Here is a 53,595-nt window from a genome sequence, read left to right on the forward strand (position 1 = left end):
AGCTCGGCGCGCAGCGCCACCAGCCTCCCAATCCGTCGGTCAATATTCTCGACGTGGCGGCGGGCGATAGCGTCCACCTCGCCGCAGGAACGCTCCGGCTGCTCGCTAAGCGTCAGCAACTCACGAATGTCGGCGACCTCGAAGCCCAGCTCGCGGGAATGACGAATGAAGTTGAGCCGGGCGACCTCGTCCGCACCGAAGCGCCTTTGCCGCCCTTCCGTTCGTGCCGGTGTCGGAAGAAGCCCGACGCCTTCGTAGTAGCGGATCGTCGGCACCTTGACCCCAGTGCGCCGCGCCAACTCGCCAATCGAGATCTTCATGGTGCTTTTCCCTTGAAGCTCTAGTGGCTAGAGATTGTAGGGTGATCCCGAGAAGGAGTCACCCATGTCTGAGAACTGCTGCAAGTCCGAGACCGCCTGTTGCGCTCCGCCACCTCTGGTCGTGCCCACGAAAACAGTCACACCAACCGTCGAGGTGACGACATGCGGCACCGTCGAGGATAGCTGCTGCCCGAAGGGTGTCCCGGTCTTCGACGGTGTAGACCCGCGCTACAAGCGCGTCCTGTGGACGGTGATCGCGATCAATGGCGCGATGTTCGTGACCGAAATGGCGGCGGGACAGCTCGCTGGCTCGCAAGCCCTCAAGGCCGACGCACTCGACTTCCTGGCCGATACCGTCACCTACGGTTTGAGCCTGGCAGTGATCGGCGCGAGCCTGCGCACGCGAGCCACGGCGGCACTCGCCAAGGGCGTCTCGCTGTCGCTGATGGCGCTGTGGGTGTTCGGGTCCACCGTCTACCACACGCTGATCTTCGGCGTTCCGCAGGCCGAGATCATGGGTGCGATCGGCGTTCTGGCGCTGGCCGCGAACCTTGCCTCGGTGTTTCTGCTGCTGCCCTACAAGGATGGCGACGCCAACGTGCACTCGGTGTGGCTCTGCTCTCGCAACGATGCGATCGGCAACCTGATCGTCATGGGCGCGGCGTTCGGCGTCTGGAACACCACCAGCGCATGGCCCGACCTTGCGGTGGCCGCGATCATGGCTGGCATATTCCTGTCATCAGCGATGCAGATCCTGCGGCAGGCATGGGGAGAATATCGAACCGACGAGACTGGCACGAAGGCAGCCGCCGCATAGGGTGAGGATCATGCGCCTATGTCCGCTTCCCGGCAACGCAAAGCGGGCCAGCCACGTCGTAGAAGTAGGCGACCGCCGCCTGTCTGCTCCGGTTCTCCTGAACAGACAGGCAGGTCAGGGGGGGAAGCCGAATGTCGGTTATCAGTTTATTGTTGTCCGATATCGGACATTCACGATGCGAGATTAATCCGAATAGATTGCCTCCAAATCCGGTGATATTGCTAGGAAGGCATCGCTTACAACCTGGCGCATCCAGAGATTATCAGCTGCTCGCTGCCAGAGGATCGATACAGAATAGTCTCCCAAATCAATGGGTGCCGCACAGACAGTAAGGCCCGAAACGGCCGCAAGGCTCTGGGCCGCATGAATTGGTAGTGTGGCAACGGCACGCGTCCCGATCAGGAAGAGAGGAAGGGCAGAGAAATGTGTCAGCGCCGATTGCACCCGTCGTGAGTGACCAAGATTTTTCAAGGCTTGATCTACAATGCCCTCCCGGCCTGAAAACGAGACCAGAAGATGTGGCAGAGACAGATAATCTGTCAGTGTTAGCGGCAGTGTAAGGTCGCAGGCGACCGGATCAAGCAGGCAGGCATAACCAGACCGCCCGATCTCCTGCTGCTGTAATCCGGAGCGTACATTCGGCTGTGCGACAACAGCAAAGTCGATTTCTCCCGCTTCAAAAAGGGCCTCCACGCGGTGTGTGTTAGCCTGCCTGAATGTCACTGAAACACGGGGCGCTTCTTCTGCCAGCCGCTTTGTGATTAGCGGCCCAATTGCAATCTGGAAATCGTCAGACATCCCTATGGAAAAATGTTGTCGGCTGGTTGCGGGATCAAAGGCAGTAACAGTCGAGAATGCGTTCTGGATCAGAGCGACCCCGCCCTGAAGCGGTTCCGCCATAGCGATTGCCCGAAGTGTTGGCTGCATACCCCCACGGGTGCGGACGAACAAAGGGTCATCCGCCGCTTCCCTCAGGCGGCCCAAAGACGCACTGACGGCTGACTGGCTCAGTGATAATCGTTTTGCTGCTCGGGAGACGCTGCGTTCTTCCCAGAGTGCCAGAAAGGTAGTGATCAGATTGAAATCAAGACGTGAAATATCGACCATAGTGATTTTGACTATCAAAACAATCAATTTGCCCGATAATGTGAGAAAGTCCACTCTTTCTGTCACTGTAATCCACTACATGCATGAGAGAGCCGGACATGAGCCAGCGTCGCGTTGCCGTTATTCAGGCGGGAACCAGTCTTTTTGACACTCCCCGGACACTGGATCGGATGGAGGCCCATTGCGAAGCCGCTGCAGCGCAGGGGGTTGAACTCGCAGTCTTTCCCGAGGCGTATATTGGTGGATATCCAAAAGGGCTGAGTTTCGGCGCTGTTCTTGGAAGCCGCTTCCCTGAAGGGCGTGAGGATTACCTTCGATACTGGAAGTCAGCCATTGACGTTCCGGGAGCAGAAACAGCGCGGATTGGCTCTTTCGCAGCGAAGATGAAGGCCCATCTCGTTGTTGGGGTTATCGAACGAGATAGGGCGACGTTGTATTGTACGGCGCTCTTCTTTGGGCCGGATGGGACACTTCTTGGCAAACATCGCAAGCTGATGCCGACCGGCACCGAACGACTGGTCTGGGGAAAGGGAGACGGTTCGACCATTCCGGTATTCGAAACAGAGATCGGACGTATCGGGGCTGCGATCTGCTGGGAAAATTACATGCCGGACCTACGCCAGAGCATGTATGCTCGGGGCATCAGTCTCTGGTGTGCGCCTACGGTGGATGAGCGCGATATCTGGCAGGCGTCCATGCGGCATATTGCGTATGAAGGACGGACGTTTGTTCTCAGTGCCTGTCAGTACATGACGCGCGCGGATGCGCCGGAAAATTATACCTGTCATCAGGGTAACAACCCGGAAACCGTTCTCATTCGTGGCGGAAGCGTGATCGTCAATCCGCTCGGAGAAATCATCGCAGGCCCAATCTATGATCGTGAAGCCATCATTACGGCGGACATTGATCTGGATGATGTCATCCGGGGGAAATATGACCTCGACGTGGCGGGGCATTATGCCCGTCCTGATATCTTCAGCTTGCAGGTTAACAACGCCTGTCAAAATCCAGTATCGTTCTCTGGGCAAGAGATCGATGCTCCACTTCCCACGATGAAGATCGAATAAAATAACTGCTGCCTCTATCGCCTTGCCGTAGCTACTGAATCCCTCCCTTTAGATGTCACGGCAAAGTCCGTGTCTGGGGATGAACTGCTCTGGGGGGTAAGCGGAATGTCTGGTCTGAGCAGAAAAGTTGAGGAAGCCGACAGTCGTGATCTCCGTTTCCTCACACAGGATAGCTTGACTTACGACAATATATCCACAATATTGGATATATGGATACAGAATCTACCCTCGCAGCCCTGAGCGCCCTGTCGCAATCCACAAGACTGGAGATCTTTCGCCTGCTGGTGCGCTACGAGCCGGACGGATTACCCGCCGGAGATGTCGCGCGGCATCTCAATGTCCCGCAGAACACCATCTCGGCCCATCTCGCCACCCTGGCCCGTTCCGGGCTGCTGACCTCGGAGCGTCATAGCCGGCTGATCGTCTATCGCGCCTGTCTTCCGCGCCTGCGGGACCTGATGATCTTCCTCGTCAGGGACTGCTGCGCGGGCAGTCCCGAACTCTGCGCGCCTCTAGTCGCGACCCTGTCCTCCTGCTGTCCCTCCCCGGAAGCCCGCTCATGACCATCACGATCTACCACAACCCGGCCTGCGGCACGTCGCGCAACGTTCTGGCACTGATCCGCAACAGCGGCGAAGAACCCCGGATCATCGAATATCTGAAAAAGCCTCCCAGCCGTGCGGAACTGGTCGATCTGATCGCCCGTATGGGCGTTCCGGTGCGCTCGGTCCTGCGGGAAAAGGGCACGCCCTTTCACGAACTTGGCCTCGATAATCCGACCCTGACGAACGATGCGCTGCTCGACGCCATGATCGCACATCCGATCCTGATGAACCGGCCGATCGTCGTCACCCCCCTCGGTGTTGCGCTCTGCCGTCCGTCCGAGACGGTTCTGGACATCCTGCCCAACCCCCAGCGTGACGCGTTCGCCAAGGAAGACGGCGCGAAGATCGTCGATGAAGCCGGAAAACGGATCGTCTGATGCTGGCTCTTGCCATTTTCATTGCTACACTGGTTTTTGTCATCTGGCAGCCTCGGGGGCTGGGCATCGGCTGGAGCGCAATGGCAGGTGCCGCCGTGGCCCTGGCGTCTGGAGTGATCCACTGGCACGACATTCCTGTCGTCTGGCACATCGTCTGGGACGCGACCTTCACCTTTATCGCGCTGATCGTCATCTCGCTATTGCTGGATGAGGCCGGGTTCTTCCATTGGGCCGCCCTGCACGTCGTGCGCTGGGGCAAAGGACGAGGCCGGACGCTATTCCCGCTGATCGTGGTGCTGGGAGCGGCCATTGCAGCGGTTTTCGCCAATGACGGCGCGGCCCTGTTGCTCACGCCCATTGTCATTGCCATTTTCACTCAACTCCGCCTGAGCCATACCGCAGCCCTGGCCTTCATCATTGCGACTGGCTTCGTCGCAGACACCACAAGCCTGCCGCTGGTGATTTCCAATCTGGTGAACATCGTCAGCGCCAATTTCTTCCGCATTGCGTTCGATCGCTATGCCGCCATCATGGTCCCCGTCGATCTGGTAGCACTTGGTGCAACGCTTGCCGTCCTGTGGCTGTGGTATTGGCGGCAGGTGCCTGCGACCTATCCCGTCGCCGAACTGCCAGCACCCGCCACGGCCATTCGTGACCACCATGTATTCCGGGCGGCATTTCCGCTGCTGGCCCTGGTTCTGGCGGCCTATTTCCTGACCGCGCCGTTTCATATCCCGGTCTGTGTCGTAGCCTGCCTGGCCGCCGGAATCCTCTTGCTCGTCGCCGGATATGGCCGGGTCATCCCTGTTCGCAAGGTGCTGCGGGGTGCCCCATGGCAGATCGTGATCTTCTCGCTGGGTATGTATCTGGTGGTATACGGCCTGCGCAATGCCGGGCTGACCGACTACCTTGCAACCGCACTGGTCTGGCTTGGTCATCAGGGGACGTTCGCTGCCACGATAGGCGCCGGCTTTCTGGCGGCTGTTCTGTCGTCTATCATGAACAATATGCCGAGTGTGCTGGTCGGGGCGCTGGCGATCCAGCAGGCTCACGACATCACGCCGCTGACACGCGACCTGATGATCTATGCCAACGTCATCGGCTGCGATCTCGGGCCGAAATTTACACCGATCGGCAGTCTCGCCACGTTGCTGTGGCTGCATGTGCTGGCATCCAAAAATCATCGGGTCACATGGAGGCAGTATATGAAGGTCGGACTGGTGATCACCCCGCCCGTCCTGCTGGCAACACTCGCGGCGCTGGCCCTATGGCTGCCCCGGATCAGTCACCCGTAATACACGACAGGACCGATATATATGACCGAACCTGAGCTGCCAGCCTTGCATCCGGAGTATCTTGAACCGGTCGATCTCGCGCGGCTGGAACCGCAACCGCGTGTGGACCATCCGCCGCGTATCCTTCTGCTCTATGGCTCTTTGCGTCCCCGCTCGTTCAGCCGCCTGCTGGTGCTGGAGGCAGAGCGCATTCTGAAAGTCCTCGGCGCCGAGACACGGGTGTTCGACCCGACCGACCTGCCGGTAGCGGATTCCGTGCCCGCGACCCATCCGAAAGTGCAGGAACTGCGGAAACTCTCGATCTGGTCGGAAGGTCAGGTCTGGTGCAGCCCCGAACGGCACGGCAACATCACTGCCGTGTTCAAGAACCAGATCGACTGGCTGCCGTTGTCCGAAGGCTCGATCCGCCCGACGCAGGGCCGTACGCTGGCGGTCATGCAGGTTTCGGGTGGATCGCAGAGCTTCAATTCCGTCAATGGCCTGCGGGTGCTGGGCCGGTGGATGCGGATGTTCACCATCCCCAACCAGTCCAGCGTGCCAATGGCCTATACGCAGTTCGGTGACGATGACCGCATGAAGCCGTCCCCCCTTTATGACCGGATGGTAGATGTCATGGAGGAACTGATGAAATTCACATGGCTGCTGCGCGACCGGGCCGACTATCTCGTGGACCGCTATAGTGAACGTAACTCGGAACACCGCTTGCCTGAAAAGCTATGAGCCGGGCTGGCGCGCATTTCTGGCATACGACGTCGGCTTATCAAAACCCTAAGCGACCCACCTTACGACCGAGATGAGGGCGACTGCCGCTTGTCCGCACGGCTCCTGTTGAGCGGACAAGCGGTTTAGGGGGGACAGCAGAATGTTGGCTCCGAGTGGTATCTCTCTCGTACCGGACATCCTCTATTGAGAACGTAGCCGGTCGTGTTGGGGTAAGAAGCGTAACCAGAGCCACCCCATCAGGGCAGACAAAACAGAGCCGGCAAAGATGCCCATCTTGGCTGGGGTCACAAGATCTGATCCGGAAAATGCCAGATTTGCGATAAATAGACTGATCGTGAATCCAATGCCACACAGCAGCGAAAGACCAAACAACATCCCCGTTGGCGTTTCAGCCGGAAGCGTGGCGATCTTCAGATGGGTCGAGAGTATTGTTACACCAAAGACGCCGACCGGTTTGCCAACGATCAGTCCTAACATAATCCCGAGCGGAGCAGCCTCCAGCATCATGTCCGGATGAACGCCAGCTAGTGAAACACCCACGTTCATGAAACCGAACAGCGGTAGAACGACCCAGGTAACGAACGGGGTCAATGCAGAAGATGTCCGATCGAGTGGCGTAGCCTGTCTGGCATCCATTCCTGAGGTGACTGCCGGAAGGCATAGGCCGGTGATGACCCCAGCAAGCGTCGGGTGCAGACCGGAATCCAGAAGCGCCACCCACAACAGAACGCAACCGGTGCCGTAGCTCCAGAGGGTTCTGATCCCAACCCTGTTCGCGCCGACCAACGCTGCAGTCACGATCACGACCGCGATCAGCGCCGGCCAATACAGAGCGCTCCCATAAAACAGGGCGATCACCACAATCCCCAGCATATCATCGAAAATGGCAAGCGCCATCAGCCAGGCCCTGGCTCCCGGCGAGACATGCCTTCCAAGAGCAAGGATGATTGGCAACGTGAACGCAGCATCCGTTGCAACAGGAACGGCCCAGCCGCGTGTCGCTTCTGGATGCCCGCATGTCACCAGCAGATACGTCAGGGCAGGCACGATCATTCCACCCAATGCTCCGATAAGCGGAAGGGCGATGCGGCGTAGTGATGAGAGGTGCCCAGATACAATTTCCTTTTTGATTTCGAGAATGACCACCAGAAAAAACAGGGTCATGAGCCCGTCAGAGACCCAGGCGTCAATGTTTTCTGGCCCCCGCTTTCCCAAGATGGGCAATTTCATGGGCGCTGTTATCAGGGTGCCGTAACCCGACGCCCATGACGAATTCGCCAGGACAAGACCCAACAGGGATGCAAGCATGAGGACAGACGCCCCACCTGCGGGAGCGGCCAGAAAACGTCGGATATGCACTGTGGGCGCAACAGAAAATTTGCTCATTCCTCTTTGTTGAATGAGACAGGCTTCCACACAAGCCTGTAGAGATGCGCTACCTTGTCATAATGTTTCTATTAACGCCCGATTTCCGGACGACCGTTTAACGCGGTTTATGTCCGGCTTGTAGGCGTATCCCGTCAATCCGCCACACTCCCAACTGACGGATCCTCTGGGTTGGGACGATCAATCGTCCTTGGCCCCATAAACTGGTCGATTTGTGCTAAAGAGGGGCATGTCTGACCGCTATTATTCTGACCTTCGCGCACTGTGCTGCATTATCGATCGAGGCAGTTTCGTCGCCGCCGCCAGAGAACTTTGCGTGTCGCGTTCGGCGCTCAGTGAAACGATCCGCCGACTGGAAGACTTTGTTGGCGTTCAGCTCCTGAACCGAACAACCCGCAGTGTCAGCCCCACGCCCGCAGGTGAGCGCCTGGCGGCGCGGTTCGGGGCGGCGTTCGAAGAAATCGGAGCCGCTTTAAGCGAGGCCGGTGCCATGGGCGGCGAAATTGCTGGTCCGGTGAGAGTTCACGCGCAGCGTCTTGGTTATGAGCTCTTTCTAAGACCGCTTTTGCCTGACTTTGTCCGACGTTTCCCGAGGATCAGCGTCGAGGTGCAGATCGACGATGCTGGCGTGGACATCGTACAGCAACGGTTCGACGTCGGCATACGGCTTGGGGAGATGCTGGATCAGGATGCTATTGCGTTCCCGCTTCAGCCCGGTTTGCGGCAGATCGCCGTTGCCGCCCCGTCTTACCTCGATCGGCACGGAGCACCACGCCATCCGCGGGAGCTCCGCGATCATCTCTGTATCGGTTTTCGCTGGCCGGGGCATGCTGCCCTGTACAACTGGGAATTCTGCGAAAATGGCGTCTGGTTTTCCGTGGCCATCTCCGGTCCACTGACCTTCAATGATCAGCGGGCAGCGCTTGATGCCGCCGTTGCTGGCGCGGGCATCGCATTATGGGTTGAGAGCGAGGTCCAGCCGCTCATCGAGGCCGGCCATCTTGTTCCCCTGCTGACAGAGTATTCCGCCGCTTTTCCAGGCTTTGCGCTTTACTATCCCCCGCATCGTCATCGCTCGACTGCGGTGAAGACCTTCATTGCCGCCGTGCGCGGCGCGAAGAAGCCGTGACAGATTGTACCTGCCCAGCCGTATAACCCATCCTGAATATCCGGTATTAAACTTATGATCTGGTCACTCCAGATGATGTCCTCGACATCACAGGAGGTTTGTATGGATCCGGAAAACACAGCAGGAAATTTTGCGGGCAAGGTCGCGATTGTCACCGGCGCTGCAAGCGGGATCGGTCGTGCGACTGTGGAGCTGCTTCATGCACGTGGTGCATCGGTGATCGCGGAAGACCGCGATCCCGGTGTCAGCGCTCTTGCCCGGCCTGGTATCTTCCCACTCGTCGGGGACGTGGCAGAAGAAGACGCCGCCCGACTGGCCGTGGCAACGGCGGTCGAGCACTTCGGTCGGCTGGATATTCTCGTAAATAATGCGGGCATCATCATCAACAAGCTGGTGGTGGACATGACTCTTGAGGACTGGGACCGCATCTTCGCCGTCAATATCCGGGGCGTATTCCTGCACTCGCGTGAGGCGATGCGTGCGATGATCCCGAACGGTAGCGGAGCTATCGTCAATGTTGGCTCCTATGCCTGCTTCCAGACCTTTCCATCGATCGCAGCTTATGCCGCGTCGAAAGGGGCTCTCGCACAGTTCACCCGAACCCTTGCAGTGGAAGCAATCGGCCATGGGATCCGGGTGAATGCCGTGGGCGCTGGAGATACCGTGACCAATATTCTCAACCATATTCATGCAGACGGCCGAGCAGCCCTTGCGGACTATGGCAAACACGCCCCCATCGGACGTGCGGCTCAACCAGAGGAGATCGCCAGGGTGATAGCCTTTCTCGCATCTGACGAGGCCAGCTTCATGGTCGGGTCAATCACAATGGCCGATGGTGGGAAAAGCGTAGTTCTTCCCGCTTGATCAGATCATTTCCGCTTTCCACTCTCTCGCTGCTCGTCATGGCCAGGTCTGCTTTGCGGAACGGGCTATGACCGAGCGGATGACGGGGATGAGGGCGTAAGCAGCAGGTCCGCTTACGCCTCTCTTCGCGGACACACAGCTACCCAGACCGCTCTCCAAATAGCGGACATGACCACCACAACCTCTCGCGAGCGAGTTGGGCCTTAAGCGGAATGACGAGTTTGGAACACGAAGCCTGCAAAGCAGACGCTGGTCATGTAGCGGGCTTTCGCTCCGCCGAAACGAATTGCAGGAAGTCCTTGATGTTGTCTTTTGGGGCGGTGATTGATGCGTAAGCGTCCAGTTTCAATGAAAAGGCCGCAAGCAGGTCCATACACAAAAACTCAAGCACACGTCTCCCGCCGTGATTGTCAGTAACCAGGGAGTCCGCTGTGAGCGTCGATAGGGTGCCGTGAAGTATCCGTGACCGGCTTTCTACGATCGCCTTCACAACCTCTTTCACCTTCCGGTTGCTTCCAGACGGATAGGAACATTCAGGCGAAAGGCCATAGAAAGATGAAAATGCAGCTTCGAGACGAGAGCCGCTATTTTTAGAACTCGCGGCCGAAAGAAGCACTTCTATTGCGGTCTCCAGCTTTGTAACTGCCACGGTGTCGAGAGGCTCCGTAAGCCCTTCATGGAGCCAGTAGGCGGCATCGCTCCAGCTCTGATCCAGCGTGGGCAACACAGCGTTGTCAGTGATGAAGGCTCTGACGCGGTTCCCAATCGATACCAGTATATGCGCCGATCTCGATAGAAATTGATCAAATGCGCCTGCAGAAAAGCCAAGTCCCGGATCGCACCGTTGCGAACCAAAACGGGCGTTGCCGCCAACCTTCGTGACGCTGCCGATTTTGCTTGGCAATGTCCGATCCGTAAGGCGAGCCATACTGCGAGAATAGCAGGAAGGGATCGCTATCTGGACAGCAGTGAGAGCAAGGTCGATGGCAATATTGGCCCGTTCCAATCCAGCTACATCATCGAAGCCATCGACAGTTACATCGGCAATCCAGTAGGCAGACTGACTTCTCATGAATTCTAATAGCGGCCCGTAGGACATTTCTTTAAGAGGACCACCTTTGGAAATGTTCTCGCGCTTGATCAGGTCTTCCTGGCTGTAAAATTCTACCGGTCCGACAGAGAATGAAGATGCGTGCTCTGGGATAATTCGGCATGGAATGCAATGCGTACAGGTGACGGCTTTGGCAGCAAAGGACTGCCTTACCTCCTTTTCAATAGCCACGATGTTATCTGACGTCGGTCGCGAGGCGAGGCAATTCTGAAAGACAGCGACAATAGAATGTGCAACATGAACTGCGAGTCTTTCGGGTCTCGTACCGCGTCGGTAAGTCGGTTCTTCTTTCCCCAGAATCGATGTGAACTCAATGAGTGCTTTGACGCCGCTTTGCTTAAAGCCACGTGCTTCTCCCGTAGGAAGCCAATCCATTGCAAAGGCAATTTCGTACTTTTTTAGCCACTGCTGCACTTGGTCATTGATAAGCATAGCGTCAGGTGCAGGAGTTATAACAAAATCTTGTAATGCACTTTTAACCAGATCCAGCTTTCGCGCCTCAGTAGATGGATTCATTGTTCTTCTCGGATTGTAATAACTTACCAAAGTCTGGCATGCATCCCGTATTATAAATCTTATCTTTCCTCGCCAACCATAGCAAATGTCCGCCTCCAAGCAGACGGGGAAGCCATTCAATGACCGAAATGGGCGCACAGTGGCCGTCACAGGCATTGAATTAACGGTAGGAAACATCGTCTGGACGCTGAAAGACGGACCTTCCGTTCACTCCCCACTGCCTGTCCGCTCAAGGAATATGCAGCAGACAGGCGGGGTACGCCTCATGTCGGACATAAAAGTGGGTTGGCTCGCCTTTCGCATAACGGACATAGTCCGCGCAGTCCCCCGCTATCACTTGGAGCCGAGAGTGGGGTGATCGTTATGGGAAATAACCAGCAAGAATACAGGCGCTTAGGTTGGCCGTAGCAAGACACGCCCGAAGCCACTGGGCAGGGAGTATAAATCATTTGGATCGGGCAACGATGCTTTCGGTTTTCGGCCTTGACACGATGATGTTCGGTGCGGGCGGCAATCCAGATTTTCTGGACAGCGTCAAGATTCATGAAGGCAATTCCGAACCCAACCAGAAGGTCGAGCCAGACCGAATGGTGGCCGAGCGTGATACGGAAGCAGTTTTCATTCTGGGTTCTATTGGCATATCGGACATAATCTTCAAGTAGTTCTGTGCAGCAGTGGCCCATACCTGTCACTTGAACAAGGTTTCCGGAACTCCCGTTTCGTTTTCAGAAAAACTACCAAATTTGACAGCAAGAATAGGCAAAACAAACAGGTTAAGTATCATTGATGTCATGAGCCCTCCAAGAATGACAGCTGCCATAGGTCCTTCGATTTCCCGCCCAGGCGCATTCATATCAACAGCCAGAGGCGCCAGTCCAAGCGCCGTAACGAGCGATGTCATGAGTACGGGGACGACGCGGTCTCTGGCCCCCCGGAGCGCTGTTGTTACTCCCCATGTGAGATGTTCCCGCTCGACCAAAGTCTCAAAATGCGAAATCATCATCACCGAATTCCGAAGCGTAATCCCGAATAGAGTAACGAAGCCGACTGTTGCCCCAAGAGTTAGCGTTGTGCCGGAAACAATGATTGCCAGAATGCCGCCGACAAATGCGAAGGGAAGATTGACGAGTATCAGAGCGAGATTGCGCCATCCTTGTGTGATTATTGAGAGCAGAATCATGACCGCTATGGCAGCGAGCCCGGAATTTATAAACAGTTCCTTGCGTGATTGTGATTCAGCTTCCGCTGCGGATGTAAACTGAACGTAGGTTCCAAGAGGCAGTTTGATATTTTTTGCTATAGCCGTGCGTGCGTCCTGAACGAAAGATTGAGCTGATCGTCCTGTAACATTTGCGGTGACAGTCTGTGTTCTCTGTGCTCCCAGATGTGACACCTGATAGCGACCGTTCGTCTCATATATGTCTGCGACAGCGCGGAGTGGTACGTAGTTTCCGTGAACAGTATGCAGTGGCAGGAAGCCGACAGACGCAACATCATTACGACTTGCGTCATCAAGACGAACCATAACATTAAAAGCCGCAGAACGCTCGTATATCTGCCCCACGGTTTCACCCTGCCAGGCTGTATGGATGGATCGGAGTACATCCGCCGACCGAAGCCCCCAGCGCTCCAGATCAGCAGGGCGTAGCCGAATAGCAAGTTCCGGAACACCAGGGGGTGCTTCTATCCGGACATCTGTTGCGCCATGTATCTGATGCAACATGCGGACAATATTATTTGCCTGGATATCCAATACATCCAGATCATCGCCAATAATATTGATTGCCACAGCCGAAGACGAACCAGAAAGGGTTTCGTTTACGCGCATCGTCAAAAAACTACTGACAGAAAAACTGGCCCCAACGAACCCGTCAAGCGCTTTGCGAACGCGGGCATCAATCTGTCGGGAAGCCTTCCCATCCACCTGATTCAAATCAACCTCAAACTCGCTGGTATGTGGTCCATACGTGTCCTCATCCAGCGAGGCGCGTCCGACTCTCTGAGCAACCGAACGGATTTCGGGAAGCTGACGAAGTTTTTCTGTAACCTGTCTACCTAATTTCAGAGACTGTTCCAGGGAAGTCCCCGGAGCAGCCGTCATATGAATGATAAGGTGACCTTCCTTGAAATCAGGAATGAAATCGCTTTCAAGGAATGGAAGGGCCGCAAACCCTATCAAGGTGGTCAGGATCATCCCGCCTATAACAAATCGGGGATGGCGCATTAATCTGGCCAGAAGACGTTCATAAGCTCTGGCGGTCCATCCTGCCAGGGGGGGCTCTCTCCGGGTTTCTCCAGGCGTCGCCAAGAGCCATGCGCAGAGTGCAGGTACAACGGTTACAGCAGCGGCAAGAGAAGCCATGACCGCAAGAACATAAGCTGTTGCCAGTGGAGCAAACAGTCGTCCCGAAAGTCCGGGAAGGGCGATGACAGGCAAGAAAACGATAATGACAGCAAAGGTCGCGTAAACCACTGCACTGCGGACTTCAACGCATGCATCGAGTACGACGCGCGCTGTAGATGCGGGCTGGACCAGAAGCCGGTTTTCACGCAATCGGCGTGTAACATTTTCGACCCCGATCACGGCGTCATCCACGACCTCGCCGATGGCGATAGCAAGCCCCCCCAGGGTCATGGCATTCAAAGTAACCCCGAGTGTCTCCAGCAACGACAGGGCTATCAGAATAGCCAAAGGTATGGTGGCGCAACAGATTGCAGCGGTTCGCAGGTCAAAAAGGAAAAGAAAGATTACGGTAACCACCAGAAAACCGCCCAGAAGCAATGCTCGTGTGGCATTCCCCAATGCGGTCGTAATGAAATTGGCGGGTCGGAACAGGTCAGCATGCAATGTAATCCCCTGTCCCTGCAATTGCGGGCGGAAATCGGTAAGTGCCGCCTCGATTTCCCGGGTCACAGCCATCGTATTGGCACCGTACTGTTCCCATATATTAACCACAATGCCTGTCTTTCCCTCGATACTGGCCGCGCCGAAGGCGGGAATAGGGGCTTCAGTTACAGTGGCAATACTGCCCAGTGTGACAGCACCATTATCAGAGCGGACAATCACAGTGCGGGCCAGACTTTCTGGCGTCAGGGCCTGACCGTCAGACTGAAGAACGACTCTTTGGTTCGGGGTATCAATAAAGCCGGCCCCCTGTATGCCAGTTGCTTCCTGGGCAGCCGCAAGGACGTCATCAAGTCCGATATGATGCAAGATGAGTTGGTCTGGATGTACCTGTATCTGGAGTGACCGACGCTCCCCGCCAAACACACTGACTCCAGCCACACCAGGCAACGCCAGCAGACGCGGCCTTAATGACCAGTCAGTAAGCGTGCGCAACTGCATGAGGGACTGTTGTTCCGACGTCAGACCAATCACCAGTACCAGACCGGCGGATGAGGTCAGTGGCGTCATAGTCGGAGCATGAACACCGGCTGGCAATTGCTGTGCAACAACATTCATTTGTTCCCCGACCAGTTGCCGGGCGCGATAAATATCGGTCGATGTCGCAAACAGGACGTTGACGACTGACAGTCCCTGAATCGAAGTCGATTGCACGCGCTGAATACCCGGGAGGCCGGTCAGGGCAATTTCCATTGGGCGACTAACCAATGTTTCGACCTGTTCCGGCGTAAAACCAGCGGCTTCGGTCTGGATCGTGACCCGTGGCGGAATGAATTCCGGAAACACATCATAGCTGGCATGTCTCAAGCCATACAGGCCATAGAAGAACAACAGACATGCGGTTGCGATAACCACGCCCCGGAAGCGGATCGAAAACCCGATAATAGCTGCCTGAAGGCTGAAAGAACGTCCCGTCATCAGTCGTCATCGTCTCCTGATTCAAGCTGAGCTCGGAATTCTTCAGACAGAAGTAATTGCGTACCCTCTACGACGATTTGCGTTTCGTGTGTGATTTGTCCTGGAGTATCTTGGATCAGGTAGCCACCTTCTCGGTCCGGCACGTCGGTCGTAAGGGGTAGGCGTGTAAATTTTCCGTGTCCGTTATCACGGTATATCCATGACTTACCTTGCAGCCAGATAATAGCTGATGCAGGTATCCGGATACCGGGACGTTCCTCTTCGGTAGGCAGGAGAACGGAAACATTCATGCCCGCGACAAGCTGACTTTCAGCCGACGCAAAATAGAAAAAGCTACGCCCCTGAATAGCAGGATCGGTCATGGTTACAGGAGACAAATAGTGGAGCATTGTCCCGTGTCCACCCGTGTTTCCATAATCGGTCACATCCGCCTGACTTGGTGGGGTTGGTAGATCCGTATCTGGTGGAAGGGTCACCTTGACCAAGACCACTTGTTGTTGAAGTAACTGTGTAATGAAAATTGTATTTTTTTCGGTAGCGTCAGATATGACCGAACCAAATTGCTGTCTGATAATATTAAGTGCGTTATTCACCCGGACCTGTTCTGCTTTTACCATAGCTGAGTTGGACTGAAATCTGGCTGTTGTCTCCTGGAATTGTTCCTGAGAGATATTCTGCCGATCGCGATACAGTCCTTTGTCACGATCGAGTTTCGCACGGGCAAGCGTCTGCTGTGCCTGCATGCTCTCCAGCCGCGCTTTCATGTCAGCATAATCACTAACAAGAGTGATAAGTTGTGTTGCGTTCAGAACGTAACCATAGGCGGGAACCAACTTTCTCCAAGGCACGATGCTGGGTCGTGCAGAAGCGATGCCACTCTTCGTAACTGCTTCCGGGGAGACCGTCACGGTCGCCTCTGCGCCAAGAACCGAAACTGGTGGATCATCATCATCTGCAATAGCAATGTCCGCCACGTTTAGAACTAGGAAGACAGAAAGACCTACAAGAGGCAGCCAGAAGGCCCTCGCTTTCATGGTGAGTTCCTTTGGTTATTTTCAAGCAGGCCGGAAACCTGCGCGGCACTGGTGTGATCAAAAATGGGCTGCTGCATGCCATCTTCGATCTGACCTATGGCTTGCCGTTGCTGAATTTCTGCTTCAAGAAGAGCGGTCTCTGCTTGAATCTGCTCTATATGAGTCATAACCATCGTTGGTCGGTCGATTGCGCCTGACTGAAGGCGGTGCTGCATCTGGTTCAGCCTTACCCGTACGGTTTTGGCAAGTTCATCCGCCTGTAGCAGAATTGATGTCGTGCCGCGGTAATTGGCCGTAGCCTGCGAGATGGACTTAAACACCGTGTTCTCTGCACGCCGGAGACGAGCCGCCGCCTCATGCTCCTGCCCAACAGCTTCAGCTATGGGGCCTTCGTTCTGATTGAAAATCGGAATTTGCAGAGAGGGATTTACCTCAAAGCGATTTGAAATATCCCAGTTATAGGCGGGACTGATGGTGACATCGGGATAGCGTCGGGAAACTTCGACCCGTAGAGCCTGTCGGGCGGCGTCATAAGACGCAAGAAGTTCCCGCAGATCCGCGCGTTGCATTACGGCTTGGTATCTCATGTCCTGTGAATCGCGGTATTCCATGAGGTCGGGACAGACATCAAATGCTTTTGTATCAAGAGCAATGGAATCAAGTGCTTCGGCAGGAACCCCGATTGCTCCTGCCAGAGCTGCCTTACGGACGGCATACTCGCGCCGCAGATCACTGACAGACAACTCGGCATGGATCATTTCCGTCCGTACCTGCGATATTTCGAGAGCGGATGCTCGCCCCTGATCAAAACGTGCCTGTTCCAGGGTAAAGAGTTCGCGTTTAGCTGCCGCAGTCTCTTCCACAAGCTTGAGGCGCCCGGATACAGCCCAGACGCCGAGAAGAGCAGACCGCGTGTCGCTGCGTAGTTTCCATGCAGTATTGATGACTTCCCATTGCGCGACGGCAGCCCGATATCTGGCTTCTTTGATACGGTGATAACGCCTGCCGAAAAATTCGATCAGTATTGACGCGCCGTAGCCGACGTAATGAGCCGATGGGCCACCCAGCACCGTGAAACTGGGATTGGGCAGTTGACCGGCTGTCTTGATTCCAGCGCGAGCCGTTTCCAGTTCAGCTTTAGCTACAAGGATATCGGGATGAAAATACAAGGTAGCAAGCGTCAGGCGAGTGATGCCCCATGCGTTTTCCTGACTCGATACGTTTGGTCCGAGAACTTTTGTAATGAATTCTTGCAATCCGGCATCCGTAAATTGACGGCTGGAAAATTTCTGGACATCTGATTCCGGCGAAATATTTGAGTGATCACTATTTGTACAGCCACAGAGCAGGGGAAAAATCAGGAGAATGAATGCCGCATTATAGCGTGTGCGTCTCCTTACCTGCTTAATATATTCTAGAGTATTATATGATTTATACATTGATATGTCGTGATATATCTGATTTGTTATCTGTTAGTTCTACTCTCGATTGTCGCATAATCTGCACACCTCCACTAATACCAAGCATCGCAAGGATGGCAGCTACCGCAATATCCGGCCACGCAGAACGAGTGCCAAACACGCCCAGAGCTGCCAGCACAACGGCAACATTTCCGATCGCATCATTACGAGAGCAGATCCATACAGAACGGCGGTTGGCATCACCTTTCCGGTGTGTCCATAATATGAGGGCACAGGCCAGATTGACCGCGAGGGCAAGCAGACCAATGCCGCCCATTGCGTCTGGGTGAGGCGGATGGTTGCTGTTCATTACTATCCACCCAGCATTGGCCATTACCCATAGCCCAGCCATGAACAGGGTCAGGCCTTTCAGAAAGGCCGCGCCAGCTCGCCATCGCAATGCCATTCCGGCAACACTGAGGCTTATTGCGTAGTTGGCGCTGTCGCCAAGGAAATCAATCGCGTCCGCCTGTACGGATGCAGATCCAACCGACACGCCAGCCCCAGCTTCAACGGCAAACATGCTGGCATTGAGAAAAAGCGCGATCAGGAGCGCTCTCCGCCATGATTTATTGATTGGTAGCGGCGTATCTGTGCATCCACCACAGCATCCTCCTGCCATCCAGCGCCTCCCTGACGAATCATCTGTTTTAATGTATGCTCCCTGTAGCAACTACAGGGTCAAGAGGCAGGGAATGCGATCGATTGGTGCCTTGGGGAAGGCGACGAATACCAAAGTCGAGACGATCCGCTATTACGAACGGATCGGTCTTCTGGCTCCGCCACAGCGGACCGATGGCAATTATCGCACTTATGATGATGAGGCACTCGCGAGACTGTCTTTTATTCGTCGATCTCGGGATCTGGGTTTTTCATTAGACCAGGTAAGAGCTCTATTATCCCTAACGGATCAGGGAACCCAGGATTGTAAGACAGTTGATAGAATTGCTCGTGACCATATGGCAGAAATTGAGCGCAAAATTGCGGATCTCATCGCATTGCGCCATGAACTTTCTACGATGATAGAATCATGCGGGGGAGGTAATATTTCAGAATGCCGAATTATTGAAGCACTTTCTCCGTTTGATAATTAGTTCTCCTGACTTTTTTCGCAGCCAGTCGATTCTGCATTTGACGGAAGATTACCCGAAATAGTTATACGGCCTCATCCTCACGTGTCAGAATCTGAAAAATCCTCATGGAAAATTCAAGGACTATACGTGCTCCCATGGTGGCAGTTTATGATCAGGCCAGTTCTGAAGCAGACATTCGGCTTCCCCTCCTTAGCGGACTTTCATTGCTTCATCTGCCCATAGGGCAATCTCACTTGCGGAGGGATTTTCAAGGTTCTCCGCTGCCTCAGCAGCGCTCGCTGCAAGACGATGCATCGTTACTGTCCAAGGGGCGTCTTCCGCTTCGTTCGGGAGGGCGGCGTTGATATACGCGCAGGCATCCACGAACTGCCTCAGTCCCTCGACGAACAGGGCTTCACAATCGGCCATGCTGCAGTCTTGCCGGTGATCAGTCATGCTGTGCTTTCCATGGATTGAGGAGTGGCACCCCCGAATACCGGAAATCATTCGTATTCCGTGTCACAACCGTCATGCCATGTACCAGGCCGGTCGCGGCGATAAGGGTGTCGCGCTCCGGGCCCGGATCCGGAACATGCAGGTGAGCGCAGCGGCGGGCGACCGCCAGATCGATGGGAAGTACCCGCTTCGAAAACTCGGGTAGCACGTAGTTCTCCAGCCAGTTCCGCAGAACGCTTCCCTGGGCGGGATCCCTGCGCTCGATCCGCATGACACCGACATCCAGCTCCATGACGGTGACGGCAGACAGGAAAAGGGTCTCGGCCTCCACCTGCTCTGCCCATCTGGCGACATTAGGGTCGGCCCTGCCCGCCCGCACCTTTCGCAGTTCGGAAACAACGTTCGTGTCCAGCAGGAACATCAGCCAAAGTCCGCGGGACGCAGGCCGAGGGTCATGGGCGTCGGATCGAAGTCGATATCTTCGGCACCAGGCAGGGCGAGTGCATCCGCGATCTTTCGCGGTCTGTGGGTCAGCCGGCGATAGTCGTCGATGCTCAGCAGAACATGCGCCGGCTTGCCGCGGTCGGTGATGAAGACAGGCCCCTCAACGGCAGCCTTTTTCGCCCGGGACGTGTCCTGGTTGAACTCACGACTGGAAAATGTGGTGACAGTCATCTCGGGAGCCTCCTGTTTCTTATGTAGCGACATTACTACAATGACGCAGGCAGCGCTATGGAAATCGGGCTCTTCCGGTCTGCACTCACAAACGGGCCAGCCAGTGTCCTTCACAGGGCAGGTGCCCGACCTGGAGCTGACATTCTGAACGGAGAAAGCCGATGAACACGATGGAGCATGGTGGTGCAATGGCAGTCGAGCGCGTCAAACGCCTCGTGGCGGAGGCGCGCAGCCGCACGGCCTCTTCGGAAAGCCCGCGGCCGAAGGACAGTTCTGCTGACGCGACTGAGGGAAACGCGAGCGTGGCCCCGAAGCGGGAGGGTGATCCGGGGTCGTCCCATCAGCATTGACGGGATATATCCCGAGCGCCTCGACATTCCCTCTTTCCACGGCGGCCACGCTCGGCCGTCCCTTTTGTGGTGATTGCCTTGACGACACTCATTCCTCTTTGCGTCCCGTTTGAGCGCCGTAAGGAAGCAGCCCGGGGCGGTGCCACGTTCAACGGGGAGCAGAAGTGCTGGATGGCGCACCGGGACAAGCTCGACGCTCTATTGCCTTTCGTGCCTTACCGGTATCGGCCGGACCGCAAGGCCCCCTACATCCGTCCGTGGATGGTGCCCCAGGCTCTGTGGGGCTTTAATCTTCGCGCCTTCCTGGCGCCCGAAGACTGGAACCGGATCCGGAAGGATGCCTATGCGCGATCCGGATCCCGTTGCCGGGTGTGCGGAGGACGGGGTCCCCAATGGCCGGTCGAGGCTGACGAAGGGTGGGCGTATGACGACGAGCGGCGGATCCAGACCCTCAAAGGGGTGATTTCCCTCTGCCCTGACTGTCATGGCGTGCGTCACTGGGGAAAGACCATGACCGAGGGCAGGCAGGATGCTGCTTTGGCCTGGATGGCAGAGGTGAATGGCTGGAGCCACACCGAAGCGGCGCGGTGCGGAGACCAGGCCATGAAGCAATGGCATACGCGCAGCCGCCATACCGACTGGCAGTGCGACATTTCCTGGGCAATCAGAACCTACAGTGTTGTGCCGATCAGGGACGGCGAAACGCTGGCCCGCGAGCTGAACCGGAAATTCGTGCGGCAGGCGCAGACGCGCGTTGGCATCAGGGCCGGGCACGTTACGCACATTGAACATCTGATCGGTGAGCGATAGGAAACAGCCCCCTTCCCCCGCCGGCTGAAGGCCCGTCGCATTCCAGACGGCTGCCTGATCTGACCCGTTACAGGCCCAGAGGCGGGACCCCGGCCCGATACAGACCTTCGAACAGATCCCCGAGCGCCAGGCGCCGTCGCAAGGTCAGGCGTCGTTGAGCCAGATGATACATCCGGTCGTGCAGCAGATGGCAGCGCTGACACAGCGCGCGCAGATTGCGCAGCCGGTTGCTGGTGGGATCATGATTCAAATGGGCCGCTGCCAGAACCACCTTCGTCTGTCGCATTTGCAGATGCTCGATCAGGTCCGGAGGCGAGATCCGCCTGCCCCGGCCATTGAACCAGTGCCCCGTCTCCGGATGCTTCCACCGGCCACCCGGCAGCACCTGAAGGTGATGTCCATGCGGCCGGCCGCAGCGCTGACAGAGACCCCCTGCCCGCTCGAACCGCACCTGTCGGCTCAGCTCGGGCCAGTTGGGAGGGTAAAGCGCTTTCAGTTCCGGTCGGATCGGCATTCAGTCTTCGTTAACACATTTCCGGCCTGCGTTGGACAGTGTTTGTTCTCCTCTCTGCCCTACCCCGGCTTCGTGCTATCAGAAGCCAGGTTCTGGTTTCGCGGAGGCGTACATGCTCAGCCATCTTCACATCGCAGGCTCGGCAAAGGCTGCCCGTGAGGCCCTCCTGGACCGGCTGGACCAGAAGACCCGGCAGCAGCTTCCTGCCGGCGATCTGACAGAAGCGGTGGCCCTGCTCTCGACCGGTCGCTTCTCCCCTCATCTCTCTCTGGTCATTCGCGGCATCGAATACCGCGACAACGAATTTGCCGAAGACACGGTCCTGTCCACCGAAGTCGAGACGGCCGAGGAGGCACTGGCCATCGCCAGTGCCCATCTGACCGCCCTGCCCTCCGGGCACGAGCTGGCGATCGCTCTGGATCTCGAACCCGAACCGGTGTTCGTCGCCTGGCTCAGGCCGAAGGCCGCCAGACGGCGCAAGGCGGCCACGCTGGCGCCGCTGGCCTCTCCTCTGGGTCAGCAGTCTGGCGCGGTCCTGCAGTGGTTCGATGCCCTGACCGACGAGGCCCTGCCCGACTATGACGGGACGCTGGTGACGGCGGAGCGCGCCTCAAAGACCTATTCCCGGGCGGCGAAGGCAGTAAACACACGTCGCACCTATCGATCGGCCGTGCGCTCCTGGTGCGCATGGGCGGCAGGACATGGGCTCCCTGCCCTGCCCGCCCGCAGCGAGGACGTCGCCGCCTATCTGGCTGATCTTGCGCTGCAGAAGAAGCGACCCGCGACGGTGGATCTGCACCGTGCTGCACTGCGCTATCTGCACCATGTTGCCCAGGTTCCCGTCCCGACCTCCCATGCTCTTGTGTCCGAAACGGTTGCGGGCATCCGCAGGACGTCAACGGAAAGTGCGTCCCGTCAGGTCAAGGGGCTGACCTGGGATCTGCTGAGCGAGGTCATCGAGCAGATCGATACGGATGAGCTGGTGGGCCTCCGCGACAAGGCCATTCTTCTGCTCGGCTTTGCCGGCGCCCTCCGACGGTCCGAAGTGGCGGCGCTGTGCCTGGACAACGTGGCGCTCGATGATGACGGAATGCGGATCCGGCTGGACCGCTCAAAGGGCGATCGCACCAGTCAGGGTGTCGAGGTGGCGATCCCGAGGGGGATTACTGCCCTGTGTCCGGTCCGGGCCTATGAAGCGTGGCTTCGGAAGGCGAAACTGGCCGAGGCCAAGGGACCGGTTTTCCGGCGCGTGTGGCTCCCGCCTGCTGCCGAGGCCGGTCAGCCCCCTGCCCTGCCCGCCATGGGTTCAGAGGCGCTGTCTGACCGGTCTGTGGCCCGCATCATTCAGAAGCGCTGCCTGGATGCGGGAGTGACAGGTGATTTCAGCGGGCACAGCCTGCGACGCGGAGCGATCACCACAGGAGCTCGTGACGGCACGGATCTGGTCTCGCTCAAGCGTTTCTCGCGCCACCAGACCTTCGGCGTGGTGGAAAAATATATCGAGGTCGAGGACGCCATGACCAAGCATCCAGGGCGCAATCGGTTCTGATTGGTCCGAGGATGAATCCGAATGTGCACTTTACCGGGATTTGCGATGAAATCCCCGATCTTTTCGATCCTCTTTTAAGCCTCGCAAGTGTGCACTTTAGCGGAGCCATCCGCGAGGGCAGGAGAATCGCTCGGAACTGGTAAGATATCTTGGCTATCCCGTGCACTTTTGCGGGCAAGGTGTGCACTTTAGCGTCGGAAGTGTGCACTTTTCCGGAGAGTGATACGCTAAAAACGGGACTCTTCCGTGTTGTCCTGTGCACTTTAACGGGACAAACTAATATATAAACTAATATCTTCTACTAAGCTTCTTCCCTCTAAAGTGCACAGCCGTGCCAAAGCATTTCCGTTCCCCGGTAAAGTTCACGGAGACAGATTAACTAGCTTTAGTCATACTCTCCACGTCGGAGAGATAGGCATGGCTGAAGTTCATCGAATTATAGAGCAGATAGGGCGCCAAGGCGCGCTTCAGCTCGATATAGATCGACGCGTGATCGACATCGCGAGTGGGTATATGTCGAGCGAAGAACTTGGCATTGGCTTCTTGTATTCTGGTTGGGCCCAAGCTGCATTGCCGCATAGAAGACTTAAGTCGAGCGCTGCATGGCAAGTAAAGAGCGATCACGTAACGCTGCTCGTTGAACCGGGACGGAGACCGGGAAAAGATGCCGAGCCTGAGTACGTAGGAGTTCCCTATGGAAGTAAAGCCCGTTTGATTATGCTTTATCTTCAGACCGAGGCACTCAAGACAAATAGCCGGGAAATCGAGATAGGGAAAAGCCTCCGATCATGGTTGAACCGCATGGGCATTCCCATCGGAGGAAAGGCAGTGGCAGACGTTCGTGATCAAGCCGAACGGATTGCGCGTTGTCGTCTAAGCTTTCATATAAAAACTGCCGATAGCACAGGATTCCTAAATCAAAATATCATCGACTCAGGAATGATCACTGAGTACGACGATGCGACAGGGAAACCAACGTCATTCCTTGACGCAGTAAAATTGTCCGAGAATTTTTTTCAGCAATTAAAACGCCACCCGGTTCCGATAGAAGAGGCCGCCATTAGGCATCTAAATGGTCATTCCCAAGCTTTGGATATTTATTGCTGGCTAGCGTATCGCTTACACGTCTTAAAAAAACCGACACCCGTTACTTGGGCGGCCTTAAAATTACAATTTGGACCAGGCGTTGCCCGTATGGACCATTTCCGCACAGGCTTTTTAGATAATTTGGGACTGGCATTAGCAGTTTATCCTGCTGCGAAAGTTGACGTCGACCGAACAGGCGCAACCTTGTTTCCCTCCCCTCCCCCAGTTAAGCCAAAAACACTCTCATAAAGACGGGATTACCATTGGTATACCGTTGACCTACCCGGGCAAGGCAGCTAAGAGGAGGCGTAATGTTCGTCTGCAAGCGGAATGGGGGGTATACCGAAGGTCTTCCGTTTCCATGCAGTATACTATTTTGGAGAACCTTAATGCCAACTATCGTCTTCGCTTCTCCGAAAGGTGGGGCAGGGAAATCTACGACAGCTATTCTCTTGGCATCGGAGTTCGCACATAACGGTGCCTCCGTAACTCTAATTGACGCTGATCCAAATAAGCCGGTTGCTCGTTGGGCATCACTTCCTGGAAAACCGGAGACGTTAAAGGTGATTGAAGACGTCACCGAGCGGACTATCATAAAGACGATTGACCACGAGGCAGAGGAGAGTTCGTTTGTAATAGTAGATCTCGAAGGTACCGCGTCAAGAATGGTACCTTATGCAATGAGCCGTGCGGATCTTGTAATCATCCCTACGAGAGGTTCAGCCCTCGACGCTGTTGAAGCTGTTTCTGCTGTTAGAGAGGTCAGGCAGCAGGAAGAGGCATTTAGAATCAACATTCCCTGTGCCATCTTATTTACCTGCACAAGCGCAGCAATACGACCGAGGACTTTATCTGCTATTGAAGCGGAATTCCGGGAGAACGGCGTACCCGTGTTCTCGGTTCAAGTTCATGAGCGTGATGCATACAGAGCGATTTTTTCTTTCGGAGGTACTATTCGTACTCTCGATCCCAAAAATGCGCGCAATCTTCCAAGTGCCGCAGCGAATATCGAAGCCCTTGCTAGGGAAGTGATAGAATTACTATCCAGCGAACAGGACGTAGATCGATGAAGTCACGCACAAGCATCTTTTCGGATCCGCAAAAGGGTGGAGCTATGGATCTTTCCAAATTCAAGCCCGCACCGAAAAACAAAGATACAAGGCCCGCGCCTGAGGAGATTGACCGGATCTCGGAAGGATCCCGATTTGTCAGTAGAGAAAGTGTATCCGAGCCCGAAAACTCCGCAGGCAAGGCTCAATCTAATCAAGGCACGAGGAAACCAAGAGCGTATCGAACTGGACGACATCGCGTAGTGAGTGTGAAGACTACAAATGAACACGCAGAACGGTTTTATGAGCTCGCAGACAAATTAGGTTTGAAAGTTGCGGAGACGTTTGAGTTAGCTATAGCGGCACTGGAGCGTGACAATCGTCCATGATCAAATGAAAATGCCCGTAACGGGGGATTCTTGTTCAAATAGGGAAGCTCCCTTTTCCTACCCTATTAAACGGTAGACCGACCGTATTCCTTTTTGCCGACGTTCTGAACGTGGAGGGTGGGAAACACTCCCTGCCCCACGTTTCAGTGCCTGCCCTTGGTAGACTGACCGTAGACCCGGATGCTTGATGCGTTCGTCCTGTCATGGACGGTAAACGGTAGACCGACCGTATTCCTTTCTCCCGACGTTCTGAACGTGGAGGGTGGGGAACACTCCCTGCCCCGYGTTTCAGTGCCTGCCCTTGGTAGACTGACCGTAGACCCGGATGCTTGATGCGTTCGTCCTGTCATGGACGGTAAACGGTAGACCGACCGTATTCCTTTCTCCCGACGTTCTGAACGTGGAGGGTGGGGAACGCTCCCTGCCCCACGTTTCAGTGCCTGCCCTTGGTAGACTGACCGTAGACCCGGATGCTTGATGCGTTCGTCCTGTCATGGACGGTAAACGGTAGACCGACCGTATTCCTTTCTCCCGACGTTCTGAACGTGGAGGGTGGGGAACACTCCCTGCCCCGTGTTTCAGTGCCTGCCCTTGGTAGACTGACCGTAGACCCGGATGCTTGATGCGTTCGTCCTGTCATGGACGGTAAACGGTAGACCGACCGTATTCCTTTCTCCCGACGTTCTGAACGTGGAGGGTGGGGAACACTCCCTGCCCCGYGTTTCAGTGCCTGCCCTTGGTAGACTGACCGTAGACCCGGACGCTTGATGCGTTCGTCCTGTCATGGACGGTAAACGGTAGACCGACCGTAAATACCGCGGAAACATTGGCTGTCCACAGCTTGCTGAAAGTATCCCCCTTACCTCACCAGCACTGACAGACGAAGAATAGACGAGGAAAAAAGGAGAGGTAGGATAGGCGTATGAGAGAACCGCTGCCTGTCAGCCGCCCGCACTGCAACAGGTGGGTCGGCGTCAGTCCTCCCCATGCTCGCCGGCTGCGCCGCCTGCGCGTGGGTGCGGGTGACGCCGATCCTGCCGCTGCGCGGCACTGTTGCAGCGCGGGCGACCAACAGGCCGTCGCAAGGATGTTTGAAGAACCAGAGATGGATCGAGCATCATGCGACGCTACCAGTTTCCCTATGTTCCAACCCCCCGTGGCCGGCCTCCGATGCGCTGGACCGACACGCAGGAGCCTACAACCTGCCGCCGCTGCAACATGCACTGGGAGGACGGCGATCCCGCACTCACGATTGCCTGCACGGGCTGCGGCGCTCCTGCGGATGAGCCGTGCCGCCGCAGCTCAGGTGGCAATGAGCGTGTGTGCGCCTGTCGCGACGAAGCCGCCGTGCAGATGGGGCTGCTGACACGTTGTGAGGGACTGACCTGGGACGGTCGTCACGAAAAGCCGCTGCTGCTGCGGGAACGCCCGATCGCCCACGCCCTGATGTGCCGCTCGGTGCGGACAGGCGCCCCGGTCAGTCGGTGGACGTCATGAGCCCGGATCTCGCGTCCTATGACAGCATCATTGTCGCGGTGTCCGGGGGCAAGGATGGCACGGCCTGTCTGCTCGCCCTGCTGGAAGCCGGTGCTCCGGCCGAACGCATCGAGCTGTGGCACCACGATGTGGACGGGGAGGGGGGATCCTTCATGGACTGGCCCTCCACCGCTCCGTACGACGCAGCCCTGGCCCGGGACTTCGGACTGCCACTCTATCGGTCCTGGCGTGAGGGGGGCTTCGAGCGCGAGATGCTCCGCCACGAGATGCCGACCGCACCCGTGGTCTTCGAGACCCCGCAGGGACGCGTCGTCGCCGGCGGGCAGGGCCCGAACGGAACCCGGCTGCGCTTTCCCCAGGTCTCGGCCAGCCTGTCCGTGCGCTGGTGTTCGGCAAGCCTCAAGGTCGACGTAGCCGATCGCGCCCTTCGCGGACAGGACCGGTTCCTCAACTGCCGTACCCTGGTCGTGACAGGCGAGCGTGCCGAAGAAAGTCCTGCACGGGCGCGCTATGCGGCCTTTGAGCCTCACCGTACCGACACGAGAAACGGGACGCGTCGTCGTCGGCATGTCGACCACTGGAGGCCGGTACATCAGTGGTCCGAAGCAGAGGTCTGGGCGATCCTGGAGCGCTGGGGCGTCATGCCAGCCTATCCATATCAGGTTGGATTTTCGCGCCTGTCCTGCGCGTTCTGCATCTTCGGCAATGCAGACCAGTTCGCCACCCTGGAATGGATGGATGCGAACCGGTTTGCGAAACTGGTTGGATATGAAAAAGACTTCGGCTGCACGATCAAACGTGACAGGGGGCTCGCGCAGCTGTCGTCCGAAGGGACGGTTTATCAAGCGGCCCGGTCGCGGCCCGACCTGGTCGCAGCCTGCCTGTCAGACCGCCCGTTGCAGACGGTTCTGACAGAAAACTGGACCCTCCCGGCCGGTGCCTTTGGTAACGGAGGAGGGCCCCTCTAGTTTCAGGCGCGGGCCGGACGGCCCCGCCGTTTTTCGGGGAGCTTCTTCACCGGAGGAAGGTCTTCTTCCTGAGGCGCAGAAGAGCGGGTTCTGGAGCCCAGGCCGATTTCCCGCGCAAGAGCCGCGCGCTGTGCGGAATAGCCGGGAGCGACCATCGGATACTCCGGGGGCAGACCCCAGCGGGCCCGGTATTCATCAGGCGTCATGTTGTACGCCGTTTTGAGATGACGACGGAGCATCTTCAGCTTTTTCCCGTCTTCCAGACAGATGATGTAGTCCGGGAAAACCGACTTCTTCGGATTGACCACGGGAACCGGCGCCTCTTCGGCCGCAGCCTCTGAGACCGCCGGAACGGTCAGGGCCGTATGAACGGAACGGATCAGGCCCGGGAGCATGTCGGGTGCGACATCGTTTCTTGAAAGATAGGCGGCCACGATTTCGGCCGTCAGGGAACGCAGGTCAGAGTGAGGGGGCTCTGTGGCGGGTGTCAGGTCAGTCATGAAATCCCTCAGTGTAATGATGGTGAGCTGTAAATCGTTTCTGTGAACGGTGACTGCAAGTCAGCCACGACAATACATTACTCCGGTTAACAGCGTCTTCACACTTGCAGCACGGTTTTTTCAGACCTGCAGAAGCGGCGAAAACAAAAGAAAAAGAAGAAAGAGAGGGAAAGGGAGAAGGGGGCACCACGGGATCGCCCTGTGCGGCAAGGGGTGGGTCCGTCCGTGTCCTCGCTGGCGCTGCGGGCCGGGCGGTCCCGACGCTGACGCGTCGCCCTTGCCCCCCAGCACGACGCCGCGGTTGCCGGAGAGGGTCAGGAAAGGAGAAAGATGACGATGCCGAGCTTGGCCCTTACGTCCCCGGACACACAATCGCAGTTCAGTCTGGTTCAGGCCCATCAGGAGGGCTGGACCATCCTCGAAGGCTGCGGTCCCGAGCACGCTGACACCCAGCTGCGCGGCGTGACCTGCTCGGACCAGAATGCCTGGTGGCAGGTCGCGCGCCAGGCCCGTCAGGGATCCCCCTATCACCGTGAGGCCCTGTCGCGTCTGTCGTCCAGTGAGCGCGAGCAGATCTCCCTGCGCTTCGGTCCGCTGTGACCTGATCCGGAAGGCCTGAGCGCCTTTCGACCAAACCCATCCTGTTTGTTTTCCGGCCCCCCGGTCTGCCCCCGCGCAGCACCGGGCGCTGCCGCTTGTCCGGAGTTCCTCCCATGAGCAAGACCCAGCTCAGCTTTTTCGACACCTCCGCCCTGGGTGGCGGCAGCAACACCCTGTTCTGGGGCGACCTGCCCGGAGATCGTGCGCTCGACGAGGCCGCGTCCCTCGCGAAAGAAGCCGCTGCAGCCCCGGTTGTGGCGCCTAAGATCGACTTCCGTCTCTGTGGCACACGCGACCTGTCCCAGGGATGGAAGGCACGGGCGCGGGACAACCTGACGGCGATCCGACTGCTGTCCGAACTTGAGGCCGAAGGTCGCAATGCAACGCCTCAGGAACAGGCGGTGCTGGCGAAGTTCACGGGATTTGGTGCCGGCGAGCTGGCCAACAGCCTGTTTCCGCGAGCCGGTGAAGCCTTCCGTCAGGGCTGGGAAGAGATCGGGGTGCAGCTTGAAACGCTCACGAGCCAGCAGGAGCGGGCCGGACTGGCGCGGGCCACGCAGTACGCCCATTACACGCCGGAACTGATCGTCCATGCGATGTGGGATCTCGTCGCGCAGATGGGGTTCCGTGGCGGACGCGCCCTCGAGCCGGGTTGCGGCACAGGGCTTTTCATGAGCGCGGTCCCGGAAAAACTGGCCCCGAAAACAGCCTGGACGGCGATCGAGAACGACCCCCTGACGGCCCGCATCGCCCGCAAGCTGTTTCCGAACCAGTGGGTCCGGTCTGAGGACTTCACGACGGCGAAGATTGCTGAGCAGTTTGACCTTGCGATTGGCAACCCACCGTTCAGCAACCGCACGGTGCGCGGCACGGACGAGCTGGGGCGGCTTGGCCTGTCGCTGCATGACTACTTCATTGCACGCGCAGTGTCCCGCCTGCGGCCTGGAGCGATGGGGCTGTTCGTGACGTCGCGCTGGACGATGGACAAGCGCGACCCGACTGCGCGCCGGCACCTGTTCGAAACGGCCGACCTGGTCGGGGCGGTTCGCTTGCCGGCAGGTGCTATGCGCGATGATGCCGGAACGGACGTGGTCGTGGACGTGCTGGTCCTGCGTCGTCGCGAGATCGGGGACAGCTCGGGCGGGACCGCATGGCTTGAGGTCACTGACTTGCCCGACACAGACGAGGGTGAAGGCCCGCTCAGCATCAACCGCTATTTTGCGGAGAACGGTCAGCAGGTGCTGGGGCGGCATGGCTGGACGAGCGGACAGTTCGGGCCAGAATACACCTGTGCCCCGAACCCGATGCTGATGCTCGACGACGCCCTGCCAAGCGCACTCTTCCGTCTGGCTAGACTGGCACGCTTTCCGGTGCCGCAAACGCTCGACGTCGAGGCGCTGCGGGACAGCCGACGTGCGGATGTCGGCACGGCAGGGGAGGGGGCGAGCCTCAAGGAAGGCAGCTATCTGATCGAAAAGGGCGCTCTGCACCAGATCATTGACGGCCAGTCGGTGGCGGTGAAGGTCAAGAAAGGCGAGCAGAAGGACGGCATCTTCCAGAAACACGCGCGCATCATCGAAGGCCTGATTCCGGTCCGTGATGCCGCCCGTTCGGTCCTGCGCGCCCAGGTGGAGAACCTGCCTTACAGCGCGCTCCAGGCGGACCTCAAGCGCGCCTATCAGTCCTTTGTGCGACAGTTCGGGCCGATCAACCTGACGCTGACCAGCACGCGCATTGATCCCAGGACCGGGGACGAGAGCACCACGCAGCGGCGTCCGAACCTCCAGCCCTTCTACGACGATCCGGACGTCTGGCTGGTCAGCTCGATCGAGGAGTACGACGAGGACCGCCAGGTCGGCAGACAGGGGCCGCTGTTCTCCGAGCGTGTGATCCAGGCGACGCTGGAGCCGGAGGTCCACAGCGCGCATGACGCGCTAGCGGTCTGCCTGCACGAGACGGGTGTGGTGGAGATCCCGCGCATTGCCGAACTGTTGGGACGGTCCGAGGACGAGGTCATCGCGAAACTGGGCAGTGCCATCTACCTCGATGCCGGACGCAGCCAGCCCGGACGCGATGTCTGGGTGCCTGCCGACGAAGCCCTGTCAGGGGCGGTGCGCACGAAGCTGGCGGAGGCCCGCAAGGCCGCTGAGACCGATCCGCGCTTTGCCCGCACCGTGGCCGCGCTGGAAGAGGCCCAGCCTGAGGATCTGCGGCCGAGTGACATTACGGCCCGTCTGGGCGCGCCATGGATCCCGACCGCCGATATCGAGGGCTTCATCGCCGAGGTGATCGGGGTCGAAGCCGGCGTGTGGCATACGAAGGAGGTGGCGTCCTGGACCCTGGACAAGGGACCGTTCCGTGGCAAGGCGGAGGCGACGTCCGTCTGGGGCACCGAACGCCGTCCCGCAGGGGAGCTGATCGAGGATGCGCTCAATCAGGCCATTCCGCAGATCTGGGACACCTGGCGCGACGAGAACGGCGAGCACCGGCAGCTGAATGCGCAGGAGACCGAGGCCGCGAAGGAAAAGCTCGCTGCCATCAAGACAGCCTTCCAGACCTGGGTGTGGCAGGATCCAGAGCGCGCCGAGCGTCTGGTACGGCTGTATAACGACACCTACAACAACCTCATCCCCCGCGCCTTTGACGGCTCGCATCTGCAGTTGCCCGGGGCCAGCACCACGATCCAGCTGCGTGCTCACCAGAAGCGGGTGGTCTGGCGCATCATCGCCACAGGAAACACTTACATGGCCCACGCTGTGGGGTCGGGAAAGACCTTCTCGATGTGCGCGGCGATCATGGAGCAGCGCCGTCTTGGCCTGATCTCGAAGGCCATGGTTGTGGTGCCGGGTCACTGTCTCGCGCAGATGGCCCGCGAGTTTCTGATGCTCTACCCGACCGCGAAGATTCTGGTCGCGGACGAGACGAACTTCGTGAAGGCGAAGCGCCAGCGCTTTCTCGCCCGTGCGGCCACGGGACAGTGGGATGCGATCATCATCACGCATGATGCCTTCAAGTTCATTCCGGTCGAGACCAAATTCGAACAGGAAATGATCGAAGCGCAGATCGCGTCCTACGAGAGCCTGCTATGCGATGTGGACGAAGACGACCGTATTTCGCGCAAGCGCATCGAGCGCATGAAGGAGGGGATGAAAGCCAAGCTGGACGGGCTGGCCAGCCGCAAGGACGATCTGGTGCATCTCGGGGAGATCGGGATCGACCAGATCCTCGTGGATGAGGCACAGCAGTTCCGGAAACTGAGCTTCGGTACGAACCAGTCCAGCCTCAAAGGGGTCGATCCGAACGGCAGCGGGCGTGCCTGGGACCTGTACGTCAAGGCCCGCTATCTCAGCCGTCTCAACCCCGGTCGCGAGCTAATCATGGCCTCGGGCTCGCCGATTACGAACACCCTGGGCGAAATGTACAATGTGCAGCGCTTCCAGCAGATCGACGCCCTGACCGAGCGTGGCCTGCATGAGTTCGATGCGTGGGCCGCCAATTTCGGGGAGACCCGCACGGAACTCGAGCTTCAGCCGAGCGGACTGTACAAGCCTGTGACGCGGTTTGCGGAGTTCGTGAACGTGGCCGATCTGATGGCCATGTACCGGCATTTCGCGGACGTCGTGCAGCAGGACGACCTGCGCCAGTACGTGAAGCTGCCTGAAATCGCTACGGGCAGCCGACAGATCATCGTCGCAGACAGTGGACCCGCCTTCCGTGATTACCAGAAGTCGCTGGAAGCGCGGATCAAGGTGATCGAGGAGCGCAAGGGCAAGCCGCAGAAGGGTGAGGATATCATCCTGTCCGTGATCAACGATGCGCGTCACGCAGCGATTGATCTGCGCTTTGTCCGATCCTGGGAAGACAATGACACCAGCAACAAGCTGAATGTCATGATTGCGAGGGTTTTCGAGATCTGGAAGGAGACGCGCGACAACCGTTACACCGATCCTGACACCGGTAAGCCGTATGACCTGCCCGGGGCCGTGCAGATGATCTTTTCGGATCTCGGCACGGAAGCCGCGCTGGAGAAACGGGGCTTCTCGGCTTATCTCTGGATCCGCGACGAGCTGATGCGGATGGGCGTGCCGCGCGAGCAGATCGCCTTCATGCAGCACTACAAGAAGAGTGCGGCCAAGCAGGGCCTGTTTCGGGATCTCAATTCCGGGCGCAAACGCATCCTGATCGGCTCGAGCGCGACAATGGGTACGGGCGTGAACGCACAGCAGCGTCTGATTGCCCTGCACCATCTCGATGTGCCCTGGCTGGTGGCCGACATCATCCAGCGTGAGGGGCGGATCGAACGTCAGGGCAACCAGAACCCGGTCATCCAGATTTACGCCTATGCCCTGAAAGGCTCGGTGGATGCCACGAACTGGCAGCTTCTGGAGCGCAAGCAGCGCTTCCTGTGTCTGGCCATGTCGGGAGACCGGTCGATCCGCCGTCTGGAGGATATCGGCGAGAGTGCGAACCAGTTTGCCATGGCGAAGGCCCTGGCCTCGGGCGACGAACGCCTGATGAAAAAGGCGGGACTGGAAGCGGAGCTGGCCCGTCTGCGTCGTCTCAAAGCCGCCCATTACGACGACCAGTTCAACGTGCGTCGCGCGATCGAGCGGGCCGAGCGCGATCAGAGGACTGCGGAGGCGTTTATCCCGAAAGTCAGGGCCGATATTGCAAAGCGTCAGTCGACACGGGGCGAGGCGTTCCAGTTTGTGCGCAAGTCGGACGTGATGACCGACCGTCAGGACGCTGGCAAGTGGCTGATGGGACAGGCACGCACAGCCGAGAGGGCAGAGGCGAAAGGTCGGTGGACGCTTGGCGAGATCGGCGGTTTTGAGCTGGTGTGCGAGACCTGGGGCTCGACCTTCATGGATGAGACACAATGGGAGGCGACGATTGCGATCGCGGCGGAGGGCCGGATGATCGGCATCGACTTTGATCACGACACTGCGCCGCTCGGCTTTATCGCCCGCATCGAGAACACCCTGCTGCGCTTCGATAGCGAGCTTGCGGATGCTCAGCGGCTGCTGGCCGAGACGGAGCGCAAGCTGCCCGGCTATCGCGCCCGTGACGGGATGCCGTTCCGCGAGGCCGCACTCCTGGAGGAAAAGGAGGAGGAAATGGCGGCTCTGGAGGCGGATCTGGCCGAGGATACAGCGCGGCGGGAGGCCGAGGCTTCCGAGGCTCTGGCCGCGATGGAAAGCCTGAGCGTCAACGACAATGGGGGAGAAGACGAAGAAGCAGAGACGGCAGCATAGGGAGAGGAGAAGGGGCGGGCATGGCCCGCCCGGTGCGGCAAGGCTCAGGCCGGGCGCGCTGGCGCGCGGCCTTGCCACACCGGACAGCCCCTGCATCCGCGAAGAGGTTGAAAGAGAGATCAGAGGAAGAGAGCATGTCCTATCGTATCGTCTATGACCTCGCCGCCGTGCGACTTCCGGCAGCGACCCTGCGCCCTCATGTCGCGGATAGCAGCTTTCATGCCGATCAGTACCTGCTGATGGAACTGGGTGGCGATAATAATGTCTATGAGGGGCGGGGCTCGCTCCGCGCGAGAAGCTGGTCCCTGATTGGGGCGGGGCAGAACTGGGAGATCATGCGTCAGGTAGTGCAGTACGCTGCCTCTTGTGAGGGCGGCGGAATGCGCTTCTCCGGTGCCAGTGAGACGCAGGCAGAAACCTATATTCGCAAGTGCCGGACTGTTTTGCGGGATGCCGTGGCCGCGCAGGCGCTTCTTGATCGGGGCATGACCTGCACGGGAAAATTCGCGCTCCGCAAGGGGGCGGTTTCAGCGTGGCTCCAGAAGCGTGTGGACGAGCTGTCCGCTATCAAGGCCCCGGAGATGACAGGCGAGACCCCGGTGTGGTCCTGGCTGAACCTGCTGCGTGACCCAAAGGATGCGGCCATCTTTCTGGCATACTCCAATCTGGATGACGCCCCTGTCTATAACCGGGCGACAGTTTATGGACCATGTCACGAGCGCCACTCCATCATGAAAGGTCTGACCTCATTCGTGGAGTGCGCGGCATGAGCCAGATGGACAAGGCCATCATTTCCAAGGTTCTGTGCGGTGTGAACGTGGAGATTTTCACCTATCCGAATGGTGAGGCCCTTCTGCGCACCGTGGACAGCTATCCCGTCAACGGGAATGACTGGCACGGGCCATATAAAGATGCGACCTGCGCAGAAGCCGATTTCGTGGACCGCAACGCGCCGCCCGTAATTACGCCGAAGGATCTGCAACGGGGCCGCCTGAATGGGACTATTGCCCAGACTCTTGAGGGCGTCGAGATGATGCTGACCATGGATCGCTGGACCGGGGGCAGTTGTCTGACGTCGTTCATTGTCAGACCCGAGGGGCAGGCATGAGCAAGGCCAAACCGTCAACCGCAGGCGTCGTCTGCCGGCACCTGGATCTCAGTACCGGGCATCTTCCAGTCGCTGAGCGTGATGCGTGCGACCTTTATCTCAGCAGCGGAGGCACAGCAGGGCGAAGCTGCCTCGGCGGCCCTTATGGCTGGATGATTCATGTTCCCACCGAGGCAGAGGACGTGCCGCAGGACGTGTCTCCGGAACTGGCCGCCCTGATGGCTCAGGCCCGGGAGCAGGACTGCCATTACATCCACTTCGATCGGGATGGGTCGATCGACGAGGCGCTGCCTTTTTACGAGTAGCCGCTACCGCCGTGCCTGTCTCAGGACAGAGAGAAGGCGACGGGAAGAGAAACGGAAATGAAAGAGGAAGCCGCCACAGGTCGCGGCTCCGCGCAAGGCTCAGGCCGGGCGCGCTAACGCGCGGCCTTGCGCGAAGCCACGCCCTGTGCCCGCGCCGAGATCATCACAACAGAAAAAAGGAGAGCGGCGTGTCAGACCCGGCAGAACAACCCGCGGCCGAAGTGGCGCTAAGAGCAAATCTGGCGCTGATCTTTGAGGCGATGCGGACGCATGGCGTGAAGACGGTCAAAGTTGAGTACGAAGCCAAAGAAGGCTGGTGGACAACACTTCATGTGACGGCGGACGACATCCCGGATCTGTTCGAAGACCTGTCCCTGGAGAAGGCCGTTGCAGCGCTTGGACCTGACCAGACGATTGCCCCTCTGTTTCCAAACAGCTTCGACCTTGTGGTCTGGCACTGCGTCGAAACCGTTATCCGCCGCGTGCAGACCGATTACGACACCGATGAAGACGGGTCTTACGGCACGGCCACGCTGACGCTGGAAACGCGACAGCTGGAGGTCGAGCATATCGAGCGTGTGGTCTCCCACCTCGCGCACAGCCTGACCGCCTGACGTCTCCCCCACGACACCTTTTCCACACCCTTACGACATCACTGGAGCCCATCATGGACGAACTGCGCCTTGTCGATCCCAACACCCTGATCGCGAACCCGAACAATCCCCGTCAGACGAAGCCCGGTCAGGCGAGCATTCGCCAGCTGGCGCTGAATATCCGCGCAGTCGGGCTTGTTCATCCGCCGCGCGTGCGTGAGCGCGGGGACGGCAGCCTGATGATCATCGCGGGCCACCGACGCACGGAAGCGGCGATCTATGCAGGTCTGACGGAAATTCAGGTCCATGTCACAAAGATCGACAATGGTCTGGAGGATCTGGCGGCGGCCAGTGAGAACATGATCCGCGAGGGCATGACCGAGCCAGACCAGTGGCGTGCCGTAACCCGGATGCGCGAAGAGCTTGGCTATACCGACCAGCAGCTTTGCGTCGCCCTCATGGTGACACCAGCTTACCTCAAGGGGCTGACCCTGCTCGCGAAGCTGCATTCGCCAATCCTGCATGCCATCGAAATTGGCCGCGGCCCGGACCTGAAAGAGCGTCGGATCCTCGCCCTGTCGTCGCTGGAGGATCAGGCCGCTGCCTGGGCAGAAATGTTCGCCGAAAGCGTGGAGGAGGGAGAGGACCCGGCCGGGTATCGTCTCAACGCCGAAGATCCGGAGGATACCGTGAACTGGCGCGACTTTACCTGGCACCTGCAGCAGGACGAGTGGTATGCGCGTGATGCCCGGTTTGACGATGCGCTGGCGCAAAAGCATGGCATCGTCTGGATCGAAGATCTGTTCGGGCAGGGCGATGAGGACAATCGCTACGTCACGGATGCCTCGGCGTTTCGGGCGGCGCAGGAAGACTGGATCGCCGAGCATCGCCCCGAAGGAACGCTCGCGCTCGAGACAGGCGAGTATGGGTCTCCGCTTCGACCAGAAGGCTACAACTTCGTCACGCGATGGATGGGCGAGCAGGACACCGATGTCGCCGGCTACTGGCTCAATCCGAACACGTTGAAGATCGAAGAGCAGACGTTCCGCTACACAGGTGAAGAAACACTCCGCTCCGAGCCGCGGGTGGTGGAGCAGACGCCACCCCCAAAGAAGGAGCGCGCTGACATCTCAGGTACGGGTCTGAAGATGATCGGCTCTGTACGGACCCTCGCGCTGAAGAAGGCGCTGACGGCGAAAAGCGAAGACGCGGATCCGTGGGATCTGGTGGCCGGACTGCTGCTCGCTCTGAATGCGAACAACGTCCATATTTACGGCTCTTCAGGCCGGTCGCCTTATGAGAACGCGGTGAAGACTGCCATGGAAGTGCTGTTTCCGGAAGGCGAACTGGTGCGTGATGAAGCGCTGATCCGCCGGCACGCGCTGGAAAGCCTCGCGGGCTTTATGAACTGCGAGGTCAGTATGCACTCCGGCTCCGGCATGGCAGCCGAACTGCTGGGCTGTCTGTTCAACGCGGACGCCCACATGCCGACCATGGCTGATGAGGCGTTCTTGAAGACCTACAGCAAGCCCGGAATCACCAAGGCGGTTCAGGCGCATGGGCTCGCGCCACTCAATACGGGCAAGGAGATGCGCGCTGCCCTGCTGAACGCCGTGGGAGACGGACACTGGGTCCCGGAGGCCGCCGGTTTTGCGCAGGCGATTGGTGCTTGGACAGAGGAAGTGCGGGAGCAGCAGGCCCGCCGCGCCAAATGGGTCGGCCTGAAAGATGAACTGGAAGACGGGGATGAAGACGACCTGAACTGTGCGGACGCGGAGGATCTGGAAAACGTGATGGACGAGGAGGGCGGAGAAGACGCGGGCGAGCCAGACGTCACAGAGAATGAGCCGACAGAAACACGCGACCTCGTGGTGCCGCAGGAACTGGTGGCCATGCAGGCTGCCATGGGAGGGCGACTGGAGATCCTTCGGGTCTGAGGCAACGCGATTGCGGCCATGGTCCGGGCCAGACTTGCGCGTAGCGCCTGATCTGGCACAACAGGAGATTGGGGTCGCCTGATGAGTCCGCGCGACGAAACGTCTGTTCAGGTTACGGTTCAGACGTCGCGGCCCCCGAAAATCGTAACCGGATGTGGGTCGGGGGTCGCTTGCCCACAGTCGTCAGAGTGAAAGGGGAAGCCATGATCTTCGTGATCGTGGTGGACCGTAAGTGGTTTACGAAGATCCTTCGTAAAACGAAGAAGACCCTTCAGGCGGTTGCCACCGCACTGAAGAGCCTCTCCGAGTAAATCACTTAAGGTAAACCGGGCCGTGAGGTGTTTTTTTGCGAAGCCCCTCACGGCTCACCTCTGAACTTGGACGAACCGGTTGCGATTTTCAAGGGCGGAGTCAGCATGGCTCCGCCCTTTTTCATGCGGTGAGACGCAGCCTTGTTCCACAGGGCAGGACAGCCCGCGCAAGGAAAAAAGACAAGAAAAGAGATGACAGGAGGAGAGAAGGGCGGGGTGCCAGAGCCTGTCTGTCGCCGCAAGGGGTGGTGTCCTCGGCTAACGCCTGCGGGACCGCCGCTGACGCGTCGCCCTTGCCCCGCCAGTCAGGCCCTGACCCCGGAGAGGACAGTTGAAGAGACATGAAGAGAAGGAGATCAGCATGTCCGAACACCCGACTGTCACCGTAGGCACCCGCGTCAGCACCATCCTGTACAACAGAGGCCGGGGCGTCGTGTCTGCGGTCCATGGCACGCCTCGTCCCGAGACAATCAGACGCCTTGCTGGCGGCTTCATCGCCGCGGGAGGCAATGCCAGCTTTGATATCGTCTTTGCCTGCGGGAGTATCAGCAAGAAGCTGCCCGAGAGCATTCTGCATGGTGTGCAGTGGACGATCTTCCACGACGAGCCCAAGGCCAGCCCTGAGGAAATTGCGCAGCTGCACGCTCATGCCGAAGCGTGCCGCGCTGAAAAGCAGGCACAGAAAGATCAGGCTGAGGCGGTGCATGCGGCCGAAATCGAGCGTCTGCGCACCGCTCCTGAATACGCCCATCTGGAGCAGGGATCGGACCAGAGCGGCGTGCTGGCAGGAAAGAACATCCGCCGTCTGCTGAAAGCCGCCCTGCCAAAACACAAATTCCGGGTGCGCAAATCCTCCTACGGGTCCGTCTTGATCGGCTGCGATGCCCCGCTGGACGATGCGGCACAGAAGACTGTTGACGACATCAGAAAGCGGTTCAGATCGGGGTTCTATGATGCGGCGTCGGATTGCCACTCGAAAAGCCGGAGCCCCTGGCAGGACGTCTTTGGCAGCGCCGAATACGTCTTCTGACCCTACCTTACCCCTTCACAGTTCTTCAGGCCGCCGCGAGGCGGCCTTTGTCATATCTGGAGATCGACATGGCTTTCTTTACGCTCAGTGCTACGCCCGCCACCGCAAAGCGTGAGGGCTATTTCACCAGCACCACGATGGCGCTCATGTCCCATCTTGGTGAGCGCCGCACCGTCGAGGCGAAGTCGGTGGATGGCCTCAAGCCACTCATTCTGAGCTTCGGCCGCGACACAGCGCTTCAGCATCCCGGCAAGTCCTTCAAGATCATGATCACGGTCAATCGTGGCAGCCGCAAGCCGCGCGGCTTCGACGCGGCTTATGATTCAGAGGAGCTTGGCACCTCCGAATGGCTAGAGACCACGATTGCAGATCCGGTACCTCACGAGGGCACGCCAGGTGTGGCCTCATGGGGAACACGCTACACGCCATTCCTCATGGACGCTGCAGAGCCGCGCGAGGTCTCGCTCACCGAGGCCGAACGCCTGTCTGAGGACGGCCATCTCGGCTTCAAGGGGTGGGCCGCGGAAGTCGCCGCCAGTCTCGAGACCATTGGCGCGCCTGCGGCTGCTTTGGGCAACGAGACCCGGGACACTCTGGTGTCGCGCTATCGCGCCCACCAGCATCCTGCCCTGGCCGCCGCCGTCCTGATCGCAGCTTCGCTAGCGGATCAGCTGGCCGCCTGAGGCCAATGCAGGGGAGCGAATGATGTCTCCCCTGCCAGATCCAACAGTTCAAAAGATGAGCGAGTTTTCCATGGTCGATGAAAACCTTCTCCAGATCGAGACCTGTCTTCTGGATCGTCGCAGGGTCCATCTTGGCGTTGCACCGGATGGGCGCGTCTATCTGCGCGTGACGTCGTTCTGGCCGAAAGAAGCCGCCCAGCTCTGGCACGGCCCCTATTCGGATCGACAGGCGGCCGAGACGGATTTCCGAACCCGGACGCAGCCGCCGCGCGTCACGCGCGCCCAGATCGCCGAGGCCAGTCGCCGCGGGGAGCATGGCACGGTCGAGGGTGTTCCCATGATCGTCCTGAGGCATCGCTGGACAGGCCACATGACCCTGACGGCCTATCAGCTGGTGGATGAGGCCGGGCAGGAGAAGTCCGCGCGCCAAAATGGACACATCTGAACCGCGTATCGTCACCCGCGTGAGCCGGGCGGAGGGAGAGCAGGAAGAAGAAAGAGGAAAAGAAGCAGAAGGAGAGAGGGGCAGCACAGGCTGTCTGCGCTGGCAAAGGGTGGGTCTCCACGCGTCCTCGCCCTGACGGGCTCCGGGGCGTGGAGATCCCGCCGCTGCGTGGCGCCTGTGCCATCACAGCCATCCTGTGCCTGTGCCGGAGAGGTCATCAGAGAAAAGAGATGACGGCAACAGGAGTGACCTTTCATGCAGATTTCCCAACAGACCCTTCAGGACATCAAGGACGTTGCCGGACTGGCCGGTGGGTTCTTCGGTTTTCTCGCCCTGGTCTTCGCCTTTACGTGCCTGCCGAGCTTTCTGGCTGGCCCGGTGCCCCATCATTACCTCGCCTCCGCCGCCCATCGCAGCCACAGTCAGGGCTGAGCTTTTTCACCTCCGAACGTCCCAGCGCCCCGCCATCGAGCGGGGTTTTTTCATTTCTGATCAAAGGAAAATGACCCATGATCGTGACTTTCGACCGCGCGCTGATCGAGCGCCTTCTTGCCCATGCCGAGACCGCGTCCGAGCGCCGCGCCACGCTGACCCAGCTCTTTGACAAAAGCCTGCGCAAGCCCGGGCATGGCGCGCGTGAATGGGGCCTTCAGGAAGACGTCGATCCCACAAAGATCTCTGCGGGTCTGTGGCTGGTTGGCGATCACGGGATCTACATGATGTCGAACGGGCTTCCCCTTCTGCCGTCCGATGACGGTCAGAAGCCCAATCTGTGCGCGTATGCGCGCGAAGCGGACCCGGCACAGAACGCCGGCAGGGCTCATGACGTGAAACGCCAGGCTTTTGGCAGGGATGACGGATGCGAGTTCCTGGACGCAGCGCTTGTGCGGCAGGCTCTCAAGCAGGCGTCAGGCGACACACTGCGCATGAACATCACCCCGGAAACACTCGAATTCCTGGCCTGACCAAGGGTCCTCGAAATCTTTCAGGAGAAGAAGAATGTCCGATGCTACGCCTCAAACGATGTCTGCGGGTCCGCGGTCCCGCGATCAGATCTGGGCCTCGGCCGTTGCAGTGGCCGCTGACAGCGTGGAGCAGCTGCGGCGCTGCGATGTCGATCGCGTCGTCTCCCTTGTCGACGCGGCGGATCGTACCGCCCTGACGGGCTGGCTGATCGCGCGCCGACCCGAACTGGCAGGCGCTGTCGCGGAGGCGCTCTCCGCGCTCGCACAGGAGGCTCACGTATGAGCCTGCTGTTGCCACACCTGCGGCGCGTCCGCATTGAGGCCGAGGGCCTGACGGCCACTCAGTGGAGTTCACCGCAGGAGAAAGCCAAACTGGCCAATGCAATCCTCGCCTTTGTTGCGAAAGGATTGCCGGAGGAGGGGTTCAGCAAGGCGCTGTACCAGCGCGTCAGCCAGATGTGGGGGTTTATCGCCTGCTTTAACCGGGACGGCTTTGCGGGACGGTATTTCTGCTCGACGCAGGGGCGTCTCGCCTTTCTCCATCAGATCATTGCGCGCGGCGGGATCGGCGATCCCGCCTGGACCTGGTCAGACGTGGAAAGCCGGATCGCGGCACTTCTGGTCGAGCATCAGGTGCTGGACCTGTACCGCGCCGAACTGCGGCAGGAGACTGTTCGAGGCGAACAGGCGCTGTTGCGCAGATTGCTCGACCGTCACGGCGTGCCGGCCGATCATGCAGGCCGCATTTCACTGGCTCCGGCGCTATCTGCACCTCTGTCCCGGCAGCAGCCTGTTCAGATGGGTCTGCTCTGACACGCTGTGCTGTCGGTGACGGCGCAGGAGTCCAGATCATCAATCAGTCCGTGGACGACCTCCCATCCGCCGAGAATATTCTGGGCCGTCTCCCAGGCGACGATCTCGGCGCGCAGTGCCTGTTCAAGATCGTCATAGATGCCGTCGCGTTGCGGATCTTCGATCTCGCGGCGCTCCGCCTGTTCCGTGAGAGACCGTGCGTCGGCAACCCGGGCCAGGGCCCGACTGACCAGAAGGGTCAGCCAGTCAGACGCCATGTGCTGACGGGCTTCGCGGGTTTCGGGCAACGCCGTGGCTCCGAAAATCTGTCGCGCTCTTTCACGTCCGAATGCGCGGAGGCGCTCAACCTGTCGCGGCGGTGTCACGCCGCGGATTTCTGCAAGTGCCCGCAACTGCGTCTCGGGCAGGATTGCGTCGGTCAGCGCGTCCAGGGTTGGCGCGCGACGCCGCTCCTGTGGAAAGCGGATCACCGTGGCGGTCTGATCTGTCTGTGCACTCATCGGCGTCCTCCTTTTGTTGTGGTGCAAGCGTAAAGCGCACCACAAATAAAAGTCAACAAAAACAATGAGATACCGGCCTTATTAGGCCCTCGCGAAAACCTCTTGGGGGCTGAAAGGAGACGCGCGGGAAGGAGAAAGAGGAGGGAGGGAAGGGGCTCTCATGGGGCAGGCGTCGCAGCAAGGGTGCGTCGCTCCGCTCCCGGCGCATAGCGCCGCCCTTGCCACGCCGTCCGCCCCACGAGGCTGCCGATCGGGAACGAAATAATCCGAGAGAGGCAGAGTATGTCCAAGCGCAGGAAAACGGATCTGACAGCAGCCCGAAAAAAGGCAGAAGTCTTCGGACCGGACACGGTTCTGTTCGCAGACCTCCAGATTGACGAGACGTTTTGCATAGGCGGTGCGGAGTTGTCAGGCGTGTACCGCAAGGTGCGACGCAATCATTACCGGCACAACGGAATGCTCTGTTTTGCAAGTGATGGGATGGCCGTGAAGCGCGCTCCCCTGCCTCGGACCGGGGACTGAGACCAGGCCTCCCGATCTCCTCCTTCCTCCACGAATATCTGGGCCGCAGTGCGGCCCGCATCCGGCAAAAAAATAGAAAGGAACCGCACCATGCAGGTCCAGAGCGATACGCCCGCGTCCAGTTTTCTTCCCGTACTTGAAGCGCCTGTCTTTCACAGGGCGGTTTCAACAGGCCAGACCATTGGCCGCGCACGGCGCTTTTACGCGGAAGCAGATCATCTCGCTGACGACGCGAATGATGATCGTCTTGGAGCGGCGTTACGCGCCGCACTGCGCCGTGATGCCAGCGCTGCCCATCGTTCAGCGCAGCGCACACTTATGAGTGTCTCCCATTGACGGGCGCGATCCTGCACTCACAACAGGCCGTGCCATCCTGCGCCGTGAGACAGAAGCCTTCGGGAAGAAAAGGATGGGCCATGCGACTGCCGATGACAGGGCTGACCCTGGCGAGCCTGCTATGGGCAGGCATAACCCACGCAGCGGCTGCAGAGTGCTCCGCTTTTGGAGGAGATAATCAGCTCCCGGTTCTGACTAACGCGGCGCTTGGGCAGAAGACCGTGCTGTTGTGCAATGACGCTTTTGCTGTGCTGCATTCGGGCATCAGTCATGGCCCGTTATGGACGGCCGAACACCTGACCGAGGAAGATCTGGAGCGCAGCATGCAGATTGGGCGGGTCGTCCGGTTTTTTCATGCCGATCCGCGTCTGTCTTTTGAAGACCGGGCCGAGCTGAGTGATTACCGTAGATCGGACTACGACCGGGGCCATATGGTGTGCTCTGCTGACGAGCCCACTCTGCAGGCGCAGGAGCAGAGTTTTTCGCTCGCCAATGTTGTCCCCCAGACGCCTGAGTTGAACGAAGGCATCTGGACAGGCGTGGAAATGGCTGTGCGTCGTCTCGCACGACGAGATGGAGAACTTTATGTCGTCACGGGACCGGCTTTCGGAGCTTCGGTAAATACCATTGGTGCACATCAGGTCTTTGTGCCGGTGGCGACGTGGAAGGCTGTTTACGACCCCGCCGAAGACGGAGCGGGCGCGTATTTCTGTCAAAACACCAGCCAGCCCACCTGTACGATCATCAGTATTGGCGCGTTGGCCAAAGCGACCGGTGTGGATCCATTCCCGTCGCTCCCAGATGAGATCCGCCAGACGGCCATGTCGCTGCCCCGCCCTCTGAAAAGTCCCTACGCTGTCCGTATCCGGCCCGCCTCTGGCGGTCCTTTGCTGGAGACCACACCATGAGCTTTATTCCTTTCCTGGATGCAGGCGAAAGCGTTCAGATCGATGATCTGACGATCGAGAACGGGGCGGAACGCATTGCCGTGTACGGGCGCCTTGAAATTCGCAGGGACCGGATTGGCCTGCAGGATATTCAGGCGCTGAAGGCTCAGATCGACGCCATTGCGCACGAGCTAGAGGGATCGGCGCATCTCCCCGAGCGTGCGCGGAGCGCACAGCAGATGAGCGTGGTGCCCAGTCCCTTTGCGGATCGGGATTGTGCTTGACGGCGCGGGAGCATCGGACGGGAAAGGTCTGGAGTGCCACAAGCCTCACTCCGGACAAGACGACCTTCCACCCCAGCTTCCTCCGCGCCCTTCGGTTGCTCCGTGCAGCCGGGTCCCCTGAGAAGGCATCCTGTCCTGCGCTGCGTTTGTGACGGCCCTGAAAGTGTCGGGACGAAAGGCGTCGCTGCGCTTGCTTTCGCCCCTTTTGCCTCCGGCACGGGTCGAACGAAAGGCTTGTTTAAGTATTCGTTAAGTTTGTGGAGATGATGTTTGTGTGGCGCAAGGTCACGGCAAATAAAACCCTATAAAACCGCAGAAAACAGCCGTTTTTACTTGCAATATTTGCGGATTTTTCCTAAATTAAACCCAGATGACAGGGGCGTTGAGGCCGGTTCTGACCGTTGCGCCGTCCCGAAACGAAAAGGATGACGATCATGGCACGCTTTGAGCCGTTCAGACTGTCTGATAGTGACCGGACCGACATCGTCAAAGGTGTCTCCTGTGCTCTGCTGCTTGAGCGCCATGGCTATCTTCTCGACAAGCCCGAAAGCACGCGCAACGCTCTGAAGTACCGGGCGGGCAAGGGTGAGACGATCATTGTCAACCATGAAGGCCGCGGCTGGTGGGATACGGGATCGGACGAAAAAGGGGATGTATTCGCCCTGATCCAGCGCCTGACACCCGGTCTGAAGTTTCATGAGGCCTGCCGTGAGCTGGGTCAGCTGGTGGGTATTGCGCCGAAGGGGGCAGAATATGTCCGTGAACGCCAGGCCAAAACGCCAGATGCTGCCCCGGCTGAGCGCTGGCATGGCAAGAAGGAACTGACGTCCGGCACGAAGGTGTGGGCATATCTCACAGAGGAGCGCTGCCTCCCGGAATGGGTGTTGCGTCGTGCCATCATGACCGGATGCATTCGGGATGGTTACCACGCCGCCTGGTTCTGCCACCGCGATGCCAGGGGGACCATCTGTGGTGCGGAACTGCGTGGTCTGGACACCAAGGGCATGTGTCTGTCGGGTACGGTCAAAACGCTGTTCCGGTTTCAGCCCGGCCTCGCGCGCACGGTCCGCCGTCTGGTGGTGAGTGAATCCGCCATTGATGCCCTGTCCTATGCCGCCCTCGACAGTGAGCGCACGCGCGAAACCCTGTACTGCTCGACCGCAGGTGGCATGGGACCGGAGACGGTCGAAGCCCTCATGGCCGAACTGACTGAGATGGCAAAAGATCCGGCAGCCGTTCTGGTGGCCGCAACCGATCATGATGACGCCGGCAATCGCTATGCCGCGCGCCTGGCAGAGCTGGGCCGTGAAGCCGGCGTCCGTGTGATCCGCCGTATTCCCCACGGGGGCTGCAAAGATTTCAACGACGCCCTGAAGACTGTTGTGGCCGCCGCCCGCGCCGCCTGAGGAGAGACTGATGACAAATGACAAGGCACGACGGGAAATGGAGGCTCTCTTTCCCGGACATGAAAAAAATGACGCCCTGAGAGCGGCCTTTCTGGCGCATCCGGATGCGGACCATTATCTGCGCCTGATGCCAGACCTCGGATGTCGCATCCCCTGGGTTCTGGTGGAATACGGTTCTGAGAGGGAGCGGAGCCAGGGTCTCGTTGTTGGCGGACGCTGGAGTGCAGCAGGCTGGGATCTCTCCGGACGCATCGTCCTGTTCGTTCAGTCTCCGACCGGAAGCAGCAGGTTCCTGACCTGTCAGGCGGGAGAGCAGCAGCTTGTTCTGATCGGCACCGTTCCCGGAAGCACGCGTCATCCTGACCGGCCGGATGCCGTAACACTCTTGGGACATGTCGCAGAACTGACCGCCGCGTGGCATGCCGACGCCGAGACAACCCGCGTCTGGCATACCTGGGCCCTGCTGCATAACCAGCCGCCCTTTCCGCAGACCTACGTCGAGATCGAGTTCGGCGCTGACACGCTTCGGGGTCTCATGGTCGGCGGAACGGTTCTGGCGGACGGAACGTGGGACTTCGGGCGTGAGTTTGATCTGATGGTCGAGCCGGACGTGATCCTGAGTCTTGATGGTCGGCGTGCGACGCGTTGCGAGGTTCTTCATGGCACCCGGGAGCAGGGACGTGGTCGTGGATAATCATCTCTCCGGACTGACTCCCTCTCAGGCAGAGGCGGCGCGTCAGACTGGGCCCGTTGTTGTTCTCGCGGGTGCCGGGACTGGCAAGACCAAGACGCTGGTGGCCGGGATCGTCGATCGTGTCGTCAAGCGTCGCATGGCCTCCGACCGCATTCTGGCCGTGACGTTCACCAACAAGGCGGCCGGGGAAATGAAGACGCGGATCGCGGCGGCGTTAAACATTGCGCAGGCGCCGTACTGGGTGGGGACCTTCCATGCGCACGGACGCCGTCAGCTGCGCACCGATCCCGATATTGCCGGGCTGCGCCCGGGCTTTGACGTCTGCGACAGCGAAGACAGTACCAAGATCGTGCGCCGCCTTCTCGAAAAGGCGATTGAAGCAGGCGTCATGGATCCTGATGACGGAGAGACATTTCGCAAGCGTGTGAAGTCCGTCAGCTCGCGCATCGCCATGCTCAAAGAAAACATGGTGCTTCCCCCGGACGCCGTCACCTGGGTCGAGGGACGGATTGCGACGGATGCTATCACGGAGGGTGATGACATCATGGTCTGGCGGGATGCGGCCGTCCTCTATCCTGCCTATCAGGCGATGCTGCGCGAAAGCAATCGCGCAGATTTCGCGGATCTTCTGCTGTGGCCGACCGTGACGATGCTGCGCGACGAGCGCTACAGACGGGACTGGGCGGACCGGTTTGATTGCGTGCTGGCCGATGAGTTCCAGGACGTGAACCGGCTTCAGTTTCTCTGGCTGAAATGCCTGTCCAAAGACCACAACGAGCTCTTCGTTGTCGGTGACGATGCGCAGTCAATTTACGGCTGGCGTGGGGCCAATGTCCGGATTATCCGAAGCTTTCTCAAGGAGTTTCCGACGGGACGCCTGATTGCCCTGGAGCAGAACTTCCGTTCGACCGGTCATATTCTGTCAGCGGCCAATGCGGTCATTTCTCATGACACGAGCCGTCTGGAGAAGACCCTGTATACCGCGTCCGGAGATGGCGAGCCAGTGGATATTCTGCGCCATACCGGCAGCCAGGACGAGGCCTCCGGGATTGCGGCCGAGATCGGGCGTCGTGCTCTGGAAGGTGTGCCCTATGAGGACATGGCGGTGCTGTATCGGTTTAACCATCTCTCCCGGTTGCTGGAAGAGTCTCTGCTACGCGCAAAGATCCCGTATGAGCTGGTCAATGATACCGCCTTCTGGCAGCGCGCGGTGGTGAAGGATGCGCTCGCCTTCCTGCGGCTGACGTGTTTTCCGTATGAGCGGCAGTCAGACGAGGCCTTCCGACGGATTGTCAATCAGCCCGCCCGGGGGATCGGGGCCAAGGCCATGGCGACATTCGAACGGCTGGCCGATGACGAGGCGATTTCGCTGTACGAGGCAGCAGAGCGCACTGTTCAGAGCCGCACTGGGAAGTCTGCCGAGAAGCTCCGCGGCTTTCTGGAGGTGATCCTAAAGGGCGCCCGCAGCGACGAGCCAAGTCTGGGTGAACGGCTGAGAGTTCTGGTGGAAGAGAGCGGCTATCTTGCGATGCACCAGGCAGCCGGAGAAGATGGACGCACAGCGCTTGAAAACCTGCACGAGCTTCTGTCGCTCGCCAACGAGTTCAGCTCGGTGGAAGAGCTGTTCGATCATGCGGCCCTCGGGTCGGAAAGCCGGGATGATGACAGTGTCGGACGGGTCAAGCTGATGACCATTCATGGCTCAAAAGGCTTGGAGTTCGGGCATGTCTTTCTGATCGGTTGGGAAGATACGCTGTTTCCGTCACGCACGAACATTGACCCGGCTGAGGAACGCCGACTGGCCTATGTTGCGCTGACGCGCGGCCGCCAGCGCGTCAGTGTGTCCTGGTGCGAGTTTCGTCGGGGCGAGCAGGCCAATCCGAGCTGTTTTATTGACGAGATCCCGCTGCAGGCGCGGCGGGACGGCTGGGGACGGGATCTCAGGCGCCGTCCCGCGTTCCAACGGGGAACGGTTTTCAATCGGCAGGCTCAGAGAGAGGCGATGGGGTTCTGAGCGGCTTATGAACGAAAGAGACTAGCCGGTGTAGGATTAGCGCCGCCTCACATGCATTTATCGTTGCTGGGGTGCTCATTGGGTGGTGAAAGGAACTGGGGGTGCAAACTTTTCACGTGAGCATTTAGAGGAGCATTCATGCCAGAATTAAAGGCGGATTTTATCTCTGACTGGCTCGGTCATATGAGGAGCTATTTGATAGGAAAAAACAAAAAGGTGAAGGGCAAGATAGACGCCCTGGATGACTCAGATGTTGCGGTACAATACTTCGAAACGCGAAACCGATCGGTTACGTGCGTGCCACGAACAATAAAGATAGCAAGGGAGTTTTCCTGCCCAACAGAGTATGTCCATGGGTGGGAGGTGCTCCAGGCTAAGGTGAAAACAGGCGCGGATATCAACGGGCACCTTGGTAGAAAGCATGCTTCGCCTTTCGACCCAGATTGGATGCTTGCTGAATGGGGGGTTCATCACTTTCATCTTGGCGTCGACAGTCATCCAAACGATCCTGCCTTTGTCGTTCGATCCGGACCCCTTGTCTTCGCAATGCTGACAGACGACACATTTTACGCAATCAACGTGTACTCCCACCAATCTTTTTTAGATGCTGGTGTCGTCGAAAAAATTCATGACAATTGGCCAGAAATTATTAGCAGCTTTCGGACGGGCGCCGGGGTTGCAAATGTCGTCGACCATAAGGAGCGAAAAATTTCGAGGGAAAGTCACCTTAACACAACTACAGTCATCACCGACGGTACGAGGTACCGGCCGATTGGTGGTGGTGTGTTAATGTCCGGAGTAACTCTGGGCGCCGCATATACAGCTGATTACTGGCGCTTTAAGGTTGAGGCTTTCCAAACCGATTTTCAGACGCGGAGTGGCGAATTAGTTCCTATGCTGATGGAGCGCGGTTATTCTGGAGAGGGCCCTTTTGAGGCAACCCTCAAGTACTTCTCAGAAAACGAGGCCCACGTGTTCTTTCCCCAATACGACCTTATCGCGATAGTTAACCTTGTTGCCTCAAGATGATCGTTATCCAAGAGTAATCTTGGAGAGCTATGTAGACTAGGCGCGCGAGCAGATGCGGGAGGTTGCGTAATTTACGCTAGCGCGTTGCAGTGCAACAGACCTCGTGCTGACGATCTGAACACGTCAGGTCCCGTTCGTAGCCTCAATTCACTCTTAGCCTACGTCCTGAACCGCACTCACAAACGCTGTCGTCATACTGCGCGGTATGACCGAGCACACACTTTCCATTGGGCAGTCAGATCTGCCCAAATCGTCCCTTTCTCTCTCTCTATCGTCCCCCTGGCTGCTCGGGGGCGTGGGCGTCCTCGCGACCATGCTCCTCGGCTTTGGCTGGCTTGTTTTTCCTTTCGACATCCAGATGGTCTGGACCATGCTTGCGCAGGCGATCCTGTTCTCCCTGGGCATTACCGTTCTGTTCGTCGACATCATGCGCCTGTGGAAGACGAAGGCTTTCATGCCGCGCTGGTATGTCGTTGTCTTCGTGCCGCTCTGGATCGCTATCGGACTGGTCAATCTCCAGAAAGCCTATGACTGCACGCGAGCGGCAGGCCAATGGTGACGTCGCCTGACCACACTCACAACAGCCTTACGCATAGTGACCGCGTGGCTATGGACGACGGGGCATCACAGTGAAATTTGGAGGTCATCAACCCAAGGCGCGGGTCTTTCGCAAGCTCAAGGCGGAGACTCAGCGTGAAGTCTATCAGTCCGTGCTTCAACACGTCCGGACCTGCCTCAACCGGGGGCCATATAATGTGCTCGAACTCCGCGCGAACCTGACTCCGGAACAGGCTGGCGCATTGCCGATGGCGTTGACGACGCTGGCCCAGGCCGGTGAAATCGCGGCCCTCGGTCATAGTGTCTATGCCCGGGTGCCCTGGATGCCGGCGACACGAACCGTGAAGACGTCGCCGATCGAGGATCTTGTTTTTGCTTCTCTGACCGAACACGAAACAGCCGGTGAAATTGCGACATGGCTCGGCCTTGCCATTGGTCAGGTCCGGGAGTCCCTTGCAGCCCTGGAAAAGGCGGGATTGATCGAGGAACGACTGGATCCGCGCCGACCTAACCGCTATCGGATCGTTTCGCCACATATGGCCAAACACATCCGGCAGGGTGCGCAGGACAGGACGTTCACCGACATCGCTCGGCATGGCTGACGCATGACCGAGGCCTTGCGTTTGCGGGTTATCCCCCAAACCAGTGGACAGCGCTGTGGGCAACCACGGGCAGGACATGTGGATTCACGGTCCGTTCGTCCGGGGCACAGGCGTGCAGCGCTGTCGATCTCCGGTGAGCTCTCGGCGATCGGATGGGGGGTGCGTCAGGCGTCCCGTCGCTCCGGCGTCTCAAAGGACCGGATCCTGCGCTGGCAATCGGGGCAGGGTATTCCTGACCCGGAGTTTCTCAAGTGGCTCGCGGCTCTTGGGATGCTGCATCGCCGTCTGAGCCATCCGCTGGCACGGGCCGTTCCGCCCGTGGGCAACAGGCCTCCTCTGAATGGTTACGCGATGACCAGCGCCCTTCTGACCATTGGGTGGTCTGAACGCACACTTGCAGAGCGCCTCGGTGAACACCGAACCGCCCTTCGTCGCGTCCTTGAGGAACAGGGATATCTCCCGGAGCGGCAGTCCCGCTGGCTCGAAGCCCTGGCGGATGGCCATCGCGAGCTGCTCCGCCCCTTGCCTCCCATCTGCTTCTCACCCGATTTCTGAAAGGTTAATCATGTTGCAACGCGTATCCTTCCACGATGACTCTCAGGACAATCAGGGTGCTGTCGCAGGCGGCATCGCAGCCGATCGACTGCGATCCATCATCGAGCGGGTCGAACGCCTCGAAGAAGAGCGCAAGGCGCTGAGTGGTGACATCAAGGACATCTACTCCGAAGCCAAATCAGCCGGCTTCGATGTCAAGGTTATTCGGATGATCATCCGGTTGCGCAAGCAGGATCCTTCAGAGGTCGAGGAACAGGAAACTCTTCTGGACATTTACCGTCGTGCACTGGGGTTCTGACATGATGCAGGATACGCCGCTGCGCCGTCGTCTCGCAGAGACAGCCGGGGATATCCTTGTTTGCTGGCCAAGTGTGGGACTTCTCCTCTTCGCTTTCGTCATCCCCCGGCTTGGTGCCGTCATGGGGCCGGTCTTCATCGTCGCCGGTTGCCTGGCAACGATGATAGGGCCGGGAGCTCCCGAGATCGGGGACAATGGCCGCGACTACGGGTTTGAGCGCAGGCGCGGCATAATGTTTGCCGGACTTGGCCTGGTGCTCTCTGTGTTTCGTCTTTTGCCGGTGGGGTTCTGACTATGCCCCTTTTTTCGGCGGACTGGACCCCGACCCTGATTGCTCGTGTCCGATACCGGTCGACGGTGGGGCAGGCCCGCCCTGCTGAAACAGTTCTTCGTCGCGCGTCGGGTGTCAGGTTCCTGGCAGGGGTCAGTCTCTTCCTTCTGGTGAATGCGGCCGATGGATTTTTCGGTCTGGACCAGTTTGCAGGGCAGGGGGCCTGGCGCATGTCCGGGCTGGGTCAGCCCGTTCTGACGCTTTCGTTCGGGCAGTGGATGGCTCTGGCCTTTGGCACTGTCGGTCTTACGAAAGTCGCTGAAAGAACCGCAGGGATGGTGTCCGGGCATGGTTATGGCCCCAAGGCGCGGATCAAACTCATCGTTGCGTGCATTGCCATGGCACTTGGCGGCCTCGTCCGCAGCATGATCCATCCGGGATAATCGGACTCACATTGGCCGCTCCTAAAGTGATCCTACACAACCGGCAGAGGAAAAATGCCTGAACTGCAGACACTTTTGAAAGAGGTCGTGAGGCTGCCTGCGTCCTATCAGCGTCAGGGTCCGCCTCTTACTTCGCTCCTGGCACAGATTGCTCAGGGTGACGACGGACATGGACAGAGGGTCGGGCGCCTCGCTGGTCTGCTCGGCCATCTGGCAGGGAGTGGACTTTCGTCCAGCTCCCTTGAACTGGCCGGCCGACTGCACGATGCGGGCAAACTGCTCCTGCCGGACAGCCTTTTACATCATCAGGGCATGTTTAACGACCGGCAGATGCTGGTGATGCGGCAGCATCCCTCGCTTGGTCTCGGAGCGCTGTTTCATCTGTCCGAAGATATTCCGACTGTCGTTCATGAGGCTGTCCTCCTGCATCATGAGCGTTACGACGGTGACGGCTATCCGTTCGGAATGAAGGGAAAGTCCATCCCTGTGGCTGCGCGCATCGTCGGCCTCGTGGACGTGATCGACGCCCTGCTCTCCGCCCGCGCCTATAAGACAGGTTGGACGCCGCGTCAGGTGAAAGCCTTTCTCTACGAGCAGGCAG

The 53,595-nt window shown here is 58.7% G+C and carries 63 protein-coding genes (2 of these 63 cut by a window edge); 47 read left to right on the top strand and 16 right to left on the bottom strand.

Going from position 1 to position 53,595, the window contains the following annotated elements; translation table 11 throughout:
- Positions 1-320, bottom strand: partial view of a helix-turn-helix domain-containing protein gene (locus KP707_RS13905; RefSeq protein ID WP_215751811.1) — the 5' portion only. 88 nt of this gene lie to the left of the window's left edge; the window shows 320 of its 408 coding nt (coding positions 1-320); its start codon is at positions 318-320; the stop codon falls past the left edge of the window.
- A 64-nt stretch (positions 321-384) separates the two neighbouring features.
- Here KP707_RS13905 and KP707_RS13910 point away from each other — a divergent pair, with 64 nt between their 5' ends.
- Together KP707_RS13910 and KP707_RS13915 are read left to right on the top strand one after the other, a co-directional pair.
- Entirely contained in the window at positions 385-1,137 is a 753-nt protein-coding gene (locus KP707_RS13910) for a cation transporter (protein ID WP_252348886.1), read from the top strand.
- Between the two features lie 10 nt (positions 1,138-1,147).
- A complete protein-coding gene (locus KP707_RS13915) occupies positions 1,148-1,324 on the top strand; it encodes a hypothetical protein (RefSeq protein ID WP_215751812.1) in 177 nt (58 codons plus the stop codon).
- Here KP707_RS13915 and KP707_RS13920 read toward each other — a convergent pair.
- Positions 1,321-2,244, bottom strand: coding sequence for a LysR substrate-binding domain-containing protein (locus KP707_RS13920; RefSeq protein WP_215751824.1), 924 nt, complete (start codon positions 2,242-2,244; stop codon positions 1,321-1,323). The two genes, KP707_RS13915 and KP707_RS13920, sit on opposite strands and share 4 nt — an antisense overlap.
- Before the next feature lie 98 nt (positions 2,245-2,342).
- On the opposite strand from KP707_RS13920, the gene KP707_RS13925 reads away from it, so the two are divergent.
- The 5 genes from KP707_RS13925 (at position 2,343) to arsH (ending at position 6,308) form a co-directional block, all read left to right on the top strand.
- Positions 2,343-3,311, top strand: coding sequence for a carbon-nitrogen hydrolase family protein (locus tag KP707_RS13925; RefSeq protein ID WP_215751813.1), 969 nt, complete (start codon positions 2,343-2,345; stop codon positions 3,309-3,311).
- Between the two features lie 209 nt (positions 3,312-3,520).
- A complete protein-coding gene (locus KP707_RS13930; RefSeq protein ID WP_010505762.1) occupies positions 3,521-3,874 on the top strand; it encodes a helix-turn-helix transcriptional regulator in 354 nt (117 codons plus the stop codon).
- Positions 3,871-4,293 (top strand): arsenate reductase (glutaredoxin), encoded by a 423-nt coding sequence (gene arsC / locus KP707_RS13935; RefSeq protein ID WP_062499621.1) that lies wholly within the window; start codon positions 3,871-3,873, stop codon positions 4,291-4,293. The genes KP707_RS13930 and arsC overlap by 4 nt, the downstream gene beginning before the upstream one ends.
- The gene (locus KP707_RS13940; RefSeq protein WP_010505759.1) at positions 4,293-5,588 is read left to right on the top strand and encodes an arsenic transporter; all 1,296 of its coding nucleotides are present in this window, start codon (positions 4,293-4,295) and stop codon (positions 5,586-5,588) included. The genes arsC and KP707_RS13940 overlap by 1 nt, the downstream gene beginning before the upstream one ends.
- A gap of 21 nt (positions 5,589-5,609) precedes the next feature.
- Positions 5,610-6,308, top strand: coding sequence for an arsenical resistance protein ArsH (gene arsH, locus KP707_RS13945; protein WP_010505757.1), 699 nt, complete (start codon positions 5,610-5,612; stop codon positions 6,306-6,308).
- A gap of 183 nt (positions 6,309-6,491) precedes the next feature.
- On the opposite strand, the gene nhaA is transcribed toward arsH, so the two are convergent.
- On the bottom strand, positions 6,492-7,697 hold the full coding sequence (nhaA, locus tag KP707_RS13950; RefSeq protein WP_215751814.1) for a Na+/H+ antiporter NhaA: 1,206 nt from the start codon (positions 7,695-7,697) through the stop codon (positions 6,492-6,494).
- Between the two features lie 229 nt (positions 7,698-7,926).
- Between nhaA and KP707_RS13955 the strand changes: the two genes are divergently transcribed.
- Together KP707_RS13955 and KP707_RS13960 are read left to right on the top strand one after the other, a co-directional pair.
- Entirely contained in the window at positions 7,927-8,826 is a 900-nt protein-coding gene (locus KP707_RS13955; RefSeq protein ID WP_215751815.1) for a LysR family transcriptional regulator, read from the top strand.
- Between the two features lie 102 nt (positions 8,827-8,928).
- Positions 8,929-9,690, top strand: coding sequence for an SDR family NAD(P)-dependent oxidoreductase (locus KP707_RS13960; protein ID WP_215751816.1), 762 nt, complete (start codon positions 8,929-8,931; stop codon positions 9,688-9,690).
- 253 nt (positions 9,691-9,943) lie between these two features.
- On the opposite strand, the gene KP707_RS13965 is transcribed toward KP707_RS13960, so the two are convergent.
- Positions 9,944-11,317 (bottom strand): hypothetical protein, encoded by a 1,374-nt coding sequence (locus KP707_RS13965; protein ID WP_215751817.1) that lies wholly within the window; start codon positions 11,315-11,317, stop codon positions 9,944-9,946.
- Positions 11,318-11,781: 464 nt separating this feature from the next.
- Between KP707_RS13965 and KP707_RS13970 the strand changes: the two genes are divergently transcribed.
- A complete protein-coding gene (locus KP707_RS13970) occupies positions 11,782-11,979 on the top strand; it encodes a hypothetical protein (RefSeq protein WP_010516885.1) in 198 nt (65 codons plus the stop codon).
- 26 nt (positions 11,980-12,005) lie between these two features.
- Here KP707_RS13970 and KP707_RS13975 read toward each other — a convergent pair whose 3' ends face one another.
- The 4 genes from KP707_RS13975 to KP707_RS13990 are packed head-to-tail and all read right to left on the bottom strand — an operon-like array spanning position 12,006 to position 18,256.
- Entirely contained in the window at positions 12,006-15,140 is a 3,135-nt protein-coding gene (locus KP707_RS13975; protein WP_211497535.1) for an efflux RND transporter permease subunit, read from the bottom strand.
- Positions 15,140-16,174: an efflux RND transporter periplasmic adaptor subunit gene (locus KP707_RS13980; RefSeq protein WP_011251445.1), complete on the bottom strand. Its 1,035-nt coding sequence runs from the start codon at positions 16,172-16,174 to the stop codon at positions 15,140-15,142. The genes KP707_RS13975 and KP707_RS13980 overlap by 1 nt, the downstream gene beginning before the upstream one ends.
- Positions 16,171-17,613 carry a TolC family protein gene (locus tag KP707_RS13985; RefSeq protein ID WP_019088956.1) on the bottom strand — a complete coding sequence of 481 codons (1,443 nt, stop codon included), beginning with the start codon at positions 17,611-17,613 and terminating at the stop codon, positions 16,171-16,173. Before KP707_RS13985 ends, KP707_RS13980 begins: the two co-directional genes overlap by 4 nt.
- Positions 17,606-18,256 carry a cation transporter gene (locus tag KP707_RS13990; RefSeq protein WP_010516881.1) on the bottom strand — a complete coding sequence of 217 codons (651 nt, stop codon included), beginning with the start codon at positions 18,254-18,256 and terminating at the stop codon, positions 17,606-17,608. Before KP707_RS13990 ends, KP707_RS13985 begins: the two co-directional genes overlap by 8 nt.
- A gap of 73 nt (positions 18,257-18,329) precedes the next feature.
- On the opposite strand from KP707_RS13990, the gene KP707_RS13995 reads away from it, so the two are divergent.
- On the top strand, positions 18,330-18,728 hold the full coding sequence (locus tag KP707_RS13995) for a helix-turn-helix domain-containing protein (protein WP_003618791.1): 399 nt from the start codon (positions 18,330-18,332) through the stop codon (positions 18,726-18,728).
- Positions 18,729-18,917: 189 nt separating this feature from the next.
- On the opposite strand, the gene KP707_RS14000 is transcribed toward KP707_RS13995, so the two are convergent.
- Genes KP707_RS14000 through KP707_RS14010 form a run of 3 tightly spaced genes read right to left on the bottom strand, consistent with a single transcriptional unit; the run spans position 18,918 to position 19,838 of the window.
- Positions 18,918-19,163, bottom strand: a complete 246-nt coding sequence (locus tag KP707_RS14000) for a hypothetical protein (protein WP_062106882.1) — start codon at positions 19,161-19,163, stop codon at positions 18,918-18,920.
- Positions 19,156-19,584: a type II toxin-antitoxin system VapC family toxin gene (locus tag KP707_RS14005; RefSeq protein ID WP_064275563.1), complete on the bottom strand. Its 429-nt coding sequence runs from the start codon at positions 19,582-19,584 to the stop codon at positions 19,156-19,158. The genes KP707_RS14000 and KP707_RS14005 overlap by 8 nt, the downstream gene beginning before the upstream one ends.
- On the bottom strand, positions 19,584-19,838 hold the full coding sequence (locus tag KP707_RS14010; RefSeq protein WP_024716583.1) for a type II toxin-antitoxin system Phd/YefM family antitoxin: 255 nt from the start codon (positions 19,836-19,838) through the stop codon (positions 19,584-19,586). The genes KP707_RS14005 and KP707_RS14010 overlap by 1 nt, the downstream gene beginning before the upstream one ends.
- Before the next feature lie 161 nt (positions 19,839-19,999).
- Between KP707_RS14010 and KP707_RS14015 the strand changes: the two genes are divergently transcribed.
- Together KP707_RS14015 and KP707_RS14020 are read left to right on the top strand one after the other, a co-directional pair.
- On the top strand, positions 20,000-20,188 hold the full coding sequence (locus KP707_RS14015; RefSeq protein ID WP_062446539.1) for a hypothetical protein: 189 nt from the start codon (positions 20,000-20,002) through the stop codon (positions 20,186-20,188).
- Positions 20,189-20,257: 69 nt separating this feature from the next.
- Entirely contained in the window at positions 20,258-20,998 is a 741-nt protein-coding gene (locus KP707_RS14020; protein ID WP_346004355.1) for a hypothetical protein, read from the top strand.
- A 67-nt stretch (positions 20,999-21,065) separates the two neighbouring features.
- On the opposite strand, the gene KP707_RS14025 is transcribed toward KP707_RS14020, so the two are convergent.
- Positions 21,066-21,512, bottom strand: a complete 447-nt coding sequence (locus tag KP707_RS14025; RefSeq protein WP_211576390.1) for a hypothetical protein — start codon at positions 21,510-21,512, stop codon at positions 21,066-21,068.
- Positions 21,513-21,624: 112 nt separating this feature from the next.
- Between KP707_RS14025 and KP707_RS14030 the strand changes: the two genes are divergently transcribed.
- From KP707_RS14030 to KP707_RS14040, 3 genes are all read left to right on the top strand, one after another.
- On the top strand, positions 21,625-23,061 hold the full coding sequence (locus KP707_RS14030; RefSeq protein WP_215751818.1) for a site-specific integrase: 1,437 nt from the start codon (positions 21,625-21,627) through the stop codon (positions 23,059-23,061).
- Between the two features lie 417 nt (positions 23,062-23,478).
- A complete protein-coding gene (locus KP707_RS14035) occupies positions 23,479-24,396 on the top strand; it encodes a replication protein RepA (protein WP_194263241.1) in 918 nt (305 codons plus the stop codon).
- Positions 24,397-24,536: 140 nt separating this feature from the next.
- Positions 24,537-25,217, top strand: a complete 681-nt coding sequence (locus KP707_RS14040) for a ParA family protein (RefSeq protein ID WP_194263242.1) — start codon at positions 24,537-24,539, stop codon at positions 25,215-25,217.
- A gap of 1,342 nt (positions 25,218-26,559) precedes the next feature.
- Here KP707_RS14040 and KP707_RS14045 read toward each other — a convergent pair.
- Entirely contained in the window at positions 26,560-26,706 is a 147-nt protein-coding gene (locus KP707_RS14045) for a hypothetical protein (RefSeq protein ID WP_211497546.1), read from the bottom strand.
- Here KP707_RS14045 and KP707_RS14050 point away from each other — a divergent pair.
- Positions 26,705-27,082 (top strand): hypothetical protein, encoded by a 378-nt coding sequence (locus tag KP707_RS14050; protein ID WP_139064488.1) that lies wholly within the window; start codon positions 26,705-26,707, stop codon positions 27,080-27,082. The two genes, KP707_RS14045 and KP707_RS14050, sit on opposite strands and share 2 nt — an antisense overlap.
- Positions 27,079-28,050, top strand: coding sequence for a phosphoadenosine phosphosulfate reductase family protein (locus KP707_RS14055; RefSeq protein ID WP_215751897.1), 972 nt, complete (start codon positions 27,079-27,081; stop codon positions 28,048-28,050). The genes KP707_RS14050 and KP707_RS14055 overlap by 4 nt, the downstream gene beginning before the upstream one ends.
- Before the next feature lie 2 nt (positions 28,051-28,052).
- Here KP707_RS14055 and KP707_RS14060 read toward each other — a convergent pair whose 3' ends face one another.
- Positions 28,053-28,550, bottom strand: coding sequence for a MucR family transcriptional regulator (locus KP707_RS14060; protein ID WP_215751898.1), 498 nt, complete (start codon positions 28,548-28,550; stop codon positions 28,053-28,055).
- Positions 28,551-28,880: 330 nt separating this feature from the next.
- Here KP707_RS14060 and KP707_RS14065 point away from each other — a divergent pair, with 330 nt between their 5' ends.
- From KP707_RS14065 to KP707_RS14110, 10 genes are all read left to right on the top strand, one after another.
- Positions 28,881-29,150 (top strand): hypothetical protein, encoded by a 270-nt coding sequence (locus KP707_RS14065; protein ID WP_252348888.1) that lies wholly within the window; start codon positions 28,881-28,883, stop codon positions 29,148-29,150.
- A 113-nt stretch (positions 29,151-29,263) separates the two neighbouring features.
- Positions 29,264-34,405, top strand: coding sequence for a DEAD/DEAH box helicase family protein (locus KP707_RS14070; protein WP_215751900.1), 5,142 nt, complete (start codon positions 29,264-29,266; stop codon positions 34,403-34,405).
- 134 nt (positions 34,406-34,539) lie between these two features.
- Positions 34,540-35,175 carry a hypothetical protein gene (locus KP707_RS14075; RefSeq protein ID WP_215751920.1) on the top strand — a complete coding sequence of 212 codons (636 nt, stop codon included), beginning with the start codon at positions 34,540-34,542 and terminating at the stop codon, positions 35,173-35,175.
- Positions 35,172-35,513 carry a hypothetical protein gene (locus KP707_RS14080; RefSeq protein ID WP_211584801.1) on the top strand — a complete coding sequence of 114 codons (342 nt, stop codon included), beginning with the start codon at positions 35,172-35,174 and terminating at the stop codon, positions 35,511-35,513. Before KP707_RS14075 ends, KP707_RS14080 begins: the two co-directional genes overlap by 4 nt.
- A complete protein-coding gene (locus tag KP707_RS14085) occupies positions 35,510-35,818 on the top strand; it encodes a hypothetical protein (RefSeq protein WP_215751901.1) in 309 nt (102 codons plus the stop codon). The genes KP707_RS14080 and KP707_RS14085 overlap by 4 nt, the downstream gene beginning before the upstream one ends.
- A gap of 188 nt (positions 35,819-36,006) precedes the next feature.
- Positions 36,007-36,432, top strand: coding sequence for a hypothetical protein (locus tag KP707_RS14090; protein WP_215751902.1), 426 nt, complete (start codon positions 36,007-36,009; stop codon positions 36,430-36,432).
- A 53-nt stretch (positions 36,433-36,485) separates the two neighbouring features.
- Positions 36,486-38,348 carry a ParB/RepB/Spo0J family partition protein gene (locus tag KP707_RS14095; RefSeq protein ID WP_215751903.1) on the top strand — a complete coding sequence of 621 codons (1,863 nt, stop codon included), beginning with the start codon at positions 36,486-36,488 and terminating at the stop codon, positions 38,346-38,348.
- A gap of 672 nt (positions 38,349-39,020) precedes the next feature.
- Complete coding sequence (locus KP707_RS14100; RefSeq protein WP_215751905.1) at positions 39,021-39,689, top strand: LPD29 domain-containing protein; 669 nt, start codon at positions 39,021-39,023, stop codon at positions 39,687-39,689.
- Positions 39,690-39,736: 47 nt separating this feature from the next.
- Positions 39,737-40,372: a hypothetical protein gene (locus KP707_RS14105; protein WP_252348889.1), complete on the top strand. Its 636-nt coding sequence runs from the start codon at positions 39,737-39,739 to the stop codon at positions 40,370-40,372.
- Positions 40,373-40,391: 19 nt separating this feature from the next.
- Entirely contained in the window at positions 40,392-40,817 is a 426-nt protein-coding gene (locus KP707_RS14110; RefSeq protein WP_194258309.1) for a hypothetical protein, read from the top strand.
- Positions 40,818-40,828: 11 nt separating this feature from the next.
- Here KP707_RS14110 and KP707_RS14115 read toward each other — a convergent pair whose 3' ends face one another.
- Positions 40,829-41,074: a hypothetical protein gene (locus KP707_RS14115; protein WP_215751906.1), complete on the bottom strand. Its 246-nt coding sequence runs from the start codon at positions 41,072-41,074 to the stop codon at positions 40,829-40,831.
- Between KP707_RS14115 and KP707_RS14120 the strand changes: the two genes are divergently transcribed.
- From KP707_RS14120 to KP707_RS14135, 4 genes are all read left to right on the top strand, one after another.
- Complete coding sequence (locus KP707_RS14120; protein WP_158093570.1) at positions 41,073-41,249, top strand: hypothetical protein; 177 nt, start codon at positions 41,073-41,075, stop codon at positions 41,247-41,249. The genes KP707_RS14115 and KP707_RS14120 overlap by 2 nt on opposite strands.
- 77 nt (positions 41,250-41,326) lie before the next feature.
- A complete protein-coding gene (locus tag KP707_RS14125) occupies positions 41,327-41,782 on the top strand; it encodes a DUF3085 domain-containing protein (RefSeq protein ID WP_215751907.1) in 456 nt (151 codons plus the stop codon).
- A 34-nt stretch (positions 41,783-41,816) separates the two neighbouring features.
- Positions 41,817-42,065 carry a hypothetical protein gene (locus tag KP707_RS14130; protein ID WP_215751908.1) on the top strand — a complete coding sequence of 83 codons (249 nt, stop codon included), beginning with the start codon at positions 41,817-41,819 and terminating at the stop codon, positions 42,063-42,065.
- Positions 42,062-42,595, top strand: a complete 534-nt coding sequence (locus KP707_RS14135; RefSeq protein WP_215751909.1) for a hypothetical protein — start codon at positions 42,062-42,064, stop codon at positions 42,593-42,595. The genes KP707_RS14130 and KP707_RS14135 overlap by 4 nt, the downstream gene beginning before the upstream one ends.
- Here KP707_RS14135 and KP707_RS14140 read toward each other — a convergent pair.
- Positions 42,577-43,095: a hypothetical protein gene (locus KP707_RS14140; RefSeq protein ID WP_215751910.1), complete on the bottom strand. Its 519-nt coding sequence runs from the start codon at positions 43,093-43,095 to the stop codon at positions 42,577-42,579. The genes KP707_RS14135 and KP707_RS14140 overlap by 19 nt on opposite strands.
- Positions 43,096-43,377: 282 nt before the next feature.
- Here KP707_RS14140 and KP707_RS14145 point away from each other — a divergent pair, with 282 nt between their 5' ends.
- The 15 genes from KP707_RS14145 to KP707_RS14215 form a co-directional block, all read left to right on the top strand.
- The gene (locus tag KP707_RS14145) at positions 43,378-43,617 is read left to right on the top strand and encodes a hypothetical protein (protein WP_086649743.1); all 240 of its coding nucleotides are present in this window, start codon (positions 43,378-43,380) and stop codon (positions 43,615-43,617) included.
- Between the two features lie 90 nt (positions 43,618-43,707).
- Positions 43,708-43,953 carry a hypothetical protein gene (locus KP707_RS14150; protein ID WP_086649742.1) on the top strand — a complete coding sequence of 82 codons (246 nt, stop codon included), beginning with the start codon at positions 43,708-43,710 and terminating at the stop codon, positions 43,951-43,953.
- Between the two features lie 80 nt (positions 43,954-44,033).
- Entirely contained in the window at positions 44,034-44,861 is an 828-nt protein-coding gene (locus KP707_RS14155; RefSeq protein WP_194258314.1) for a DNA/RNA non-specific endonuclease, read from the top strand.
- A complete protein-coding gene (locus KP707_RS14160) occupies positions 44,858-45,124 on the top strand; it encodes a hypothetical protein (RefSeq protein ID WP_211578657.1) in 267 nt (88 codons plus the stop codon). Before KP707_RS14155 ends, KP707_RS14160 begins: the two co-directional genes overlap by 4 nt.
- A 434-nt stretch (positions 45,125-45,558) precedes the next feature.
- Positions 45,559-46,530, top strand: coding sequence for a DUF3991 and toprim domain-containing protein (locus KP707_RS14165; protein WP_215751912.1), 972 nt, complete (start codon positions 45,559-45,561; stop codon positions 46,528-46,530).
- A gap of 10 nt (positions 46,531-46,540) precedes the next feature.
- Positions 46,541-47,224, top strand: coding sequence for a hypothetical protein (locus KP707_RS14170; protein WP_215751913.1), 684 nt, complete (start codon positions 46,541-46,543; stop codon positions 47,222-47,224).
- Positions 47,211-49,238 carry an ATP-dependent helicase gene (locus tag KP707_RS14175; RefSeq protein ID WP_373687806.1) on the top strand — a complete coding sequence of 676 codons (2,028 nt, stop codon included), beginning with the start codon at positions 47,211-47,213 and terminating at the stop codon, positions 49,236-49,238. Before KP707_RS14170 ends, KP707_RS14175 begins: the two co-directional genes overlap by 14 nt.
- A gap of 138 nt (positions 49,239-49,376) precedes the next feature.
- Positions 49,377-50,267 carry a hypothetical protein gene (locus tag KP707_RS14180; protein WP_215751915.1) on the top strand — a complete coding sequence of 297 codons (891 nt, stop codon included), beginning with the start codon at positions 49,377-49,379 and terminating at the stop codon, positions 50,265-50,267.
- A gap of 205 nt (positions 50,268-50,472) precedes the next feature.
- The gene (locus KP707_RS14185) at positions 50,473-50,826 is read left to right on the top strand and encodes a hypothetical protein (RefSeq protein ID WP_086649737.1); all 354 of its coding nucleotides are present in this window, start codon (positions 50,473-50,475) and stop codon (positions 50,824-50,826) included.
- 70 nt (positions 50,827-50,896) lie between these two features.
- Complete coding sequence (locus KP707_RS14190; RefSeq protein WP_086649736.1) at positions 50,897-51,427, top strand: hypothetical protein; 531 nt, start codon at positions 50,897-50,899, stop codon at positions 51,425-51,427.
- Between the two features lie 3 nt (positions 51,428-51,430).
- The gene (locus KP707_RS14195; RefSeq protein ID WP_249193750.1) at positions 51,431-51,982 is read left to right on the top strand and encodes a transcriptional regulator; all 552 of its coding nucleotides are present in this window, start codon (positions 51,431-51,433) and stop codon (positions 51,980-51,982) included.
- 10 nt (positions 51,983-51,992) lie between these two features.
- Positions 51,993-52,280, top strand: a complete 288-nt coding sequence (locus tag KP707_RS14200; protein WP_215751916.1) for a DUF2312 domain-containing protein — start codon at positions 51,993-51,995, stop codon at positions 52,278-52,280.
- A 1-nt stretch (position 52,281) separates the two neighbouring features.
- Complete coding sequence (locus tag KP707_RS14205) at positions 52,282-52,572, top strand: hypothetical protein (RefSeq protein WP_211584864.1); 291 nt, start codon at positions 52,282-52,284, stop codon at positions 52,570-52,572.
- A gap of 2 nt (positions 52,573-52,574) precedes the next feature.
- Complete coding sequence (locus KP707_RS14210) at positions 52,575-52,994, top strand: hypothetical protein (protein ID WP_215751918.1); 420 nt, start codon at positions 52,575-52,577, stop codon at positions 52,992-52,994.
- A gap of 54 nt (positions 52,995-53,048) precedes the next feature.
- Positions 53,049-53,595 carry the 5' portion of an HD-GYP domain-containing protein gene (locus KP707_RS14215; protein WP_215751919.1) on the top strand. It continues 164 nt past the right edge of the window, so only the first 547 of its 711 coding nucleotides appear in the window; it begins with the start codon at positions 53,049-53,051; its stop codon lies beyond the right edge, outside the window.

This window comes from Gluconobacter sp. P5E10, assembly GCF_018812145.1.
Lineage (GTDB): Bacteria > Pseudomonadota > Alphaproteobacteria > Acetobacterales > Acetobacteraceae > Gluconobacter > Gluconobacter cerinus.

What these genes read in the sequence shown, in the direction of transcription:
- KP707_RS13910 (WP_252348886.1), top strand. Translation starts at nt 385, where the DNA reads ATGTCTGAGAACTGCTGCAAGTCCGAGACCGCCTGTTGCGCTCCGCCA.
- KP707_RS13915 (WP_215751812.1), top strand. Translation starts at nt 1,148, where the DNA reads ATGCGCCTATGTCCGCTTCCCGGCAACGCAAAGCGGGCCAGCCACGTC.
- KP707_RS13920 (WP_215751824.1), bottom strand. Translation starts at nt 2,244, where the DNA reads ATGGTCGATATTTCACGTCTTGATTTCAATCTGATCACTACCTTTCTG.
- KP707_RS13925 (WP_215751813.1), top strand. Translation starts at nt 2,343, where the DNA reads ATGAGCCAGCGTCGCGTTGCCGTTATTCAGGCGGGAACCAGTCTTTTT.
- KP707_RS13930 (WP_010505762.1), top strand. Translation starts at nt 3,521, where the DNA reads ATGGATACAGAATCTACCCTCGCAGCCCTGAGCGCCCTGTCGCAATCC.
- arsC (WP_062499621.1), top strand. Translation starts at nt 3,871, where the DNA reads ATGACCATCACGATCTACCACAACCCGGCCTGCGGCACGTCGCGCAAC.
- KP707_RS13940 (WP_010505759.1), top strand. Translation starts at nt 4,293, where the DNA reads ATGCTGGCTCTTGCCATTTTCATTGCTACACTGGTTTTTGTCATCTGG.
- arsH (WP_010505757.1), top strand. Translation starts at nt 5,610, where the DNA reads ATGACCGAACCTGAGCTGCCAGCCTTGCATCCGGAGTATCTTGAACCG.
- nhaA (WP_215751814.1), bottom strand. Translation starts at nt 7,697, where the DNA reads ATGAGCAAATTTTCTGTTGCGCCCACAGTGCATATCCGACGTTTTCTG.
- KP707_RS13955 (WP_215751815.1), top strand. Translation starts at nt 7,927, where the DNA reads ATGTCTGACCGCTATTATTCTGACCTTCGCGCACTGTGCTGCATTATC.
- KP707_RS13960 (WP_215751816.1), top strand. Translation starts at nt 8,929, where the DNA reads ATGGATCCGGAAAACACAGCAGGAAATTTTGCGGGCAAGGTCGCGATT.
- KP707_RS13965 (WP_215751817.1), bottom strand. Translation starts at nt 11,317, where the DNA reads ATGAATCCATCTACTGAGGCGCGAAAGCTGGATCTGGTTAAAAGTGCA.
- KP707_RS13970 (WP_010516885.1), top strand. Translation starts at nt 11,782, where the DNA reads ATGCTTTCGGTTTTCGGCCTTGACACGATGATGTTCGGTGCGGGCGGC.
- KP707_RS13975 (WP_211497535.1), bottom strand. Translation starts at nt 15,140, where the DNA reads ATGACGGGACGTTCTTTCAGCCTTCAGGCAGCTATTATCGGGTTTTCG.
- KP707_RS13980 (WP_011251445.1), bottom strand. Translation starts at nt 16,174, where the DNA reads ATGAAAGCGAGGGCCTTCTGGCTGCCTCTTGTAGGTCTTTCTGTCTTC.
- KP707_RS13985 (WP_019088956.1), bottom strand. Translation starts at nt 17,613, where the DNA reads ATGTATAAATCATATAATACTCTAGAATATATTAAGCAGGTAAGGAGA.
- KP707_RS13990 (WP_010516881.1), bottom strand. Translation starts at nt 18,256, where the DNA reads ATGGCAGGAGGATGCTGTGGTGGATGCACAGATACGCCGCTACCAATC.
- KP707_RS13995 (WP_003618791.1), top strand. Translation starts at nt 18,330, where the DNA reads ATGCGATCGATTGGTGCCTTGGGGAAGGCGACGAATACCAAAGTCGAG.
- KP707_RS14000 (WP_062106882.1), bottom strand. Translation starts at nt 19,163, where the DNA reads ATGACTGATCACCGGCAAGACTGCAGCATGGCCGATTGTGAAGCCCTG.
- KP707_RS14005 (WP_064275563.1), bottom strand. Translation starts at nt 19,584, where the DNA reads ATGTTCCTGCTGGACACGAACGTTGTTTCCGAACTGCGAAAGGTGCGG.
- KP707_RS14010 (WP_024716583.1), bottom strand. Translation starts at nt 19,838, where the DNA reads ATGACTGTCACCACATTTTCCAGTCGTGAGTTCAACCAGGACACGTCC.
- KP707_RS14015 (WP_062446539.1), top strand. Translation starts at nt 20,000, where the DNA reads ATGAACACGATGGAGCATGGTGGTGCAATGGCAGTCGAGCGCGTCAAA.
- KP707_RS14025 (WP_211576390.1), bottom strand. Translation starts at nt 21,512, where the DNA reads ATGCCGATCCGACCGGAACTGAAAGCGCTTTACCCTCCCAACTGGCCC.
- KP707_RS14030 (WP_215751818.1), top strand. Translation starts at nt 21,625, where the DNA reads ATGCTCAGCCATCTTCACATCGCAGGCTCGGCAAAGGCTGCCCGTGAG.
- KP707_RS14035 (WP_194263241.1), top strand. Translation starts at nt 23,479, where the DNA reads ATGGCTGAAGTTCATCGAATTATAGAGCAGATAGGGCGCCAAGGCGCG.
- KP707_RS14040 (WP_194263242.1), top strand. Translation starts at nt 24,537, where the DNA reads ATGCCAACTATCGTCTTCGCTTCTCCGAAAGGTGGGGCAGGGAAATCT.
- KP707_RS14050 (WP_139064488.1), top strand. Translation starts at nt 26,705, where the DNA reads ATGCGACGCTACCAGTTTCCCTATGTTCCAACCCCCCGTGGCCGGCCT.
- KP707_RS14045 (WP_211497546.1), bottom strand. Translation starts at nt 26,706, where the DNA reads ATGATGCTCGATCCATCTCTGGTTCTTCAAACATCCTTGCGACGGCCT.
- KP707_RS14055 (WP_215751897.1), top strand. Translation starts at nt 27,079, where the DNA reads ATGAGCCCGGATCTCGCGTCCTATGACAGCATCATTGTCGCGGTGTCC.
- KP707_RS14060 (WP_215751898.1), bottom strand. Translation starts at nt 28,550, where the DNA reads ATGACTGACCTGACACCCGCCACAGAGCCCCCTCACTCTGACCTGCGT.
- KP707_RS14065 (WP_252348888.1), top strand. Translation starts at nt 28,881, where the DNA reads ATGACGATGCCGAGCTTGGCCCTTACGTCCCCGGACACACAATCGCAG.
- KP707_RS14070 (WP_215751900.1), top strand. Translation starts at nt 29,264, where the DNA reads ATGAGCAAGACCCAGCTCAGCTTTTTCGACACCTCCGCCCTGGGTGGC.
- KP707_RS14075 (WP_215751920.1), top strand. Translation starts at nt 34,540, where the DNA reads ATGTCCTATCGTATCGTCTATGACCTCGCCGCCGTGCGACTTCCGGCA.
- KP707_RS14080 (WP_211584801.1), top strand. Translation starts at nt 35,172, where the DNA reads ATGAGCCAGATGGACAAGGCCATCATTTCCAAGGTTCTGTGCGGTGTG.
- KP707_RS14085 (WP_215751901.1), top strand. Translation starts at nt 35,510, where the DNA reads ATGAGCAAGGCCAAACCGTCAACCGCAGGCGTCGTCTGCCGGCACCTG.
- KP707_RS14095 (WP_215751903.1), top strand. Translation starts at nt 36,486, where the DNA reads ATGGACGAACTGCGCCTTGTCGATCCCAACACCCTGATCGCGAACCCG.
- KP707_RS14100 (WP_215751905.1), top strand. Translation starts at nt 39,021, where the DNA reads ATGTCCGAACACCCGACTGTCACCGTAGGCACCCGCGTCAGCACCATC.
- KP707_RS14110 (WP_194258309.1), top strand. Translation starts at nt 40,392, where the DNA reads ATGATGTCTCCCCTGCCAGATCCAACAGTTCAAAAGATGAGCGAGTTT.
- KP707_RS14120 (WP_158093570.1), top strand. Translation starts at nt 41,073, where the DNA reads ATGCAGATTTCCCAACAGACCCTTCAGGACATCAAGGACGTTGCCGGA.
- KP707_RS14115 (WP_215751906.1), bottom strand. Translation starts at nt 41,074, where the DNA reads ATGAAAGGTCACTCCTGTTGCCGTCATCTCTTTTCTCTGATGACCTCT.
- KP707_RS14125 (WP_215751907.1), top strand. Translation starts at nt 41,327, where the DNA reads ATGATCGTGACTTTCGACCGCGCGCTGATCGAGCGCCTTCTTGCCCAT.
- KP707_RS14130 (WP_215751908.1), top strand. Translation starts at nt 41,817, where the DNA reads ATGTCCGATGCTACGCCTCAAACGATGTCTGCGGGTCCGCGGTCCCGC.
- KP707_RS14135 (WP_215751909.1), top strand. Translation starts at nt 42,062, where the DNA reads ATGAGCCTGCTGTTGCCACACCTGCGGCGCGTCCGCATTGAGGCCGAG.
- KP707_RS14140 (WP_215751910.1), bottom strand. Translation starts at nt 43,095, where the DNA reads ATGAGTGCACAGACAGATCAGACCGCCACGGTGATCCGCTTTCCACAG.
- KP707_RS14145 (WP_086649743.1), top strand. Translation starts at nt 43,378, where the DNA reads ATGTCCAAGCGCAGGAAAACGGATCTGACAGCAGCCCGAAAAAAGGCA.
- KP707_RS14150 (WP_086649742.1), top strand. Translation starts at nt 43,708, where the DNA reads ATGCAGGTCCAGAGCGATACGCCCGCGTCCAGTTTTCTTCCCGTACTT.
- KP707_RS14155 (WP_194258314.1), top strand. Translation starts at nt 44,034, where the DNA reads ATGCGACTGCCGATGACAGGGCTGACCCTGGCGAGCCTGCTATGGGCA.
- KP707_RS14160 (WP_211578657.1), top strand. Translation starts at nt 44,858, where the DNA reads ATGAGCTTTATTCCTTTCCTGGATGCAGGCGAAAGCGTTCAGATCGAT.
- KP707_RS14165 (WP_215751912.1), top strand. Translation starts at nt 45,559, where the DNA reads ATGGCACGCTTTGAGCCGTTCAGACTGTCTGATAGTGACCGGACCGAC.
- KP707_RS14170 (WP_215751913.1), top strand. Translation starts at nt 46,541, where the DNA reads ATGACAAATGACAAGGCACGACGGGAAATGGAGGCTCTCTTTCCCGGA.
- KP707_RS14180 (WP_215751915.1), top strand. Translation starts at nt 49,377, where the DNA reads ATGCCAGAATTAAAGGCGGATTTTATCTCTGACTGGCTCGGTCATATG.
- KP707_RS14185 (WP_086649737.1), top strand. Translation starts at nt 50,473, where the DNA reads ATGACCGAGCACACACTTTCCATTGGGCAGTCAGATCTGCCCAAATCG.
- KP707_RS14195 (WP_249193750.1), top strand. Translation starts at nt 51,431, where the DNA reads ATGACCGAGGCCTTGCGTTTGCGGGTTATCCCCCAAACCAGTGGACAG.
- KP707_RS14200 (WP_215751916.1), top strand. Translation starts at nt 51,993, where the DNA reads ATGTTGCAACGCGTATCCTTCCACGATGACTCTCAGGACAATCAGGGT.
- KP707_RS14205 (WP_211584864.1), top strand. Translation starts at nt 52,282, where the DNA reads ATGATGCAGGATACGCCGCTGCGCCGTCGTCTCGCAGAGACAGCCGGG.
- KP707_RS14210 (WP_215751918.1), top strand. Translation starts at nt 52,575, where the DNA reads ATGCCCCTTTTTTCGGCGGACTGGACCCCGACCCTGATTGCTCGTGTC.